The following is a 43,016-nucleotide window of genomic DNA, read 5'->3' on the forward strand; positions in this document are numbered from 1 at the left end:
ACAAAAAAGTGCCGGTGTCAAGTCTTTCGCGCAAATCACGCAGGGCTTGAAACCGTATATGGGACAGTAGGTTAGCTCTTTTCGGGGCCGCTTTGCAGAACCGCGGCTTCGTCGGCTAGGAGCCACATAAGAGCGTCGGGAGAGAAAGCCGCATCGCACCGTGTCGTGCTGGATTGCCGAGGAACGGCGGGCCTGTCGCGTCATCATAGCCCAAGAGGCTTGGCGGCATCCAGAATGAAGAACGCGCAGCCGGTGGCTGCGCGTTCGATGGATGCCGTTGGTATGTGACGCCATCATGTCGGCTTCGATGGCGCGCTCCGGGTCGCCGTGCCCTTCCTGAATCCCCGATCCCCCGCCATGAACGCCTCCAGCATGTGCGGGATCAATTTCTCTGCATCGACCGCCTCGCCATACGCCTGCGCGTGCAGCGAGGCGTAGCGGTCGAGGTCGGCTTTCAGGCTTGCCGGGCAGGCAAAGGTCAGCTTGACGCTCTCGGTCTTGGGCAGCGGCCCGAGCCGCAACTTCTTGGTCATGCTCATTGCGAAGCACCCCGGTTGAAGAACAGCGGCTGGTACGGCCGCAGCACCAGATCCCGGTTAACGATGATGCGAACCGGCAGGCCCGGCCGGCTGGTCAGCGTCGGCTGGATGTTCATGTTGCGCCGGGTGATCTCCTGTCCGACTTGATTGATGCTGTCCTGGGCGCTATCACGCCCGGCGATGACGATGCGGTTGCCGTCCTGGCGGTTCTCCGGCGCGGCCAGTTCGGCGCCCACGCCCAGCAGCGTCGTCAGCACCGCGCCCGAGACGATGCGCTTCCAATGCCAGTCCACGTCGTCCTCCAGGCCGGCGTAGCCCGCTGGATCGGTGCCCACAAGGTTGTCGAGCGTCAGCGATGAGGTATCCGGCAGGATGACCCGGTTCCACACCACCTGCACGCGGCTCTGCCCATAGCTGACCTGGCTGTTGTACTTGCCCAGGATGCGCGACCCCTGCGGGATCAGCAGGAACTTGCCCGTGGCCGTGTCATAGACCGGCTCTGTGACGGTGGCGATCACATCGCCCGGAAGATCGGACTTGATGCCTGTCACCAGCGCCCCGGCGATCACGGTTCCGGCCATCACTTGATACGGCGACGCCGGCAGTGCCAGATGGCCGGAATTGCGGGTTTCCGTAGAACCGGCTTTCAGGAACGCCTCTTTCTGGTCTTGCCGGTTCTGCACGGCGGTCGGATCGGATGGCTGCGCCGCCGTCGAGGCCGGCCCGGGGGCGAGCGGATCGAAGGCCGCGAGCGTGCTTGCAGCGCCAGGCACACCCGGCGCTGCCAATGCCACCGTGGCCGCGGCTTGGCCGCCCGAGCGGAAGAACACCGACGAAGCCGCAGCGGCCTCCGCTTCCTTGCGCAAAGCGTCGTTGGGATCATGGCCGGGGGCCGCGTAAGCGGCCACGGCTGGCTGCTGCGAGTTCACGATGGCTGGCCCCAGGTCGCCCGGCAGCGGTGGCCCCAGCTCGGGCACCTTCGGCGGCAGCTTCGAGTAATCGGCCGGCAGGCCATCCAGCCCTTCGGACTTCGAGACGCGATCGACGTTGTAAAGCTCGGTCTGCTCGCCCGCGCCCCGCCGGTGCGGCTGCAATGACCAGATCGTGGCACCGAGCACGGCGACCGACAGGCCGCCGACGAGGGCGGCCAGCGTGCGCCGGTTCAGGCGCGTGACCGGGCGCGGGCGGGCGCGCAGCGCCACCGCCTCGGGCGCTACCTTGCCCGCCTGCGGCGTGGCGAGGTCGGGGGTGTCGTCCTGGCTCATGGTCAGTTCCTCCGCGTTCCGTCGGTGCGCTCGATCCGCACCACGTCACCCTTGTCCCCGCCCAGCCGCAACTCGGCAGCGCCGAACAGGCGATCCACGATGAAATACGGCGAGCGGAAGCGGTAGTTCACCAACTGCCCGTCGCCCTGGGCACCAATGACGAACAACGGCGGCAGCTCGCCTTGTGCGATGCCCGCCGGGAACTGGATATAGACCTTCGCGCCATCGTCGAAGGCGCGCAGTGGCTTCCAGGGCGGATTGCTGCCGCTGATCGTGTAGCGGAAGCGCAGGTTCTCCAGCGACAGCCCGGTATCGACCGGCGCGGCGGCGCTGGCCGCCTGCGCCTGGCGCTGCAAAGCCAGCATCCGGTCGCGCGGGTACTCCCACGACACGGATGCCATCCATGTTTTCTCGGTCGAAGCCAGCTCCAGCAGGTACGTCCTGCGGCTGGTGGTGATGACGAGATTGGTCTTGAGGCCCGAGCGGATCGGCTTGACCAGCACGTTCACGCGCAGGTCGGCACCGCTGCCGCTGGACGTGTCGCCCACGATCCAGCGCACGGTATCGCCGGCGGCCACCGTTACCAGCTCCTCACCCGGCTGGAGCGAAACCACGGTCACGCGGCCCACGGCCGCATAGACCTGGTACAGCGCGCCATCGGTGAAGGGCCACACCTGAATCGCGTTGACGTAGCCCTCGCGCGTGGGCGCGACGCGCGCCTCGGCATTGGCCCGCGAGACGCGCACCTTCTCATCGGCCGGTTCCGGCACCGGCTTGGCATCCTCGGCTTCGGGCAACGGCTGCAACTGCGCCGGCATCGGCAGCACCTCGGGCACAGCCACCACCTCTACCGGCGCGGGCGGCTCGGGCAGCGGCTGGGCCTGTACTGGCTCATCGAGCGAGATGACCGGCGGCGGCCTGCCCTGCGTGGCGCAGCCCGCAAGGGCAGCGAGCATCAACGGCAAAGCGAAAAAGCGGAAAGACAGGTTCATGGTTTTACTCCTTCGGAAGAATCCAGTTCGCGGCTCCACGACAGGCCATTGACGTAAATGCCGAGAGGGTTCTTGCGCAGGCGTTCCTCGGTGCGTGGCGTCTGCTGCACGATGGAAATCACGGCGTTCCAGCGTTCAGTGCCTGCGGCGGCGCCGTTGACGTAGCGCCGCTCCGTCCAGCGCACGTTGAAAGACGTGTCGCTGGCACGGGTCACGCTGGCAATCTGCACCGTCACCGACTCCTTGCCGATGCGCGCGAACGGGTCGTTGACCCGTGCGTAGTCGTTGAGCACGGCCGCGCCCTTGTCGGTCGTGTAGTCGTAGGCGTCCAGCCAGTTCTGGCGGACGACAATGGGGTCGATGGACAGCGAGCGCACCAGCGTCACGAAGCGCGCGATGTGGTGCGCGGTCTGCGCATCGTTGGGCCGGTACGGCGTGGCGGCTTCGCCCACGGCGCGCACCTGGCCCGCGTTGTCCACCTCCACCACGTAAGGCGTCACGATGGACTGCGCCGAGCGCCACACCAGGCCGCCGGCCATCAGAAGTGCGAGCGTGAGGCACCCGAAGGCCATCAGCCGCCAGTTCTTCGCCTGCACACGCGGCGAGCCGATACGGTCGTCCCACACCTGGCCGGCAGCTTGGTACGGCGTGGCAGGCTGCGGCGTGTCGGCATAGCGCACCTGCGGTTTCTTGAATCGCATGGTCAGTTCTCCTTATGAATCGGAATCGCGCAGGCTTGGCCCTTGGCCGGAGCCGCCGCCATCGCCACCGCGCAGCGCGTGGGCGGTGGTGGTCGCGGCATGGGTGAGTTGCTGGCGGCGATGCAGGCGCTTGGCCCAAGCGGGCTGTTCCTGTGTCTGCGCCGTAGCGGCGCCGGATGCGGCCTCGCCTGCGGCACCCTGACCGGATGCCGCGCCCGCGCCGCTATCGGCAGCAGCGCCATTCCAGCCAGCGCGGAAGGGAGCGGCCATGCGTTGCCCGGCAGCGGAAGCGCGGGATGCAGCGCCTCGCCCGGCTGCCTGCGCGCCGGTCTTGGCGACGTTGCCCAGGCCCGCCATTGCGCCTTTCGCACCACCACCTGCGGCGGCGGAGCCGGCCTGGAACGCCGATTTCGCACTACCAGCCGCCGACGTGGCGGCACGCGCACCAGCGCCGGCCAGCTTGGCGGCAGCCGGGGCCATGCGCGCGCCAGCGGCCACGGCACCGCCTACGCCCGTCGCAGCGGCGCCAATGGCGACGGCCGTGCCGGCAGCGCCGACAGCAGCACCGGCCATTGCGCCCGCGCCGAGTTGCGGCGCACCGGACACGAGGCCCGTGGCAATGCCGGGGCCGAAGATCCCCAGCGCCAGCAGCGTGAGTGAGGCCAGCATGATGACCAGCGCGTGGTCGATGGACGGCTCGGCGGGATGGACTTGGAACTGAGCGAACAAGCCCGAGCCGATCCCGACGATCACGGCCAGCACCAGAACCTTGACGCCGGAGGCCACCACGTTGCCTAAGACCTTTTCGGCGAGGAACGCGGTCTTGTTCCAGAGCGCGAATGGCACCAGCACGAATCCGGCGAGCGTGGTCAGCTTGAACTCGATCAGCGTGATGAACAGTTGGATCGCCAGCACGAAGAAGCACAGGACCACGACCAGCCACGCGAGGAACATCACCACGATGGGGTCGAGGTTCACGAACACTTCGGGAAAGCCCGCCATCTCGCCGATCTGCTCCAGAATCGGCGCCCCGGCGTCGATGCCGGTTTTCGCCAGCCGGCCCGGCTGCAAGAAGTTCTCCATCGTGATGGCCGAGCCGGTGGCGGTGATGCCCAATCCCGCAAACGAGCGGAACACGATGCTGGCCAGCCAGTTGAAGTTGTTGATGATGTAAGCGAAGGCACCGACGTAGAGCACCTTGCGCAGCAGCTTGGCGATCACGTCCTCGCCCTGGCCGGTGGCATGGCTCATGGCCCAATACAGGCCGGCGATCGTCATGTCGATGACGATTAGCGTGGCCGTGAGGAACGCCACTTCGCCCCGCAGCAGCCCGAAACCCGAGTCGATATAAGCGGCAAAGGTGTTGAGGAACTGGTCGATGATGGTCACGTCATTCATGGCGTGTCCTCCGGTTCGGCGGGATCGGCCGGCGCCATGCCATCGGCCGGCTCCTCGAAGCTCGGCGGGATCGGCGGCAGGTCGGCCAGCGTCTGGTACTCATCCGGCCCGGCCTGGCCGGAGAAGAAGCGCCGCCGGAAGGCTTCGGCGGCGGCACGGCAAGCATCCTCGCCCGTGGCCTGCCGGTCGGCCGCGCATTGCGCGCGCAATGCCTTCAGCCGCACGGGATCGGCGGCCAGGGCATCGGCAAGGTGGTCGGCCGGCTGCTCGCCGCAAGCGGCCAGCAGCGCGACACACAGGACGAGGACGCATCGCATGGCGGCCTCCCGTCAGTTGCCGTAGAAGTTCACGGGCTGCGTCGTGTACGGCGTGCCTTCCCCGAGGAAGCGCCGTCGCACTTCGCGGGCGCGCTCGGTGGCCGCCGCCTGCCGCGCCAGTTCCAGCGAGGCGGCCCGGTCTTGCGTGATCTGGAGCCGCTGCGACTGGATCGACTGCTTGGCCTGCAAGGCGAGCAACTGGTTCATTGCCTGCATCGCTTGCAGCGCGCCTTGCGCCGACTGGCTCTTGCCGACCAGATCGGCCAGCACGCTTTCGTCTTCGCCCAGGTTCTGCGACACCTGCGCCTGCATCTGCATGGTGATCTGCAAACCGTTGAGCGTGTTCTTCCACCGCTCCTGCGCGTCGCGGTACATCTGGTCGCCGCTGACGGTGGCGGCGTATTGCTCCGGGTACAGGCGCGCGAACTCCCGATCGAGGTTCGTCACGTCGTAGGCCAAGCCTCGCGCATGGGCGATCAGCCGCTCGGTGGTCGCCAGGTTGGCGCGCAACTGGCCGACCACGCTGGACGGCAGGCTGGCGAGGTTGCGCGCCTGGTTCATCAGCATCTGCGCTTCGTTCTGAAGCTGCTGGATTTGGTTGTTGATCTGCTCCAGCGTGCGGATCGCGGTCAGCGTGTTCTGCACGAGGTTCGTGGGGTCGATCACGACCCATTGCGCATGGGCGGTGGCGGTGCAAAGCATGGCCGCGATGGCAGCGGCGACAAGGCGCTTCTTCATGGCAGGTTCTCCAGGGGTTGGTCAGCGAGGGAACCCGGCGCGAGGCCGGGGAACGAGGGCAGCAGGTCAGCCGCCCAATCGAGGCCGCGATGGCGCAGCCAGGCACCCGCGAAGCCGGGCGTGCCGGCGTCCAGCAGCACGCGGTCTATGTCGCGCTGGTCTTGCGGCGTGGAAGCGCCCGCAAACGCCAGCGCTGCCGGCCCCAGGTCGAGGTCGAACAGGCGGTTGCCGAGGCGGGATTGGTAGTAGTAGTCGCGCTTGGGCTGCGCGGTGGCGACAATCTCGATCTGGCGGCTGTTGAGCCCGAAACCCTCGTAGATCGTGAGAATCTGCGGCTCGGTCGCCTGCGGGTTGGGCAGGAAGATGCGGCTCGCGCAGCTTTCGATGATCGCGGGCGCGATACTCGAATCCTTGATGTCCGCGAGCGACTGCGTGGCGAAGATCACCGACACATTTTTCTTGCGCAGCGTCTTGAGCCACTGGCGGATGCGCGCCGCAAACACCGGGTCATCAAGGAACAGCCACGCTTCATCGAGGATCAGCAGCGTGGGCGCACCGTCAAAGCGTTCATCGAAACGCGCAAAGAGGTAATGCAGCACGGCCATGACGGCGGCCTTGCTGTGCATCAGCTCCTCCATCTCGAAGCACTGCACCTCGGCCATGCCCAGCCGGTCGTGGTCGGCGTCCAGCAGCTTGCCGTGCGCGCCGCCGAGCACATACGGCGCGAGTGCCTGGCGCAGCGCGTTCGATTGCAACAGCACGGAAAGCCCCGTCATCGTGCGCTGCTCCACCGGCGCACCGGCGAGGCTGCCGAGTGCCGACCAGATGGCGGCCTTCTCGTCGGGGTTGACCGCCACGCCTTCGTGCAGCAAGCGGCCTTCGATCCATTCGGCCGCCCAGGTGCGGTAGCCCTCGCGGTCGATGCGTGCAAGCGGCTGGAAGGCGATTTCTCCGTCCGTGCCCAGGTCGTAGTGCTCGCCGCCCAGCCCGAGGATGGTGGCGCGCATCGAACGCCCCATGTCGAACGCGAAGATGCGTGAGCCGCGATAGCGGCGGAACTGCATCGCCAGCGTGGCGAGCAAGACCGACTTGCCCATGCCAGTCGGGCCGGCGACCAGCGTGTGACCCACGTCGCCGATGTGCGTCACCAGCCGGAACGGCGTCGCGCCATCGGTGCGCGTGACGATCAGCGGCGGGCCGTCGAGGTGGTCGTTCTTCTCCGGCCCCGCCCATACCGCCGACACCGGCATCATGTGGGCCAGATTCAGTGTCGAGACGATGGGCTGGCGCACGTTGGCGTAGGCGTTGCCCGGAATGGACGACAGCCACGCATCCACGGCGTTGAGCGCTTCGGGAATGGTCACGAAGCCCCGGCCCTGGATGACGCGCTCCACCATGCGCAGCTTCTCGTCCGCCACGGCGGCGTCCTCGTCCATGACGGTGACGGTCGCCGTCAGGTAGCCGAAGGCGACTTGATCGCTGCCCAACTCCTGCAAGGCAGCGTCCGCATCGGCGGCCTTGTTGTTGGCGTCGGTATCGACCAGCGGGCTTTCCTGCTGGAAGATCGCTTCGCGCAGCAGCGCGATGACGTTCTTGCGCTTGGCGAACCACTGGCGGCGCAGGCGGGAAAGTTCTTTCTCCGCCTCGGCTTTGTCGAGGCAGAGAAAGCGCGTGCTCCAGCGGTACGCAAAGCCAAGGCGGTTGAGGTCATCCAGAATCCCCGGCCAGGTCGAGGTCGGGAAACCTCGCACCGACACCACGCGCAGGTGCTGGTTGCCCAGCATGGGCGCCAGGCCACCGACCAGCGGCGAGTCGGTCAGCAGCGCGTCGATGTGGAACGGCACTTCGGGCACGCCCACGCGATAGCGCCGCGTCGAGATGGTCGCGTGCAGGTAGGTCAGCGTCTGGCTGTCATCGAGCCAGGCGATCTCCGGCATCACGCCGTCGAGCAGGTCAAAGACGCGATCCGTTTCCGCGACGAAGGCTTGCAGCCGCCCGCGCCAGTCCACGCCGGTCGTCGGCGTGTTCTCGTAGAGCATCGTGGCTGCACGGGCGCGGGATTCTTCCGGCGGCAGGTAAAGCAGCGTCAGGTGATAGCCGCTCTCGAAGTGATTGCCCGATTCCTCGAAGGCGGCCCGGCGTTCTTCCTCCACCAGCCACGAAAGCGGCTCGGGAAACTCCGAGCGCGGATAGTCGGCGGCGGCGCGGCGCTCGGCCTCGATGAACAGCGCCCAGCCCGATCCCATGCGACGCAGCGCGTTGTTCAACCGCGCCGACGTGGCGATTAGCTCGCCTTGCGTCGCGCTGTCGAGGTCAGGCCCGCGAAACCGGGCCGTGCGCTGGAAACTGCCGTCCTTGTTCAAGACGACGCCCGGTGCGACCAGCCCGGCCCAGGGCAGCCAGTCGGCAAGCAAGGCCGGGCGCTGGCGGTATTCGGCGAGGTTCAGCATCGCGGCGTCCTCCCCTCACACGTCCAGCAGCGGGCGGTGCTTGATGTGCCGGGCGAAGACCTGCATGAACTGCGGATCGACGCGCGCGCCCCATACCGCCAGCGAATGGCCGACAACCCAGAGCACCACGCCCGGAATCCACAGTTGCAGGCCCAGGCCGACAGCGGCGGCCAGCGTGCCGTTGGCGATCGCAACGGTGCGCGGCGCACCGCCAAGCAGAATCGGCTCGGTCAGCGAGCGATGCAGCGGCACCTCGAAGCCGTCCGCGAAGGTGTCCGGGGCACTCATACGACGGCCCCGCCGGAGAAGCTGAAGAACGACAGGAAGAAGCTCGAAGCTGCGAAGGCGATGGACAGACCGAAGACGATCTGGATCAGCTTGCGGAAGCCGCCGGACGTGTCGCCGAAGGCGAGCGCGAGGCCCGTGGCGATGATGATGATGACCGCGACGATGCGCGCCACCGGCCCCTGGATGGATTCGAGGATGGATTGCAGCGGGCCTTCCCACGGCATCGAGGAACCGGCTGCCTGCGCGGTTCCGGCCAGGAACAGCAGCAGCGCGGCCAGCATCAGCCCTTGCGCCGCAGGGCGGGCCAGACTATGCAGCCGTGCGAGGCGCAAAGCCGGGTTTGCAGAAAAACGGAAAGCAGGAACGATCATCTGCGTCATGGCAGTTCTCCAAGTTGGTCAGGGGACGGGGAAGTCGCCGCAGCGGGTGCGGCCTCGGGAAATAGCGGCAGCTCTGGAAACGGCGTCTCCAGTGCGTCCGCCAGTTGGTAGCCCACGCCATCGAAGCCGACGACGCGGGCGATGCTCTCGATGCGGCGCTTGCGTCCGCGTCCGGCAATGTGGATCACCACATTGACCGCCTCGGCGATCAGCGCACGCGGCGGGTTCACCGCCACTTCGAGAATCAGTTGCTCCATGCGCAGCAGCGCGCCCAGCGCGGAACCCGCGTGGATCGTGGCGATGCCGCCGGGGTGGCCGGTGCCCCACACCTTGATGAGATCCAGCGCCTCGGCGCCGCGCACCTCGCCGACCACCACGCGATCTGGCCGCAGGCGCATGGACGAACGCACCAGCTCGGTCATGGACACCACGCCGGAGCGCGTGCGCAACGGCACGTGGTCGCGGGCCGCGCATTGCAGCTCGATCGTGTCTTCGAGCACCAGCACGCGGTCGCCTGTGGCGGCTATCTCGGCCAGCAGCGCGTTGGCGAGGGTCGTCTTGCCGCTGCTGGTGGCTCCGGCGATCAAGATGTTCTGGCGCTCGCGCACGGCGCGAACGAGAAAGCCCGCCTGGGCGGCGGTCATCATTCCGTCCACGACGTACCGCTCCAGCGGAATCACGCCGATGGCGCGCTTGCGCAGCGCGAAGGCCGGCCCCGGTGCGGCGGGCGGCAAGATGCCCTCGAAGCGTTCGCCGGTTTCGGGCAACTCGGCGGACAGCAGCGGCTGGCCGCGATGGACTTCTGCGCCGACGTGGGCCGCGACCAGGCGAATGATTCGCTCGCCATCGGCTTCGGGCATCTCCACGCCCATAGGTGCGCGGCCCGACGACAGCCGATCCACCCAAAGGGTGCGATCAGGGTTGAGCATGATTTCCACCACATCGGGGTCTTCGAGTGCGGTGGCGATCAGCGGCCCCATTGCCGTGCGCAGCATCTGGACGCGTCGGTCGAGCGAGGCCGCAGCGGATGAGCGTGGTTCGGGCGGGAGTTGCGGAACGGCGCTCATGACGCACGCTCCCGCGCCTGCGCGGCTGCCGCAGCGTCCTCCATCCGCATCGGGTCGGGGTGCAGTTCCTCCACCATGTCGCGCACCAGGCTGCGCCCGCGCATCAGGTGGCGGCTGAGCTGTTCGGTGAACTGCTCGAAGCGTGCTTTCCCCTGAGCGCGGGCCGCGTCTTGGTGCGCCTCGGGAACCGGCGTGCTGACGGTCAGGTAGTAGCGGATGAATAGCGCCAGCGTTTCGATGGCGATGTTCTGGTCGCGCTCCATGCGCTCGGCTTGGCGCGACAAGCGATCAAGGCGCTTGGCGATGGCTGCCTCGCGTTGGTCGGCCGCGTCCGGCGACAGCCAGGACGCCAAGGCGGCAGCGACGATGCTGGATTTGGACACGCCTTTCTTGGCGGCCAGTTCATCGAGCCGCTGGGCGTGCTCGGGCTGGATAAAGAGGTTCAGGCGATAGTGGCTCATAGCTCGATTCCGTCGTTGGGGTTCAGCGATGCCAGCCGGGCCGTGCGCTGCATGGCCGGATCAAGATGGCGAGGAAGGGGAAGCGGCAGGTCGTCGTCATCGAGCAGGCCGAGGTCGGCCGCGGGCGCGGCCAGCTCGGGGTCGTAGGCGACGGTTTCGCAAAGCTCGGGCTGACGTCGCGGGCCGCCGTCGTCGGCCGAAGCGCCGAAGCCGTCGGCGGCATCGGCCGCAGGCGTGGCGGGCACGGCAGGGATTGCCAGCCCGCTCCAGTCGTCGGGGCGCAATGGTGGCGCGTCGGCGTACTGGCCGCCTGCTAGCGCAGGCGGCGGCAACACGCGCTGCTTGAAATTGGCGTCGGCGTAGTAGCGCAGCTTCGTGGCCTTGATCGGGGCCACGCTGGACACCATCACCACGGCCTCGTCGGGCGGAAGCTGCATGACTTCGCCCGGCGTCAGCAGCGGGCGGGCCGTCTCCTGGCGCGACACCATGAGGTGCCCCAGCCACGGCGCAAGCCGATGGCCCGCGTAGTTGCGCTGCGCGCGCAGCTCGGTCGCCGTGCCCAGCGTCTCGGAAATGCGCTTGGCCGTGCGTTCGTCGTTCGTGGCGAACGTCACGCGCACATGACAGTTGTCCAGAATCGAATGGTTCTGGCCGTAGGCTTTGTCGATCTGGTTGAGCGACTGCGCGATGAGGAAGCTGCGGATGCCGTAGCCCGCCATGAAGGCCAGCGCCGTCTCGAAGAAGTCGAGCCGGCCCAGGGCCGGAAACTCATCGAGCATCAGCAGCAGCTTGTGGCGGCGCTCGATTCCGTCGGAGCCGTCGAGCGATTCGGTGAGGCGTCGCCCGATCTGGTTGAGGATCAACCGGATCAAGGGCTTCGTCCGGCTTATGTCCGAAGGCGGCACCACCAGATACAGCGACACCGGATGCTCGGCCGCGATCAGGTCGGCGATGCGCCAGTCGCAGCGCGAGGTGACTTCGGCCACCGTGGGGTCACGGTACAGGCCGAGGAACGACATGGCGGTGCTCAACACGCCGGAGCGTTCGTTGTCGCTCTTGTTGAGCACTTCGCGCGCCGCCGATGCCACCACGGGATGCGGGCCACCACCGTCTTCGTTCACGAGATGCGGCGTGGTCATCATCCTGTGCAAGGTCAGCTCGAACGGGCTGGCCGGGTCGCTGAGGAAGTTGGCGACGCCGCGCAGCGTCTTGTCCTCGCCCGCGTAGAGCACATGCAGGATCGCGCCGACCAGCAGGGCGTGGCTGGTCTTTTCCCAATGGTTGCGCTTCTCCAGCGCACCTTCGGGATCGACCAGAATGTCCGCGATGTTCTGCACGTCGCGCACCTCATGCGCACCGCGCCGCACCTCCAGCAGCGGGTTGTAGGCCGCCGACTTCGCATCGGTGGGGTTGAACAGCAGGCAGTGGCTGAAACGGCTACGCCAGCCGGCGGTGATCTGCCAGTTCTCGCCTTTGATGTCGTGGATGACGGCGGACGCAGGCCAGGAAAGCAGTGTCGGCACCACTAGGCCGACACCTTTGCCGCTGCGCGTGGGCGCAAAGGTCAGGACGTGTTCCGGCCCTTCATGGCGCAGGTACTGGCGGTCATGCTGGCCGAGGAAAACACCGGCCGGCTGCGTCAGCCCCGCCTTGCGAATGTCATCCGCGTTCGCCCAGCGTGCCGAGCCGTAGGTCGTGACAAGGCGCGATTGGCGCGAGCGCCAGATCGACATGCCGATGGCGACCACCACCGCCAGCAGGCCGCTGCCGCCCGCGATGGCGCCGCCGGTATCGAAAACGCGCGGCGCGTAGGCATCGAAGAAGAACCACCACTCAAACAGCTTCCACGGGTGGTAGATCGGTGTGCCAAGAAGATCGAACCAGGGCGAGCCAAGGCGTAGCTGATAACCAAGGGCGGCTGCTGTCCATTGTGTGGCGCCCCACACGCCGGCGATCACGATGCCGAATACCACGGCAATCTGACCGAACAGCACGTTCGTCCCTTGCATGACCTGGCCTCCGATTTCTCCTGCGCTGATTCCTCATGGAAAAAGCGGCATAAGGACGTGCCGCAAGCGTCAGGATCGGTGCCGGGTCAGTGCCGGTCAAAGACCGTTTTCAGCAGAAAGGTCGAGTAAAAAGACAGAATGAGTGCGACGACGAGCCAAAGAAAAACGCCGCAAGCGCGGGCGCATTGCGGCGTGTCGAGCAGAGGAATGAAGGCGGTTCGGAAAATAGCCAACAATCAAAATTTGGGAGACTCTTTCGGCGGCGTATAGGGCGTTTCGCCGTCGCCATAGAACCGCTTGCGCGTAGCTTCTGCTACGCGGTTACACAGCATGTCGCCCAACTTGAGGCGGTCGGTCTTGCATTGCTGGCGCAGATCTTTGAGCCGTTCGGGGTTGGCTGCCAGTTCTTCCACCGTCGGGACACTTGCATCCGAGCCTTTGGCCTTCTGAGGGGTCTCAGACTGGCCGCAGCTAGTCAGGGCGAACACTAACAAGAAAGGGATGGGCTTGTTCATGGCGTGAATTCTTCCGGGGGGTCAGGACTGCGACGTGGAACAGGCTTTGTGAACTCCGGCGATTCAATGGCTTGTACGCGCTCAATGAACCGCGCAAGCACATCGGACGGCTCATCGTCGAGGTGCAGCACGTAGGTCGTCAGCGGCGGTACGCGCGACGCCAGTGGTCGGGCCACTACGCCCGGCTCACGGCTGGCGGCTATGTGCGCTTCACCCGTCAGCCCAATCGCGAAGCCTGCCGAAACCAGTGCCATCATCAAATCGCAGGAAGCCACACGTTCCGCAACCAGTGGCTCCATGTCAGCTCGACGCAGCACCCGTTCGACATGCTTGGCATGGCCTTCGCACACTTTCGGATTGCACAGAACCAGCGGGTAGCGCAGCAACTCATCCAGCGGGATGCGCTTGTGGGCCAGCAGCGGATGCCGCGCCGGCACTGCCACCATCAGCGCATCGCTCCATGCAGGTATGGCGATGATGCCATCGCCTACGTCATCGGATTGCGCGAACCCCACATCATATAAGTCGTCATGCAAGCCTTTGATCTGCTGTGAAAGCGGCACCTCGAAGAATCGAAGTTCAACTTCCGGCTCTTCCTGGCGGCACAACGCCAACAAGCTTGGCAAGCGGGACGGTGTGATGCCGTCCGATAGCGCCACGCGCAACTGCCCGTGAAAACCATTAGCCGCTGCTTTTACGCTGTCACGCGCTTGTTCCAAGGCAGCAAACACGCGACGCACATGTTCCAAGAACAAACTCCCGGTGCGGGTGAGCCGCGTGCTTCGTGTGGTGCGGGCAAACAGCACCACGCCCAGTTCTTCCTCCAACTCCTTGATGGCCCGTGACAGTGGGGATTGCTCTATGTGCAGCCGCTCGGCAGCACGGGCGAAGTGAAGTTCCTCTGCAACTGCGAGAAAGTATCGAAGATGACGTAACTCCATTCCCTTGATCTCGATTGCACTGCGCTACCAGTCAAATCAATACTTGCCAGCATTCTGCAGAAAACTATTCTTTGTCTCCGTCACGCCGACGATTACTGTCCGGTGATGATTTTCTATGTCGTCTTTCAATCCATGTCACGATTCTTTCCGATGCTCGAAATAATGCGGTGAAGGCGAGCACGACAACACCAACGAAAATGATGTCGTGCAACATCTGAGGCATTGAAAGTCCCCCCACATACGACCTCAAGACCATATCCCATACGGGGAACTTTCGCCGTAAATTCGACGTAAATTCAGTGCTTGGCGCGACCGCCAGCGCGCCAGACCCTCGTGCTCGCGTGTCGCGAATCGCTCTATTTTTTCTGCATGTGTTAGCCAAATACTGCTGAAAATTTACGCAGAATTTATGCGCAGGGATTGTTCTGGAATAGAGAATTTACGGGCCTTCACTGAATACTTGAACGTATGCCTAATTCGCTATTCGTCTGCGGAGTTAAAACATGCTTCTCAAGAATATTCAACCGGCCAGAATGGCCGTCACCGTTGCCGTCAGTGGGTTGTTGTTGGGAACGGCGACAAGCGTTCACGCGCAGGTTTCCGGTAGTGCCGCGCTAACGTCGGACTACGTTTGGCGCGGGTCTTCTCAAACTCGCGAAGACCCCGCGATCCAGGCGGGGGTCAAGTACGCTCATGAGTCGGGACTGTATGCCTCCGTCTGGGGCTCGAACGTCAAGTTCAAGCCAGACAACGGCGCCCGCAGCGAGTTCGTCCTTGCCGTGGGATGGAGCGGAAAGATCGCCACGGATTGGGCGCTGGATATCTATCTCCTGCGCTACCAGTACCCCTCGGCGAGCCCAACCTGAACTGGAACGAGATCAACGCGAGCATCACCTGGCGCGACAACTACTGGCTGGCGGTGGGGCACTCGAACAACGCGATGGCCACGGACACGACCGGCACGTATGCGCTTCTGGGTGCTCGCTATCCGATCAACGACCAGTGGCGCGTCGAAGGCAGCGTGGCCCGCTACGTCCTCGAAAGCGCCTATGCCGACAGCTACATGCACGGCGCGCTCGGCGTCGTCTGGACGTTCAAGGCGCCGTTCGAGGCCCGGCTCACGCTGCATGGCACCGATTCGGCGGCCAAGCGACTGTTTCCCGGCATGGCCGGCTCGCGCGCCGAGTTCGCCATCCAGGCTTCTTTCTGACCGGGGGCGTGATGGCCACAAACCCCCAAGCAACACGTTGATGGAGTCCGATCATGACTGAGTTTCTTCTCGTATTTGCCCTGGCGATCGGTCTCGGATGGCCACTCGGTCGCTATCTGGCCGCGGTGATGCGCGGCGTCCCGATGCGCGGCGACAGGCTGTTTCTGTGGCTGGAGCGGCCCCTGTATGCGCTGATCGGCACCAATCCCGAGCGCGGCATGAGCTGGCGCGGGTACGCCGGCGCGTTCCTGTTGAGCAACCTGGTGCTGGCGGTCATCGTGTGGCTGATCCTGATGACCCAGGCGTGGCTACCGCTCAACCCCAACGGCGCGCCCAACATGAGCTGGGACCTGGCGCTGCACACGATGGTGTCCTTTCTGACCAACACCAACCAGCAGCACTACTCCGGGCAGGCCCAACTCTCGTACCTCGCCCACATGACGGGCATCGTGACCTTGCAGGTCATCACGCCCATGATGGGATTGGCACTGGTCGTAGCGACGCTGCGCGGGTTCTTCGGCGGACGCAATGCGCAGGAGCGCAAGGCCGATGGGCAGGAGCAGGCCCCGGTGGATGTCGGCAACTACTGGGCCGATGTGATCCGCCCCACGCTGCGCTTCATGCTGCCGCTGTGCCTGCTGTGGTCGGTGCTGCTGACCAGCCAGGGGGTGCCGGCCACGCTGGAGGGCGGCCCCGTTGTCGCTCCCGTGGATACGACGGTAGAAATGAAGGAGCAGAAGATCCCACTGGGTCCGGTATCGCCGATGGTCGCCATCAAGCAGCTCGGCACCAATGGCGGCGGCTGGTACGGCCCCAACAGCTCGGTGCCGCTGGAGAACCCCACGCCGCTATCGAATCTGCTTGAAACCTTGGCACTTATTCTGGTCCCAGTCGCGGTAGTGTTCATGATCGGTGGACTGACCGGACGACGTAAGTTCGCCGGGTTGGTGTTCGGCACGATGTTGACCATGTCCGTCGTGTCGGCGGGATTCGCCATCTGGTCGGAAGGATTCTCCTCGACCTCGCAGGACATCGCGTTGATGGAAGGCAAGGAAGTCCGCTTCGGCGCCGAGCCTTCCGCACTGTGGGCCGCATTGACGACGCAGACATCCAACGGCTCGGTCAACGCCATGCACGACTCGCTGGCGCCTCTGACCGGCCTGGTCACGATCAGCGACATGCTGATCAACGCCATCTGGGGCGGCATCGGCAGCGGCTTGCAGCAGTTCCTGACCTATCTCCTGTTGGGCGTGTTCCTGGCTGGACTGATGACGGGGCGCACGCCGGAACTTTTCGGACGCAAGATCGAAGCGCCCGAGGTCCGCCTGCTCGCAGTGCTCGTGTTGCTGCAACCACTGATCCTGCTGGGCCTGACCGCCATCACGCTGGCCGTGCCGACCCTGACGGGGAACTCGAACCCCGGCTTCCATGCCATCAGCCAGGTCTTCTACGAATACACGTCGTCCTTCGCCAACAACGGTTCGGGCTTTGAGGGGTTGGGCGATGCCACCGTCTGGTGGAACGTCACCGCCAGCTTCGTGCTCGCCGCGGGTCGCTATCCGGCCCTCATCATTCCGCTGGTGATCGCAGCAATGCTCGCGCGCAAACGCCAAGCCCCGGAAAGCATGGGAAGCCTGCACATCGAAACCCCCATTTTTGCGCTCACGCTGATCGCGGTGATCGTCATCCTGACACTGCTTCAGTTCATGCCCGTGCTGGTGCTAGGCCCCGTGGCCGATCATCTGAGCCTGGTCGCGCGTTGAGGAAAACACCATGAACCATACAACCTCGAAAGAACACACGGGCCGCTGCTCGCGCCTGGATGAGCGCGGCTTCGCGCCTGCGCTGATCAACTCCTTCATCAAGCTGGCGCCACAGCACATCATCAAGAATCCCGTGATGGCCGTGGTCTGGCTCGGTACGCTGGTAACGGCGGTCGCCACCCTCGCGGGTTGGGCGCAACCCGGTTTCGGCTGGGCTGTGACCGTGATCCTGCTGATTACCGTGCTGTTCGGCAATTTCGCCGAAGCCGTGGCCGAATCCCGTGGACGCGGACAGGCGGCTTCTCTGCGTCGGGCCCGCAAGGATTTGATGGCTCGGCGGCTCGACACAGCGGGCGGAGAGAAGACGGTGCCCGCCGCCGAGCTTCGCCCCGGCGATCTCGTCGTGGTCGAAGAAGGCCAGTTGGTTCCCGCCGATGGCGAAATCGTCGAAGGTCTGGCCACGATCAACGAAGCCGCCGTAACTGGCGAATCCGCGCCCGTGCTGCGCGAGGCCGGCACCGACCGTTCCGGTGTGATCGGCGGCACCAAGGTGCTGTCCGACCGCATCGTGGTGCGCGTGACCGCCGATCCGGGCAACAGCTTCCTCGACCGCATGATCGCGCTGGTGGAGGGCTCTAACCGGCAGAAGACACCCAACGAGATTGCCCTGGGCATCCTGCTTGGCGTGATGACGCTGACCTTCCTGATCGTCGTCGTGACGCTGCCCTTCATTGGTGGCTTCGTCGGCGTCGAGATCAACGTCGTGCTGCTGGTCGCCCTGCTGGTGTGCCTGATCCCGACCACCATTGGCGGACTGCTTCCGGCGATTGGCATTGCCGGCATGAACCGCGCATTGCAGGCCAATGTGCTGGCCAAGTCCGGCAAGGCGGTGGAGGTCGCGGGCGACGTGGATGTGCTGCTGCTGGACAAGACCGGCACCATCACCCACGGCGACCGGCAGGCCACCGCCTTCCACGCGCTGGCAGCGGTCGATGCCGCGCAACTGCGCCAGGCGGCCCTGCTGGCCTCGCTGGCGGACCCGACGCCGGAGGGCAAGTCCATCGTCAAACTCGCGCGCGGCAAGAACGAGAAGCTCGACGAGCCCGAAGGCGCCCACTTCGTGCCGTTCTCCGCACAGTCGCGCATGTCCGGTGTGGATCTGCCCGGCGAGCGCGTCATCCGAAAGGGGGCAATGGACGCGATCGCGCGGCATGTGCAAATGATGGGCGGCGTCGTCCCCGCCGAACTGGAGGCGCGTGTCGCGGACGTTGCCCGCAAGGGCGCCACGCCGCTGGTGGTGAGTGAAGGCCGCCATGTGCTGGGCGTCATCGAGCTGTCCGATGTGATCAAGCACGGCATCAAGGAGCGCTTCGCCCGCCTGCGTGCGATGGGCGTCAAGACCGTCATGATCACGGGCGACAACCCGCTCACGGCGGCGAACATCGCGGCCGAGGCCGGTGTCGATGACTACATCGCCGAGGCGCGCCCGGAAGACAAGCTCGCGCGCATCCGTGCCGAGCAGGGCGGGGGCCGCCTGGTGGCGATGGTGGGCGATGGCACCAACGATGCGCCGGCGCTGGCGCAGGCCGACGTGGGCCTGGCCATGAACTCGGGGACGCAGGCGGCCAAGGAAGCCGGGAACATGGTCGATCTCGACTCCGACCCGGCCAAGCTGCTCGCGGTGGTGGAGATCGGCAAGCAACAGCTCATCACGCGCGGCGCGCTGACCACCTTCTCGCTGGCCAACGACGTGTCCAAGTATTTCGCCATCCTGCCGGCGCTGTTCGCCGCCACGATCCCGCAGATGGCGGCGCTGAACGTCATGAACCTGTCGAGTCCGACCAGTGCGGTGCTGTCGGCGCTGGTCTTCAACGCCATCATCATCCCGCTGCTGATCCCGTTGGCGCTGCGCGGCGTGCGCTTCAAGCCGTCGAGCGCGACGCAACTGCTGCGCAACAACATGCTGATCTATGGCGTGGGCGGTGTCGTGCTTCCGTTCATTGCTATCAAGGCGATCGACGTCCTGATCTCCGCCTTGTTCTCTTTCTGAGGATTCGATCATGTCTTCCCACAATGCAAACGTCGCTATCCGCACGCCGGGCGATTCGTCTTCGGCCATCTCCGACAAGGGCTTGCTTCGCGGCTCCATCGGACTGGCGATCATCGCCTTCCTCGGGCTAGGTCTAATCTATCCCCTCGCCGGAGTCGGGGTCGGCCAAGCCTTATTCAAGGACACCGCCAATGGCAGCCTGATCGAACGCGATGGCAAGGTCCTCGGCTCCTCGCTGGTGGCGCAGCCGTTCTCCGATGAACGTTACTTCCAGTCGCGCCCCTCTGCGGCCAACTACGATGCGATGGCCGTAGCCGGAAGCAACCAGGCACGTACCAACCCCGATCTGCGGCAGCGCCTCGACGAGACGCGAACCGCCGCGGCGAAGACTCATGGTGTCGATCCTTCAGCCATTCCGAGCGATCTGGTCACACAATCCGGCAGCGGCATCGACCCGCACATCAGTCCGCAAGCCGCTGCCATCCAGATTGATCGCGTGGCGCATGCGCGCGGCATAGCTCGCGAAACAGTCGAAGGCTTGGTTGCCCGGCATACGGAGGGCAAGCAACTCGGCCTGCTGGGCCAACCTCGGGTGAATGTGCTTGAGCTGAATCTGGCGCTGGATGCTGTCGCTTCGCCGGCCCCGGAGGCGCCAGCGACTGCGCAATGACTGTACTGGGCACCTACCTTCAGGCCGAGGACGTTCTCCTCGGTCTGAACGTTTCGGACAAGCGACAGTTGTTCCAGGCCATCGGCCTGCACACCGAGCGCATCGGCGGTTTGCCAACGGATGCTGTCGCTTCCGCCCTGATGCGGCGGGAACTGACGGGATCGACTGCATTGGGCCTCGGCGTCGCCATTCCCCACGCCAGGGTGAACATTCTGAAACGCATTCGCGCTCTGCACGTGCGTCTCGTGCCGGGGCTGGACTTCGATGCTCCTGACCACGAGCCAGTATCCGATGCCGTGGTGCTATTGGTTCCCAGCCCCGCAACCGGCGCGCATCTTGAGATTTTAGCCCATGCGGCTGCATTGTTCTCCGATAGTGGATTTCGAGCGGCCTTGCAAGCCCGTCATAACCCGGTTGAAATCAGGGCGCTATTTGATGACTGGGCTTCTTAGACGAGGCAACGCCTTGTCCATAGCGCGGCGGGAACCATGGGTGGGCGAGGACGATATGCAGACAACGAAAATACTTTGAGGATGGCCTTGCCATGGGAACCGAACATACGGGTCAAGCCGATGCCTTGCTGGGGGAAATCAAGCGCCAGACCGCAGGACGTCTGACGGTGTTCCTGGGCGCCGCCCCCGGTGTCGGCAAGACCTACGCGATGCTGGCGCGCGCACGCGAACTTCACCGCCAGGGGGTGGATGTCGTCATTGGCATTGTCGAGACACATGGCCGCAGCGAGACCCAGACCATGGTCGAAGGCCTGCCGCTGTTGCCTCGCAAGCAGGTCGAATACCAGGGACTGCACCTGGAGGAGATGGACCTGGACGGGCTGCTGGCGCGCAAGCCGGCGATCGCGCTGGTCGATGAGCTGGCCCATCGCAACGCTCCCGGAAGCCGTCATGAGCGGCGCTGGCAGGATGTGGAGGAATTGCTCAACGCTGGTATCGACGTTTACACCACGGTCAATATCCAGCATCTGGAAAGTCTGAACGACGTGGTGCACCAGATCACCGGCATCCGGGTGAGCGAGACTGTTCCCGACGCCGTTTTCGAGCGCCTGCGTGACATCCGCCTGGTCGATTTGCCTGCGCGCGAACTGATCGAACGCCTGAACGATGGCAAGGTGTATCTGCCTGAGCAGGCCGCCCAGGCGCTGCAGGCGTTCTTCTCGCCGTCGAATCTCACCGCTCTGCGCGAGCTGGCGATGCAGACCGTGGCCGATCACGTCGATGCCGACCTGCGCGAGACGCGCGCGGCGCGCGGCCTGGAAGGCATTTCCATCCAGCGCCATGTGCTGATCGCCATTGATGGCCGGGGGCAGTCGGAATACCTCGTGAGAGCGGGGGCTCGAATCGCCGAGCGCCGAGGCGCTCCCTGGTCGGTGGTCACAGTGGAGACCGGGCGCTCGGCCGATGCCGCCTTGCACACTGACGACCTTGACCGGGCGGCTCCCACGCTCAATATGGTTGCGCGTGCGGAGCAGCAACGCTTGACTGAGATCGACAAGGCATTCGCGTTGGCGCGCAACCTGGGCGGCGAGACGGAAGTGCTGCACAACACCGACGTTACCCAGGCACTACTCGATGCCGCGGAGGCGCGCGGTGCAAGATCCATCGTGATCGGCCGCACGCGCGAGCGCCCCATCGCCCGTATCTTCAATCGCACGCTGACGCAGCAGCTGTTGCAGCGCGGCGCACGCTACGAGCTGACGATCGTCAGCACGCCGCAGGCCCGCCGGCGGGCAATGGAATTGCAGAGTCTCGCGAGCGGTCGCCTCACGGCACGGGAGATCGTGCTGATCCTGCTCGCCAGCGCCGGCGCCGTCGGCGCGGCGGCCTTGGCCGAGCGCGCGCTGGGCTTGCAGGACCTGTCTCTGATCTTTCTCGTGGCCGTCATGCTTGTCGCCTCACGGACACGCATGCTTTCGGCCGTCATCACCGCCGCGCTGTGCTTCTTGGCATACAACTTCTTCTTCATTGAGCCGCGTTACACCTTCCTTATCAGTGCTCACCGCGGCGTGGCTACCGTATTGCTGTTCCTGGCGGCGGCCCTGATCGCAGGGCGCTTGGCCTCGCAACTACGCAGGCAAGTTGTGGCGTTGCGAGCAGCGAACACGCATGCGACAGCCATGCAGAACCTGGGGCGCCATCTTGCCAAGGCGGCCGATCTCGGGCAGGTCATCGCATCAGGTTCATCGGTTCTACAATCGACCTTGCACGCCGAGGCGTGGATGCGCATCAATGGCGAGGCCGGCCCCGCCACCGCTGTGAACCATCTGACCGAGAAGGACCTGATGGCGGCCGACTGGACGCAGCAGCACGGGCAGGCGAGCGGGCGCTACACGGACACCCTGACCAATTCATCCTGGTTGTTTCTGCCGGTGCGCTCGGACAAAGACACGCTGGGTGTGGCCGGATTGAGGTTCCCGTCGGGCATGGGGCGTCTTTCGTTCGAGCAGCGCCGCCTGGCTGAAAGCATGGTGGAGGACATTGGTCAGGCCGCCCAGCGCACACGGCTAGTGTCGGAACTGGAGGAAGCGCGCGTCACTGGAGAGACGGAGCGCCTGCGGTCTGCGCTGCTGTCGTCGGTGTCGCACGACCTGCGTTCGCCTTTGTCCTCGATAATTGGCGCGGCGGACAGCCTAGCTCGCTACGGCAAGGATATGGGGTTGGAGGATCAGCAAAGCCTGCTGGAGACCATCCATGTGGAAGGCGAGCGCCTGGATCGGTACATCCAGAACCTGCTCGACATGACCCGGCTCGGGCAGCAGGGACTGACGCTGACACGCGACTGGATCGGCATCGACGAGCTGGTGGGCTCGGCGTCCCGGCGCCTACAACGGTACGAGCCCGACGCCCGCATCGAGCACGACATTCCACCGGACCTGCCTCCGATCCATGTCCACCCCGCGCTCATCGAGCAGGCTTTGTTCAACGTCATGGAGAACGCGGCGAAGTTCTCCCCTCCGGGGGTGCCTCTCAAGGTGCAGATTCGACGGACAGAGGACGATCAACTGCGGATCGACATCTCGGATCGAGGACCGGGCATTCCAGAGGAAGAACGACGGCGCATCTTCGATATGTTCTACAGCGTCGAACTTGGCGACCGAGGCAAGCAGGGAACCGGCCTAGGATTGACGATCGTCCAAGGTATCGTAGGTGCCCACATGGGCAGTGTCGAGGCGCGGCCTGGCCCGGAAGGCCGCGGAACTACCATCCGCCTGACCTTGCCTTGGGGCGGATACGCGAATCAGGAGGCGAAAGAACATGATGGGACGTCCTAGTGAATCGAATCAGGGCGCGCAGGCCGCCAGGATTCTCGTCGTCGATGACGAACCGCAGATCCGCAAGTTCATCGACATCAGCTTGCGCTCGCAAGGCTACGCGACCCTGCTGGCGGGAACAGGCCGGGAGGGCCTGACGCTGCTGGCCAGCAAGGGGGCCGATCTTGTCGTCTTGGATCTGGGGTTGCCGGATATCGACGGGAAGGATGTACTCAAGGAGCTACGGCAATGGTCGCGCGTGCCCGTCATCGTGCTGACGGTACGCTCCGGCGAGGAGGAAAAGGTGGCTTTGCTGGATGCGGGAGCCAACGACTACGTGACCAAACCGTTCGGTGTCGAGGAACTGATGGCACGCATTCGCGCGTTCCTGCGCACGGTGGCGACAGGGACGGAAGATGGCCCGATCTACGACGACGGGACTCTCCGAATCGACCTGGCGCAACGGGAAGTGGCCGTTCATGGAGAAGCCGTCACGCTGAGCCGCAAGGAGTTCTCTCTGCTGGCCTTGCTGGTCCGGCAGCCGGGACGGCTGGTGACGCAGGCGCAGATACTGCGGGAGATGTGGGGGCCGACGCACGAGGAAGATACCCACTACCTGCGCATTCTCGTGGGCAAGTTGCGCCACAAGCTGGGGGACGATGCCTCCGCTCCTCGCTACATCGTCACTGAACCTGGGGTTGGGTTGAGGTTTGTCTCGAAGGAACAGCAGCCGGCCTGACTCGTTCGCCGGGGATGTCCAAAGTGGCGTTGCGGGTACGGCTCACCCCAGGGCCGGTCCACGCTGCCGTCCGATCTCCCAAGACACTCCGCCGCCGCGCACCGTCGCGGCGAGCTGCTGCCCAAACTGCTGTTCGATGATGGGCCGCCACGGCACGAGGCTGAACCCCATGCCGTCATCGAGCATCGCATAGCGACCGCTGGCGAGCATCACGGAACGCCGGTAGATGCCGGCCACCCGCTGCCCGTCGGCCATAGGTCGATGCTCCAGGCCGGTTTCGGCAGCAATGTCCTTGGTGGCCTGCGCCAGTTCCCGATTGCGCAGCGTGCCCAGCAGGTTGCGGACGAGGATCACGCGCTGGCCGCGCTTCTCGGCCAGCCCCTGTTCGGCCAGAAAGTCGGCGCGCTGCTGTAGCGCGTCCTTGACCTCGCCACCAAAGCCCAGGTCGCCCAGCCCCGATCCGCCGCCGATCAACTGCTGGTCGAGCCAGGTGGCCCCGATCACGCGCGTCTGCCGCTCGATCGGCAGGTGCGATTTCAGCTCCACCGCCACACCGCTCAGCCGTTGTGCGTCGTACTGGCGGCCACGCTCGGTCAGGTCGTCCGGCACCTTCCATAGTCCCTCGGTCACACGCTCCACGATGCCCGCGCGGCGTAGGGCTTCCAGTCGGCGGACGTGGGCGGCGACAACCTCCTGTGGGTCGCGGCCAGCCTTGGCCCGGCCTTGTTCGATCGCCAGGTGATGATCGGTTCGGTAAAGGCCGTCGCTCGCCAGCGCGGCGATGTTCTTGTCGGCGGCGCGAACTTCGGCGGCACTGCGCACCTCCACCACCGCGCCGGTGGGATAGTTCGCCGGCTCGTCGCGGGTGTTCAGCGCGACGTAGTGGGCCTTGCCGTCCACCCCGTCGATGACCAGATAGCCGTGGTCGTGCAGCTCGTCGGCCAGCCCCTTCGCAGCCACGCGGCCGACGATGGTGCGGCCATCCTCGCTCGGCTCGAACACCGCCAGCTCGCGCGGCTGGCCGCTCATGGCCCGCTGCATCGTGCGGATGATGTCGCCACGCTCGCCCAAGGCGCGCAAGGTCTTCTCGGCATCGGCATGGATGGCCCAGGTGCCGGGCTGCATCTCGTCGGCCAGGCCCAGGCGCTGCAAGCGTTGCAGGCGACCGATCAGCAGCAGGCGCTGGCGTTGCAGCCGGGGTTCGTTGAAGCGTTCGAGCTGCACCCGGCCATCGTCGTCAGCCTCGCGTTGCAGCGTGCGATCCAGGCTCGTCCACCGCTCCTGCTCCACTTCCCGTTGCAAGGTCTGCTGGATCTCCAGTTCGGTGCGCGGCCCCAGCCATTCCGTCGCCAGTTCGGCAGCGCGATGGCGGAAGCCATCGGCGATGTAGTCGCTGGCGATGATGAGGTCTTTGCCGGTGTCGTCGCGTCCGCGCACGATCAGGTGGGTGTGCGGGTTATCGGTATTCCAGTGATCGACCGCCACCCAATCCAGGCGCGTGCCCAGGTCGGCTTCCATGCGGTTCGCCAGATGCCGGGTGTAGGTGCGCAGGTCGTCCAGCTCGGCGCCGTCCTCCGGTGAGACGATGAAGCGGAAATGGTGCCGGTCGTCGGCGGCCCGCTCCTTGAAGGCATCAAGGTCGGCTTCGTCGGTCTGCGGCCCGTAGGCCCGGCCCGGCTCGCCATCGCGGCCCACGCCGTCGCGTTCGATGTAGCGCAGGTGCTTGGCGAGCGACTGCGGGCTGGTCTGGTGCTGGTTGACCAGCAGCGTCTTGATGGTCACGCGCCGCGACATGGGCGTCAGCTTCGCGCCCGCGAAGCGCGCCGCCGTGTGGCCGCGTCCCAGACGCGAGCTGGGCCGATGGCCGGTTCCAGCGCCCTTGCCAGCTCCCCCAGGACGGCGCACCGAGGATTTGCCGCTGCTGGCCTTGCCTGCCTGCTTGAGCACCTTGGAAACGAAGCTCTGGCCCCGGCTCTTCGGGGCGCTGGGACGGATGCGGAAATCGTCGTCGCGGCGGTCGCTCATGGCTGCGCTCCCTGCAAGCTCTGGCGTGTCTGGTCGTGCGAAGCACGCGGACATGCCTGCATTGGCGCGGGCCTCGCGCCCCACCCGGCACGGCGGCGAAGCCGCTCCGTGCCGCGCCACCCCCATGTGCAGACAGGCTTTCGACGCGGCCCGGTGCCGCGTCCTTTTGTCTTGCCTTCCGCCTTTGCCCTTCGCTGTCGCTCCGGGCGTCGGCGGCCCGACGGCGCTGCGCTGCTTGCAGCCAGCCCGCCGGCGAACGCGCCAATGGCCGCAGGCCGGGCGCGTTCGAGGCAAGACGCCTGCACGTTGGACGGCTGCGCCGGATGTTGCGCGAAGCGCGGCGCGAATGCGCCCGCGCTGCACGCGCGACGACACCGCAGCAGCAGCCGGAACGACATGCCCGATGGCACGATGAGATGCACGGCAACGTGCAGCGAATCGGCGGCCATCATGGGCGTGGCTCCAGCCATACCGGATGCGCGACGCCGATCAGGGCGGATGCGCTGACCGGCCCGAAATACCGGCTGTCGAACGACGCCGGGTTGGTCACGCTCAGCAGGAACAGCTCGTCCTCGGCCAGCGGGCGGCAATGCGGCCAGGATGGCAGTGGCCGGCCCAGCCGGTCGGCAGGCAGCGCGGCGGCCACCGGCACGCCGTCAATGCGTACCTGACCGGCGACGATGCAGACGTGTTGCGGCGCGACTGCGCCCACACGTTTGAGCAGTGGGATGTGCGATGGCAGGTAGCCGCGCTGCGCAGCGAGCGCGGCAGCGTCGGCGGGCAATCGGGTCAGGACGATGCTGCCCACGGACAAGGAACGTGGCAGCGAGCCGGGCCGATGGTCGAGCGGCTTCACGCCATACCAGCCGACCGGCACGCTGTCGGACGGGTTGTAGATCAGGCGCGGCAGCGGTTGCACGAACGTCGCCCAGGCCAGCGCAGCAAGGCCGCAGGCGGACAGGCCAGCCAGTACGATGCGAGCACGCAGGCGCGAGCGAGGATGCGGCGCGGCTTCGGGCGTGCGTGCGACAGTGGAATGGGCCGTCATGGCAGCGCCCTCCCGGCCAGCCAAGCGGCGTGCCGTTCGGCGGTGTATTCGGGCAGCGGCAGACGGGCCGCCAGACGGTTGCCCAGCGTGCGCCAGTACGCGGGCGATACGTCGATGGCGGCGATGCCCTGCGCGCCGATGCCGTCGATGCGTTCCAGCACGGCACGCACCGCGTCCTCGCCTTCGGCGTGCAGCAGCAGGCGTGCGCCGGGCCGCACGCCGGGGATGCGCTGCACGTCGTCCAGCGGCGTGGCAGCCTGCATCACCATGAGCTGCCAGCGGATCGTGCCGTAGTCGTTGGCCTGCCAGCGGATGCGGCAGAAAACCGCGTTCGGCAGGAACACCGCGCAGCGCCGCCAGCGGTCGAGCCGCAGCATGCGTGCCGGTTCGCCGAAGCGCAGGTAGAGCTTGAACTGCGGTTCGATGTAGGCCAGCGAAACGCGCGTTAGCGGCACGTTGCCGGCCTGCGCGACAATTACCGCTGACGTGGGCAACAGCGCAACCGTGGTTGCGCCAGCCGAAGGCGAAGCGGATGCGTTCATGGTGTGTTCTCCCTGCGGTGTTCTGGAAACTCGCGTTCCAGCAGTGCGCGCAGCAGGTCGGCCACGGTCACGCCTTGCGTGAAGGCCGACACCTTGATGCGCGCCCGCATGGCGGGCGTGATGTCGAGGGTCAGGCGGGCGGTGTAGAGGTCGCCCTTGTTGAGCGCGTCGGCGTCGCCCTGGCGAATCCATGCCTCGGCGTGCGGATTCGCGGGTGGACGCGCACCAATGCCGATGCGCTTGGTGCGTGGTGCTGGCTTCGCTGTCATGTCGGCCACCGCAGCAGTTCATCGACCAGTGCGGTGATTTCGCGCGCGGCGGCGCTGTCGGGCGCTGTCTCGCGTGCCAACCGGCCAGCGGCCACGCTATCGGCGAAGACGATGCGCTGGCGCACCTCGCTGTGCAGCGCTGGCAACGGTTGCTCGGCCAATGCCTGCCGCGCTTCACGTCCGATGACGGTGGTACTGACACGGCGGTTGATGACGAAGGCCGCGCGCAGTGCGGGCCGGAACACCTGCGCCTCGCGGATCAGCGCCACCATCTCGGCACTGGCCCACACGTCGTAGGGGCTGGGTTGTACCGGGATCAGCACCCGCTCGGCTGCCAGCAACGCGGAGCGCGCCAAGGCGGCGATCCTGGGCGGCCCGTCGATAACAACGTGATCGGCCCGCCTGGCGAGTTCTGGGGCTTCCTGGTGCAGTGTTTCGCGTGCCAGACCCACCGCGCTGAATAGCCGGGGCAAGCCCTGCTGGCTGCGCCGCTGCGTCCAGTCCAGCGATGAACCCTGCGGGTCGGCATCCAGCAGGATGACGTGCTGGCCGCGCATCGCCAGCTCTCCGGCGATGTGGGTGGCGAGCGTGGTTTTGCCGACACCGCCTTTCTGGTTGAGCAAGGCAACGATCATGGCGCAGTCCTCCAACGTGGAAGAGCGGGCCGTTTTTGCCTTGCCGAACGGGGTTGATTTTGCGGTTTTCTCGGACTGCTTTTTCGACTTGCGGCAGTTGTCCACCGCAATGCGCTTTCTCTTCTAAAAGTTAGAGTATTTAAGTTAGTTAAGTTAGAGGGCGCGCAAAGCCAGCAACGGCGCGGCTTTGCGGCGTTTCCGTACTCCTGATAGCACGATAGGCGTACTCCCGATAGCACGATACCCCGTACTCCTGATAGCACGACCCCATCCACAGCTTGTCCCGCAGTTATCCCCGTGCCGTCGGCGGCACGGGCCGGAAGGTCAGCAACTCGATGTCGTCCTCGGGAATACGCACGATGCCCAGCTCGTAGCCCGGCAGGGATTGCTTGGCGACCAGCGCCCGCAGGTCGTAGGCGAAATCCGAAAACCGCGTGCTGCTGCCCGACTTGCGGTGCAGGTGCCGGAAGTCGAACTGCCAGCCGTATTCCTGTCTGCCGCCATGCTTGCGCACCAGGCGGTACAGCCAGCGCTCGATGCCGCCCGTGAGCCGGAAATACGTCGGGTCGATGGTCAGCACCAGAGCAGCGTCCAGCACGCCGGCATAGAACCAGTCCGGCAGGATCAGCTCGATGCCCAGTGGCGTGCCTCTGGCATCGGCCAGTTCCTTCCACTCGTTGATCCACGAGAAGCGATGCAATCGTCTTCCCGTGGTTTCGCGGATGGACGTGGCCACGGTGGTCGATTGCAGCCGATCCAGAGCGGCCTTGAGGCGCTGGTAGTCGCGCAGCGACTTGCCGCGCCCGATAAAGCGCAGGATCTCGTAAGGCGTGGCCTGCATCCGCCGCGAAGGCTGGATGCCCGCGTCCTTGGCTTCGACGATCTGGCTGGCAGCCCAGATCAGGATGTCGGCATCCCAGATCGTGGCAATACCATGCTCCTGCGTGCCCTCTACGCGGATCGTCACGTTGCCCGCGCGGAAGTCGATGGGTTTGACCCGCTTGGACTTGCCGAGCGAGAAGAACGGATAGGCCATCAAGTCCTGGCTGTCGCGCGGCGCCATGTCGCCGGGCAAGGCGCGGAACAGGTCGAGCTGTTCGCGCTCCTGCAACGACCGCTGCCGGAACGGCAGCGCGGAGCTGGACATGGTGATGGCCTGCCGCGCGCCGCCGATCAGCGCGCACGGCTGTCGGCCGAGTGGTGCTCGGCGTACTCGGGATCGGAAGTCGTCTCGAAGCTGCGATCGGCGGCCCAGGCATCGAGGTCGGCCACGGCGTACATGACGCGCCGGCCGAACTTGCGAAAGCGCGGACCACCACCGATCACGCGCTGCTTTTCCAGCGTGCGCGGCGACAGCCGCAGGTACTCGGCGGCTTCGTCGTTGGTGAGATAGCGTTGGGGCTGCGCGGCAGCGGTCGAGACAGTGGCGGCAGGCCGCAAAGGAGCGGGACGCATGGTGTGAACCTCCATAGCTTTCAAAGCTCCGGCCACACAGCGCAACCGGATGGAGGCAGTCTCAGAAAACCAAGCTGTCCTGCTCAGGGCCGTTTTGCGTCGTCCTCAAAACGACCCTTCTCAAGCGGCGGAAGCTGTGCTAGGCGGCGATAGCCGCCGCGCATCAGCGCATCGCCGCGCCGTACCAAGCGGCGTACCTTGGAGCGCAGGCCGCCGTCGCTGTACCAATCGGCTGCGGCATCGCCGCCGAACAAGCCTTCGGCCACCTCGCGCAAGGACGCACCCGCTAGGGTTGCGTCGAGCGCCTGCAAGGTGTGTAGCTCAAGCAGCGCGGCGGGTGCCGGCCTGGGCTTCGCAGAAGCCAGGGCCGCGCCGAGCGCATGGTTGCGCGCAGGTGCGGCGGCGCCGCCGCGGCGGGCATAGGCGACAGCCATCCCGTCTTCCAGGCCGGGCGCCAGCGCGAAGCGCAGGCAATGACCTGGGCTGTGCGCCATCAGCGCCAGCCCTTTGCCGTCATGGAGCAGTTGCTTGTGCCCGGCAATGCGCCAAAACGTGAACGCGGGAGCATACTGCGGCGGATCGGCGTCGGGATAGAGCTGCACCACGGCCACATGGCCGGGCAACCAGGCTGGATGCGCGTCGCGCGCATCCAACGCCGGATCTTCCAGCAGGCGCAAGCCCCAGCGATGCGCCGCCTGCTGCGCGGCTTTCGGCCGGCGATGATGGCGCAGCCAGTCGAGCCGGTAATCGGGGTTTCTGCGCAGATATTCCCAGGCCGTCCCAAGGTCGTCCAAGTGCAGCACGTACAGATACGCGGCAGTCGGATACCAGTGCTCGGCGCTGCGATCGACCATGACGCAACCTCCCTGCGAACAGGACTGGCCGCGACGGAAGAACTACGTGCTACATCGGTGTCATCAGAACGAAATGGGTTAAGGGAATAGTTGGGCTGTCAAGTCCGACTGGCTCCGATGCGTTGCGGTATTCGTCTCAATGCTGCGGCGGCAGCGTCCCTCCCGTGGGACGCCGTACAGGCCAGCCTGCCGCAGTCCGCGTCAGGCATCATGTCCGTTTGGATCAGACTGGCGCGGCTACGCCGCAAGAATCTCGATTGAGACCTGCCCGGTATGACACCAGACTGAAAAAGTCACAGTAGGCTGTGTTCAGTCCGGGATAGCCCCGTCGCGCTCGGCCAGCCGGGTGTATTCCGACAGCGTGCGCGTGGGCCGGAAGTAGCGGTCGCGCATCACGGGCTGCTGATGCGGCCCGACGATGCCAGCCAGCTCGGACAGCTTGACGGTTCCTTGCGCCGGCATTCCGATTCCCAGGTCGATGAGGCCCCAGGCGGTGTCGCCATCGGCGGGATCGAGTGCGGCCAGCAGCCAGGTCACATGCGCGTCCGGCGTGAACAGCCGCACCACGGGCACCGGGTCGATGGCCTGGCCGGCGGCACGAGCCTCGCCGTTGGCGAGCAGTTGCGCGCGCTCCGGGACGGTGGCGAGTGGCTGGGGCATGGTTGGCAATCCCACAAATCCAATGATGCACGGATGCGGTTTCACGCCCAAGCGCAGAACCGCCAAACCGGATTTACGCCTTCGTGTGCAAGCACGGATGCGCTTGCGTGGCTTTGCTGGAACCAGCAAATGCGGATTTCCGTAAAGGCACGAAAACGTAGAACACCAAATGAACACTATAGATTGTAGCCCTATAGGGCGCAATGGGCTGTCATCTTGGTTTTTCGAGGGAAACCATAGGTGGCGGCTGGGAACTCATTGGCGAAGGCGTTGAAGACAGTCAGGAAGGCGCGTGGCTTGAGCCAGGAAGCCTTCTCTGACGTGTCCAGCCGCACCTATATGAGCACCCTCGAACGCGACCTGAAAAGCCCGACCCTGCATAAGCTGGCCGAGCTGTGCGAGGTGATGGAGATCCACCCGCTCACGCTGCTGACGCTGGCCTACGCGGGCGACAGCCCGCACAAGGCCGACGAGCTGCTGGCGCAGGTGCGCCGGGAGCTGGAGGCGGTGCTGAAGGAGCGCGGCGCGGCGAAGCCGCGCGCGTGACGTGGTGATGTGCTGCGAACAGCAGCACAGCGCCCCGCCGCGATGGGCGGGGCGCTGCGGCGGTCACGCCGCCTGGGGCTTGCTGCGCGACCAGATCAGGTCGTGCGTACCGTCCTCGCCTTCGATCAGGCGGGCATAGACCGGAGCCGGGAACGAAGGATCGTCGAGGGTCACGGACTTGTATTCCCGCCCGGCCTCGCTGGTCTTGTTCCACGCCGCGCCGATGTCGTGGCCGGCGGCTTGGAGGCGGAAGTCGGGGGCGTTCTCGCTGCTGCCCTTGTCGTTGGGAACCAGCTTGACCTTGACGTTGAGCGTCAGGGTGCGCAGCGTGCCGGTGAAGCCGTCTTTGTCTGCGGTGAAGGTGCCGATGTTGGCCATGATGATTTCTCCTTTCGGTTGAACAAGGTTCGCGCCCATCGCGTCCTTGTTGTGATCCGGCCGGCGGGGGACGGGCTGGCTGCACCGCTTGCGGTCGAAACGCAGTGGAGAGCCTGGAGGCGAAAAGAATTTGCTGCGCGAGGAAGCCGCGCAGCGGCGGGGAAATTGTTTTCGCCGGACGGTTGCAGCCATGAAGCCCGAGGCGCAGCCGCGCCCCCGCCAGGATTCACAACGAGACAAGGACGCCTTGGGCCGAACCGCTCCGAAAGAAGATGGGGCCGACTCGGCATCCCCGCCCGAAGGCTTCTCCGGCTCGCCCGCTGACGCGGGCCAGGTCAACCCCGCAACGACAGGCGAGAACGCCCCCGCCATACCTTGCGGCGCCGGTCTTGAGGCGTGGCGTGGAAGCTCCATAGCGATACCGGGCGGGTTGTCCGTGAACCGTCCTTCGTGACGTGATGGGCAGGAACCGCCAGCGTTGAGGACGGCACGCACCTGCACAACCTGCCGCAGCAAGCGCCAGCGTGTTCGCCAGCGTCCCGTCCATCGCGGCGGGACGTTGGGCGGGCCGATCCGGCGCAGCCGGTTCGGCAGCATCGAGGGGCGCCAAGCATCGCGCGGCGGGGATAGCTCGCAGGGCTTTCCCCTGGAGGCAAGCGAAGCGCGCAGCGCCGCAGGCGCGAAGGCGTGAGGGATTGAAGCCGAATGGCCGTGACGGCAAAGACGGCACGGGGCGTAGCCCGAAAGCCCGGCGGCGCTATGCGCCGACACGCCCAGGCCGTTCCAGATTTCTAAGCAGGAAACGCGGACATGCCTCTGATGAAATGGGCGCGGCCCTACGCTGCGAGGTATGCACGCGGCAAGCCGAAAACCGCTGGTGATTCCCGCGCACGGCGGGCGCTACGGCTTGCAGGCCCATACGGGCCTGCCATTACCGGGCGGGAAGCCCGGTCACGTCAACGCCGCCGTCTGAGCTGCCGCGAGGGCGGCGGCGTGCCGATTCGGCTGGTGGCCTTGAACACCGGGCGCGGCCACTGCCGCGCCCGGTGTTCAAGGCCACCGCGCCCAGGACGGTACGGCCTGGGCGCGGTGCTGATCGCGGTTATTCCTTCGTCTCGATGAGCCACCACACGGCACGCGGCAAGGCGCGGCCCGTGATGGGGTGAATGTCGGTGAGGTCGGCGCAGGCCGTCCAGCCCGAGGGCGGGCGGTAGCCGCGCACGTCGCCATCGCCGTTCCAACGGCGGGCGCGTACCGTGCCAGCGGCGTAGATCGCCGCCATGCGCGGGCGGCTAATGGTGGTGCGGGTCATGGGGGCTTCTCCTTCCAGCGAAGCGCCCCGGTCGAGGCCGGGGCGCTTGCCTTCGGCGCGGGTCAAGCGGCCAGCGCCTCGGCGGGTTCATCCGCTATTGCCTCGGCATCCTCCGGGGCGTTCTGCTCCGGGCCTGCCTCTTGCGCGGCGTCCTGCGGGCCTGCGGCCTCGAAGATGGCGGGCATCCAGCCCGTGCCATCGGCCAGCCGCTCGGCTTCGCTGGCAATGTCGGCCTTCTTCAACTTCGCCAGCCGGTTGGCCTGCTCGGGTGCGTACTCGCCCACGGCATCCAGAATCACGGCCTTGGAAACGTGCTTGAAGTAGCCTTCTGCGGTCGGCTTCCACCATGCGGCCATGTCGAGGCCCACGGCCTGCGCCAGTTCCTCGCCGGGTTGCTGCACCGTGGCGCGGGGCGTCACCACGTCCACCGTGGAAGCCACGCACACGGCCAGCAGCCGCACCAGTTCATCTTGCGACTTCGCCAGCAGCGCGGCGAACAGTTCGGCGCTGTCCTCCGGCAAGGCTTCACCTGCCACCTGTTGCAGTTCGCGCAGCGCCACGGCAGCGGGCGATTCCGGCCAGTCCGGGGCCATGCCTTCCAGCCGGTCTTGCACCGTGAGGCGCACGCCGAGCGGCAGGCCATCGCCGTAGGCGTCGGGCTGCAAGACAGTCTGCACCATGCCATGCACCAGCGCGGCCAGCGCGACGTGCGGATGCCGCGCGACTTCGATTTGCAGCGCCGCCGTGCGGTGGGCGCTCAATCGCTGCGCCAGCCGATCGGACAGGCTCGCGGCCTTGGGTGCGTCGTCGGCGTCCTCGTGCTCGTCGTTGGCGGCTTCGCCTTCGGCGCTGCCGAAACCGCGCCGCAGCTTTTCCAGCGTGCGCAGCGCCTTGGCCTCGGCTTCGCGCAGCAGGCCGCGATGAATGACGGCCTCGCCGTTGCGGTCGATGGTGACGATGGCACCGGCCACCTCGCGCACCTCGGGGGCATAGCCTTGCAAGGCGTCCTCCGCGTCTTGCAGTTCCCCGACCACCTGATCGCGCCGCTGTTCCAGCTTCTCGGCCTTGTCCTCGTCCTCGGCGTCGCAGGCTTCTTCCAGTTCGGCGTCGATCTTTTCGAGGCGGCTTTCCAGCGAGGCGATGCGGCGGGCCTCGCGGGTGGTCGGCTCGCGGCGATGGCGCGGGGCGTTCTGGAACGCCTGCCGTTCCTCGTAGGCCAGATGCGGCACGGCCTCCACCCATGCCCATCCCTCGGCGCGCACGTCCTCGGCCAGCGTTGCCAGCTTGTCGCGCACCAGCGTTTCCAGTACTGCGGTATCGGTGAGGTAGGTTCCGGCATCGCCTTCCGCGAACAGGTCGCGGCGGATGCCGCCGCCTGCCTGCCGGTAGGTGTCCAGCCCGACGAAGCGCACCAGCGCGTGCGTGGCGTCGATTTCGCGCTCGGTCAGGCGCTCGCGCAGCTTGGACGGGCTGCGCTGCCATTCCGGCGCACCATAGAACGCGGCTTCCTGCGCGGCGTGGTCATCGGTGATGGTCAGGGCCATCAACTGTTCCAGCGTCACGCCACCGGCCCGGTAGTCGGCCATGAGACGCGGCGAGACGTTCGCCAGCTTCAAGCGGCGCTGCACCACCAGCGGGGACACGCCGAAGTCGGCGGCAATGTCCTCGACGGGCCGGCCTTCCTTGACCAGCGCGGCGAAGGCCGCGAACTGGTCGGCGGGGTGCATGTTCTCGCGCTGCACGTTCTCCGCGAGGCTGACGGTGCGGGCGGACGCATCGGCCACCAGCAGGCACGGCACTTCGTAGTCAGTGGGGATGCGCTTCTTCTTCGCCAGCAGCTTCAAGGCGGTCAGGCGGCGGTCGCCTGCCACCACCTCGTAAGCCTCGCCATCGGCGGAAAGGATGACGATCAGGTTTTGCAGCAGGCCGATGCGGGCAATGCTCGCGGCCAGCTCGGGGATGGACTGGCGCGGGGTCGTGCGGACGTTGCGCTTGGAGCGGCGCGGCAACAGTTGCGACAGCGGAACCAAGATCAGGTTCTTGGTCGGATCGGCCACTTCCAGCGGTGCGGCAGCTTCGATGGCGACGGTTTCGGTTTTGAGTACAGCGTTCATGGTGATAACTCCTTGCGGTTGGGATGCAGCAGCGAGAGAAGCGGCAAGGGCTGCTGCCTGCCCCTGCCGCGTGGGGATTCAGGCTTTCAACTGGCGCAGGCCATCGGCCAGCAGCCACAGGGCGCGATTGAGGCGCACGCTTTGGTCGATGCCCTGCACGGGCCGGGTGGTCTGGCGGCGGCCATTCGCGGCGCGGGCGGACAGGCCGCCTTTGGTCAAGTTCTCCTGCGTGCGGTTGAACACGCTCCACAGGTCGCGGCGGTCGTCGTCGTGGCGGCGTGGCATCAGGATTTGCGATTCCGTGATGGGCGCGGGCTTGTCCTCGTCGTACTTCAACGCCAGCGCAGCGCGGGCGAACACTTCGGATTCCCCGGCGTCGAGCGTGATGGCGCGCATGGCATCGCGCGATTCCTGCGCCCGGTCGAAGCCGTGCAGGACTTCGTAAGCGCCTTCGATGACGTGCCCGGCTACGTCGCCCTTGTGCGGCACGCGCACGTCGGCCACGGTGTCGCCGCAGACAAGGCCATTGCTGCAAACGAAGCGGAACATCCCGGCCAGCATCTGATAGCTGCTGGTGCCGTCATGGGAGTTCAGCAGGATGATTTCGTTGGCCTCGCGGCCGTTGATCTGGCTGGCGTGGCGCAGCCGGATCATGTGCTTGGTGTAGTCGCGGCGGTCGTCGTGGCGCACGCGGGTTTGCGTCACCATGAAAGGCTCGAAGCCTTCCCCGCGCAGTTCTTGCAGCACGGTCGCGGTGGGGATGTAGCTGTACCGCTCAGAGCGGCTTTCGTGCGGGGCGTCCGCGAAGATGGACGGGGCCACGGCCCGGATTTGGTCGTCGGACAAGGGACGTTCCGAACGCAGCACCGGGGAACGGGAAGCGAAGCGGGATGCGAGTTGCATGGCATTTCTCCTGACAAAGAAAAAAGGGGTTGCTGTTCACCGCACACCGGATTCCTAGATTCGGAAGCCCAGCCTTTCGGCGGTTCGGTGCGGTCGGCACGAGGAACCCGGTTGGCCCTGTTGCCACCGTCTTTCCTGAGTTCATCGCCCGCGACGGTCAGAGCGCGCGGACGGGGGCCGTCAAGGAGGCAAGCGCAGGGTTGGTGCGGCCCGCAGGCGCAGCCGAGGACACGGCCCTGCGCGCCTTGACGGCACACGGCCGCGGGCTACAGTCGCGGTGAAGGTGATGAAGTCAGGGGAGACGGTTGGACATGGCAACGGCCCCTCAGCACGCCGACAGCACGGCAAGCGAAGCGCGCAGGCCCGGATCTAGGAATCCGGGCCGGAGGCGTCAGCCGAGCGGAGCGAGGGAACGATGGAAGCCCGTCAGGGGCGAGACGCCGCAGGCGGCTCGATGCGCTACGCGCACGACAGCGCGACCGGCCATGTTTCTTGGCCGGGGACGCACGGACTCCAAGGCTCGATGTACAAGCTCATGCGCCAGTCATCGGGAAACAGGTTCGACAGCGGCTGCTGCGGTCTGGCCGATCCGGCGCAGCCGGTTCGGCGGCCTTTGAGGGGCGCCAAGCTCCGCGCGGCGGGGATAGCCCGCAGGGCTTTCCCCTGGAGGCAAGCGCAGCGCGCAGCGCCCCGTCAGGGGCACTTAGGCATCACGCCGAGTCGTCAGGACGCAGGCTGGATTCCGCAACCGGCATCCAAGGCGAAGTCGAGTTCAGGTAGTAGCGCCTGCCACGCGCATACAGCCCCGAAGGCTCGGTAGGCTGGTAGAACCCGGTGACGCGGCGCCGGAACTGCGCGCCAAACTCGTTGGTGTAGATCACCGCGTCGCCGATCTTGAAGCGCAAGGGCTGACCGTTCTCCGGCGCGAACGGCTTGAGCGCATCGTGTTGCGCCGTGATTTCGATGATGTAGTCGTGATGGCTGCTCATGGCATTGATCTCCTGCGAAGGTTGGGAAAGCGCAAGGAGCGCCTTGCGGCGCTCCAAGGGCTGGTTCAGACGACGACACGCCCGACCAACCGGGCATCGCGCGCGTAGGCGCTCAACCGCTTCTCGGCGCGGAAAGACAGGTCGCGCTCGATCGGCAGGCCCAGCCTGCCGCGCACGGTCGCCAGCTCGCCCAGGCTGACCCAGCCGATTTCCGGCATCCCCAGGCCCAGGTCGCAAAGACCAAAGGCGTGGTCGTGGTCATCGGGATCAATCTCGGTCAGCAGCCAGGTCGCGCCGGCATCCGGCGTGAACAGCTTGACGACGGGTGCCGGATCGAAGTCCGGGTTCTCCAAGGATTCGCGGCCGTTGGCCAGCAGCACGATGCGCTGCTCGTCAGTGATGAGTGCGTTGTTCATGGTGAACTCCTGAAAGGTTGCCGGGCGGAATTGCCCGACCCTTCCGGGGCACGGCGCAGCGCAAGCAGTCAGGGGTCAACGACGGCCGCCAGGACGCAAGCGCCATCGGCGCGCAGCCCTTGACGGCGAGAACGCCGTGGCACGATGAAGGGGACAGCAAGACCGCCTCCCTCGCACCTCCACGCACGCGGTTTTTGGCAAGCGAAGCGCGCAGGCCCGAATAGCAATCCGGGCCGGAGGCATCAGCGATGTGAAAGGCGGGCAGTTCTTAAATGCGCGCTCAGTCCCGGTGCAGATCGTCAACGATCATGGGATGACGGTGCCCGCCTCGGTCTGCTTGTTCGCGCAAGTGAGGATGATCTGGCGGTAGATGATCGTGGGCGATGTCGGAAGAATCACTAGCGGGCCAGAGCCACAGCGCCAGTCCCACTCCGACAAGACCAATCAGCGACATGATGATGAAGGTCGATTGCAGCCCAAAGGCAGCGCCGAAGCGACCGGCCAAGGGATAGCAAATGAGCCAACACGCATGGGACAGGGCGAATTGCGCGGCAAAGACCGCGGGGCGATCCTCGGGATGAGCGGAGCGGCGCAACAGCCGGCCGGAAGGTGTTTGCGCCACGCTGTAGCCGAAGCCGACCACCAACCAGATCACCACCAGAACGGCATAGGTCGGAATCATTGCCCCGGCTGCCGTTCCCACAACCAGCATCGTCGCTCCCGCAATCATGACAGGTCGATCAGCAATCTTGTCGAGCAGGCGAGGCAGCGCGAAGGCCGCAACCATCGACCCGCCTCCGAAGGCCGCCAGCGCCCACGCTACCTCGGATTCGCCCAGGCCAAAGCGTGCCTTCACGATGACCACCGTGTTCACGATCACCATTGACCCCGCTGCTGCCACAGCGAGGCTGATCGCCAGCAGACCCCGAAGGCGCGGCGTGGCGAGGTAAATGCGCGTGCCCCGCGTAGTACGATCCCATATGCCACGACACGGGCCGGGAACGGTTGTGGGAAGCCTCACGCTGACCACAAGCGCGGCTGACACGAGGAAGCCGAGAACCGTTCCGGCAAACAGGTTGTGGAAGCTGATGACCGTCAGTAGCGCGGCGGCCAGCATCGGGGAAATCAGGCTTTCCAAATCGTAGGCCAGCCGGGAAAGCGACAGTGCTTTCGTGTACTCGTCTTCGTCGGGAAGGATGTCCGGGATAGTGGCTTGAAAGGTCGGCGTGAAGCCTGCGGACGCCGCCTGCAAGACGAAGATCAGCAGATAGATTTGCCAGATTTCGCTGACAAAGGGCAGGCAGAGCGCAACGGATGCTCGTACTAGGTCAAGGGCAACGAGCAACGACCGTCGCGGCAGCCGGTCGGCGAACGCCTGCGCGACCGGGGCGACTCCGACATAGGCCAGCATCTTGATTGCGAGTGCCGTCCCGAGTACCGCGCCGGCATTCGCCCCGGCCAGATCGTAGGCAAGCAGGCCAAGGGCCACCGTCATCAGGCCGGTGCCGACAAGCGCAATCACCTGAGCGGCGAACAGGTGACGATAGGTACGGTTCTTCAGGACGGAGAGCATCGGCGGGCCTCAGAGCAGTTTGGTCAGTGCCTTCATTTCGGTCAAAACGGAGTCTTCGTCATGGGCCAGGCAATGGTCGATGTGGTCGTGGATCAGGACGCGCTTTGCGGCCGTCACCGCGCTTTCCACCGCCGCGAGCTGGCGGGCGATGTCGAGACAGGATTCGCCACTTTCGATCATCCCTATGACGTGCCGAAGATGACCATCGGCGCGTTTCAGCCGCTTCACGAGATCGGGATGGGTTGAGTGCTTGTGTGTCGCGTTCATGTGGCAATTGTATCCCCCCTGGGGGGATATGAAAAAGTGCGCCGCCCGCGAAGGAGCGACGCACCGAAGGCCGCACGACGCAATCAGCCCGCCGCCGGCGCTGTCATCGACTGCAACTGCTCGATCACGCCAGGCTCAACGAACACGCAAGCCTGCTCGTCCGCGATCGGCACGTTGAACACCTGCGCGAACACCGTGCGCCGCAGATGGGCCAGCCGGCCCGTCCGGTATGCCTGCTCGGGCTTCATGCGCCCGCCAGCCTGCGACCCGCTGCGCTGCGGATCGCATTCGACCAGCGCGACAAAGCCATCGTCGGCCAGCTTCTGATGCTCGGGGCACAGGCCCCAGCCGGTCGCCGTGTGGCGCTCCATGCTCGCGCGCAGGCGCTTGTCCAGCAGGATCGCGCCGGTGTCGAACGCCGTGCCGCAGACCAAGCAAACGTGCTGTTCGAGGGAAACGTGTGATTTGTCGTTCATGACGGTTCTCCGGTTGCAAGGGCGGAATTGCCCGGAACCGTCGCCCTCACGGCGCAGCGCAGCAGTCAGGGGTCGCAGACGGCCGCCAGGACGCAAGCGCGCAAGGCGCGCGCAGCCCTTGCACGGCGAGAACGCCGTGATACGGTGAAGGGACACAGCAAGACCGCCCCCTCACACCACCCCACGCACGCGGGTTTTTGGCAAGCGAAGCGCGCAGGCGCGGATCAGCGAGCCGGGCCGGAGGCGTCAGTGATGGAAGCCCGACAGGGGCGAGACTCGCGCAGCGAGGCTCGATGCGCAGCACGACAGCGCGACGGCGGTACGCCGGGACGCCCGACTGCTTGGGACAGGACTATTCGTTGTCGGTCTTGCGCTGCTCGATCTGCAACTGCGCCCGTTGCGTTGCTTGTTGCAGCCGCTCCACCAGCACGCCCCTCGGCGGCAAGGCGGTCAGGTACTCGGCGACGTGGATGCCCGACTTGTCCAACTCCAGCAATTCGATCTGCTCGCGCTTCTTGCCGGTGCAAAGGATGATCCCCAGCGGCGAGGCTTCCTCCGGCTCCCGTTCGTGCTTGTCCAGCCAGCGAAGATAAAGCTCCATCTGTCCCTTGAAAGCTGCCTTGAACTCGCCGACCTTCAACTCCACTGCCACCAGCCGCCGCAGCTTGCGGTTGTAAAACAGCAGGTCGAGGTGGAAATCCTCGCCGTCGATCTGGATGCGCTTCTGCCGGGCCACGAAGCTGAAACCCGCGCCCAGCTCCAACAAGAACGACTCCATTTCGCGGATGATCGCCGCCTCCAAGTCGCCTTCCTGCCAAGTGTCCCGCAGCCCCAGGAAGTCGAGGATGTACGGGTCGCGCATGACCAGGGCGGGCGACATGCGCTGCGCATCGCGCATCGTCGCCAGCTCGTGCGCGATCGTCTCGCCCGGCTTTTGAGACAGCGCCGTGCGCTCGTACAGCATCGAGTCGATGCGCTCGCGCAGCGTCCGGACGCTCCAGCGTTCGGCGCTCGCCATCTGCGCGTAATAGTCCCGCTGGAGCGGGTCTTTCAGCGGGATCAGGGCGATGAAGTGCGTCCAGCTCAATTCTCGTATCAGTGATACGAGAATCTGCTCGTCGGGGAAGGTGGCCGCGAACTGCACCATGCGGCGCAGGTTCTGCTCGGCAAAACTGCCGCCGTACTCCTTCACCAACTGCGCCGCCAGGGTGGGCAGGACTTCCTTGCCGTAGGCGCCCCGGCGTCCGTCCAAGACGTGCGTGCGGATGCGCTGGCCGATGCGCCAGTAGAGCATCGTCAGCTCGCTATTCACCGTCGAGGCGGCGCGCTTGCGCGCCGCCTCGATCAGTGCCCGAATGTCGCCCAGCAGCGCCGAAGGCGCTGCGGACGATGCTGCGGATGACCGGCGCGTGTTCATGCCGCCGCCTCCGCAAGCTGGCGCGCACCCGTGATGGCTTGGCGGCGGCTGGCCACCAGCTCGGCCGCATCGCGCACCGGCTTGTCCTCGGTGTGGACGTAGTGCATGAACATCGCCACGGTCTTGTGGCCCGTCAGCTTCATGCCCACTTTGGTCGGCACGCCCGAATTGGCAATGTCGGTGGTCGAGCGATGGCGGATGCCGTGCGTGCCGACGTGCGGGACGCCGGCGGCCTTGAGCACCCGGCACCAGCCGCCATAGTGCTCGCCAAAGGTCAGGTGCTTGGCCGGGTCGTTCGGCGATGGCAGGACGTAGGGGCAGCCCTCCCGGCGCGGCGCCGTCGAAAGCAGCCGATAGGCTTCCTCGCTCATGGGCTTGGAAATGCCGCCGACCTTGCTGTCGGGCCACACCACGCGCCGGTTCTCGAAGTCCAGCCAGCTCCATTCGAGCGGGCAGATTTCGGAGCGCCGGGCGGCGAACTCGAATTGCAGCCGGATCGCCAGCGGGATGACGTAGTTCTCCAGCCCCTCCGCCTCCAGCTTCTCCAACTGGCGGAAGATCCGCACCATTTCCTCGTCCACGATGAGCCGGGTTTCCTTGCCCGGCGGGTACATGGGGACGTGGCGGCACGGGTTCGTGCCGTCCGGGCGGTAGCCCCACACTTCGGCCAGGTTGAACATCTTGCGCAGCACGCCGAAGGTCTTGTTCGCCTCGGTCGGCTTGTAGGCCAGTTTCTCCATCAGCCCGGCAATGTCGGGCCGCTTCACGTCATGCACCTTCTTGCGGCCCAGCAGCGGGATGATGTTGCGGTCTATGACGCCCTGATAGCCGTCCTGCGTGCTGGGCTTGTTGCGCTTCTTGGAGTAGTCCTCCATGAACTTCTTGCACAACTCGGCCATCGTGGGCGCCTTGCGCGCCTCGGCCTTGGCGCCGCCGGGGTCGCCGCCCCGGCGAACCTCGGCCAGCCAGTCCTGTGCCTTGACTCGTGCCTGTTCGACGGTCAGCTCCCCGTACAGCCCCAGCGAGGGCTTGCGGGGCTGGCCGGAGTTCGTGCGGTACTGGAGCATGAACACCCGGCGGCCGGTCGGGGTAATCTTGCACAGGAAGCCGGGCACCACGGTATCTCGCAGTTCAACATCCTTGGCCTGGGGTTGGGCCGACTCCACGGCGGTCTTGGTGAGCTTGATCTTTGCCATGATGACTCCTCGGAACAACCCGGATTCCAGGAGCCAGATAGGAGCGGCGCGAGGGAAAACCGGGTCAAGTTTCAGAAAGCACCGGCATATGATGGACGCGCGTAAGTTATTGATAAACCTGCTGTATCTAGCTACGGCGCAGTCCAGCGAACTACCGGGCTGGAGTCATCGTGAAACAAAAAA

At 65.8% G+C, this 43,016-nt stretch carries 45 protein-coding genes; 10 read left to right on the forward strand and 35 right to left on the reverse strand.

What is annotated here, in order from left to right; translation table 11 throughout:
• Positions 1-293: 293 nt before the first annotated feature.
• The 15 genes from ACMHYJ_RS15720 to ACMHYJ_RS15790 all read right to left on the reverse strand — a co-directional run bounded on the left by ACMHYJ_RS15720 (position 294) and on the right by ACMHYJ_RS15790 (position 14,061).
• Complete coding sequence (locus ACMHYJ_RS15720; protein ID WP_023114203.1) at positions 294-539, reverse strand: DUF2274 domain-containing protein; 246 nt, start codon at positions 537-539, stop codon at positions 294-296.
• Positions 536-1,804: a TrbI/VirB10 family protein gene (locus ACMHYJ_RS15725; protein WP_023114202.1), complete on the reverse strand. Its 1,269-nt coding sequence runs from the start codon at positions 1,802-1,804 to the stop codon at positions 536-538. The genes ACMHYJ_RS15720 and ACMHYJ_RS15725 overlap by 4 nt, the downstream gene beginning before the upstream one ends.
• A gap of 2 nt (positions 1,805-1,806) precedes the next feature.
• Positions 1,807-2,796, reverse strand: coding sequence for a P-type conjugative transfer protein TrbG (trbG, locus tag ACMHYJ_RS15730; protein ID WP_023114201.1), 990 nt, complete (start codon positions 2,794-2,796; stop codon positions 1,807-1,809).
• A complete protein-coding gene (gene trbF / locus ACMHYJ_RS15735) occupies positions 2,793-3,497 on the reverse strand; it encodes a conjugal transfer protein TrbF (protein WP_023114200.1) in 705 nt (234 codons plus the stop codon). The genes trbG and trbF overlap by 4 nt, the downstream gene beginning before the upstream one ends.
• A gap of 12 nt (positions 3,498-3,509) precedes the next feature.
• Positions 3,510-4,895 (reverse strand): P-type conjugative transfer protein TrbL, encoded by a 1,386-nt coding sequence (gene trbL, locus ACMHYJ_RS15740; protein ID WP_023114199.1) that lies wholly within the window; start codon positions 4,893-4,895, stop codon positions 3,510-3,512.
• The gene (locus ACMHYJ_RS15745) at positions 4,892-5,212 is read right to left on the reverse strand and encodes a hypothetical protein (RefSeq protein ID WP_023114198.1); all 321 of its coding nucleotides are present in this window, start codon (positions 5,210-5,212) and stop codon (positions 4,892-4,894) included. The genes trbL and ACMHYJ_RS15745 overlap by 4 nt, the downstream gene beginning before the upstream one ends.
• A gap of 12 nt (positions 5,213-5,224) precedes the next feature.
• Positions 5,225-5,950, reverse strand: a complete 726-nt coding sequence (gene trbJ / locus ACMHYJ_RS15750; RefSeq protein WP_414247140.1) for a P-type conjugative transfer protein TrbJ — start codon at positions 5,948-5,950, stop codon at positions 5,225-5,227.
• On the reverse strand, positions 5,947-8,400 hold the full coding sequence (gene trbE / locus ACMHYJ_RS15755; RefSeq protein WP_414247141.1) for a conjugal transfer protein TrbE: 2,454 nt from the start codon (positions 8,398-8,400) through the stop codon (positions 5,947-5,949). Before trbE ends, trbJ begins: the two co-directional genes overlap by 4 nt.
• Positions 8,401-8,415: 15 nt before the next feature.
• Positions 8,416-8,688: a VirB3 family type IV secretion system protein gene (locus ACMHYJ_RS15760; protein ID WP_023114195.1), complete on the reverse strand. Its 273-nt coding sequence runs from the start codon at positions 8,686-8,688 to the stop codon at positions 8,416-8,418.
• Positions 8,685-9,068, reverse strand: coding sequence for a TrbC/VirB2 family protein (locus tag ACMHYJ_RS15765; protein WP_349711899.1), 384 nt, complete (start codon positions 9,066-9,068; stop codon positions 8,685-8,687). Before ACMHYJ_RS15765 ends, ACMHYJ_RS15760 begins: the two co-directional genes overlap by 4 nt.
• On the reverse strand, positions 9,065-10,135 hold the full coding sequence (gene trbB / locus ACMHYJ_RS15770; protein ID WP_349711901.1) for a P-type conjugative transfer ATPase TrbB: 1,071 nt from the start codon (positions 10,133-10,135) through the stop codon (positions 9,065-9,067). Before trbB ends, ACMHYJ_RS15765 begins: the two co-directional genes overlap by 4 nt.
• Positions 10,132-10,596 (reverse strand): CopG family transcriptional regulator, encoded by a 465-nt coding sequence (locus tag ACMHYJ_RS15775; RefSeq protein ID WP_349711903.1) that lies wholly within the window; start codon positions 10,594-10,596, stop codon positions 10,132-10,134. The genes trbB and ACMHYJ_RS15775 overlap by 4 nt, the downstream gene beginning before the upstream one ends.
• On the reverse strand, positions 10,593-12,605 hold the full coding sequence (locus ACMHYJ_RS15780; RefSeq protein ID WP_414247142.1) for a conjugal transfer protein TraG: 2,013 nt from the start codon (positions 12,603-12,605) through the stop codon (positions 10,593-10,595). The genes ACMHYJ_RS15775 and ACMHYJ_RS15780 overlap by 4 nt, the downstream gene beginning before the upstream one ends.
• 236 nt (positions 12,606-12,841) lie before the next feature.
• On the reverse strand, positions 12,842-13,120 hold the full coding sequence (locus tag ACMHYJ_RS15785; RefSeq protein WP_414247143.1) for an entry exclusion lipoprotein TrbK: 279 nt from the start codon (positions 13,118-13,120) through the stop codon (positions 12,842-12,844).
• Positions 13,117-14,061 (reverse strand): LysR family transcriptional regulator, encoded by a 945-nt coding sequence (locus ACMHYJ_RS15790; RefSeq protein ID WP_414247144.1) that lies wholly within the window; start codon positions 14,059-14,061, stop codon positions 13,117-13,119. Before ACMHYJ_RS15790 ends, ACMHYJ_RS15785 begins: the two co-directional genes overlap by 4 nt.
• 503 nt (positions 14,062-14,564) lie before the next feature.
• Here ACMHYJ_RS15790 and ACMHYJ_RS15795 point away from each other — a divergent pair.
• The 8 genes from ACMHYJ_RS15795 to ACMHYJ_RS15830 all read left to right on the forward strand — a co-directional run bounded on the left by ACMHYJ_RS15795 (position 14,565) and on the right by ACMHYJ_RS15830 (position 23,758).
• Entirely contained in the window at positions 14,565-14,927 is a 363-nt protein-coding gene (locus ACMHYJ_RS15795; protein ID WP_414247145.1) for a TorF family putative porin, read from the forward strand.
• On the forward strand, positions 14,846-15,271 hold the full coding sequence (locus ACMHYJ_RS15800; RefSeq protein WP_414247146.1) for a hypothetical protein: 426 nt from the start codon (positions 14,846-14,848) through the stop codon (positions 15,269-15,271). The genes ACMHYJ_RS15795 and ACMHYJ_RS15800 overlap by 82 nt, the downstream gene beginning before the upstream one ends.
• Before the next feature lie 53 nt (positions 15,272-15,324).
• A complete protein-coding gene (gene kdpA, locus ACMHYJ_RS15805; RefSeq protein WP_414247147.1) occupies positions 15,325-17,034 on the forward strand; it encodes a potassium-transporting ATPase subunit KdpA in 1,710 nt (569 codons plus the stop codon).
• Positions 17,035-17,044: 10 nt separating this feature from the next.
• Positions 17,045-19,084 (forward strand): potassium-transporting ATPase subunit KdpB, encoded by a 2,040-nt coding sequence (gene kdpB / locus ACMHYJ_RS15810; RefSeq protein ID WP_414247148.1) that lies wholly within the window; start codon positions 17,045-17,047, stop codon positions 19,082-19,084.
• A 10-nt stretch (positions 19,085-19,094) separates the two neighbouring features.
• The gene (gene kdpC / locus ACMHYJ_RS15815; protein WP_414247149.1) at positions 19,095-19,754 is read left to right on the forward strand and encodes a potassium-transporting ATPase subunit KdpC; all 660 of its coding nucleotides are present in this window, start codon (positions 19,095-19,097) and stop codon (positions 19,752-19,754) included.
• Positions 19,751-20,206, forward strand: coding sequence for a PTS sugar transporter subunit IIA (locus tag ACMHYJ_RS15820; protein ID WP_414247150.1), 456 nt, complete (start codon positions 19,751-19,753; stop codon positions 20,204-20,206). The genes kdpC and ACMHYJ_RS15820 overlap by 4 nt, the downstream gene beginning before the upstream one ends.
• A 92-nt stretch (positions 20,207-20,298) precedes the next feature.
• Entirely contained in the window at positions 20,299-23,040 is a 2,742-nt protein-coding gene (locus tag ACMHYJ_RS15825) for an ATP-binding protein (protein ID WP_414247151.1), read from the forward strand.
• Positions 23,024-23,758, forward strand: a complete 735-nt coding sequence (locus tag ACMHYJ_RS15830; RefSeq protein WP_414247152.1) for a response regulator — start codon at positions 23,024-23,026, stop codon at positions 23,756-23,758. The genes ACMHYJ_RS15825 and ACMHYJ_RS15830 overlap by 17 nt, the downstream gene beginning before the upstream one ends.
• Before the next feature lie 42 nt (positions 23,759-23,800).
• On the opposite strand, the gene ACMHYJ_RS15835 is transcribed toward ACMHYJ_RS15830, so the two are convergent.
• From ACMHYJ_RS15835 to parA, 5 genes are all read right to left on the reverse strand, one after another.
• The gene (locus ACMHYJ_RS15835) at positions 23,801-25,783 is read right to left on the reverse strand and encodes a DUF3363 domain-containing protein (RefSeq protein WP_414247153.1); all 1,983 of its coding nucleotides are present in this window, start codon (positions 25,781-25,783) and stop codon (positions 23,801-23,803) included.
• Positions 25,784-26,231: 448 nt separating this feature from the next.
• The gene (locus ACMHYJ_RS15840; protein WP_414247154.1) at positions 26,232-26,831 is read right to left on the reverse strand and encodes a S26 family signal peptidase; all 600 of its coding nucleotides are present in this window, start codon (positions 26,829-26,831) and stop codon (positions 26,232-26,234) included.
• On the reverse strand, positions 26,828-27,373 hold the full coding sequence (locus tag ACMHYJ_RS15845; RefSeq protein ID WP_414247155.1) for a DUF2840 domain-containing protein: 546 nt from the start codon (positions 27,371-27,373) through the stop codon (positions 26,828-26,830). The genes ACMHYJ_RS15840 and ACMHYJ_RS15845 overlap by 4 nt, the downstream gene beginning before the upstream one ends.
• Positions 27,370-27,642, reverse strand: coding sequence for a chromosome partitioning protein ParB (locus tag ACMHYJ_RS15850; RefSeq protein ID WP_414247156.1), 273 nt, complete (start codon positions 27,640-27,642; stop codon positions 27,370-27,372). The genes ACMHYJ_RS15845 and ACMHYJ_RS15850 overlap by 4 nt, the downstream gene beginning before the upstream one ends.
• Positions 27,639-28,277: a ParA family partition ATPase gene (parA, locus tag ACMHYJ_RS15855; RefSeq protein WP_414247157.1), complete on the reverse strand. Its 639-nt coding sequence runs from the start codon at positions 28,275-28,277 to the stop codon at positions 27,639-27,641. Before parA ends, ACMHYJ_RS15850 begins: the two co-directional genes overlap by 4 nt.
• On the opposite strand from parA, the gene ACMHYJ_RS15860 reads away from it, so the two are divergent.
• Positions 28,276-28,404: a hypothetical protein gene (locus ACMHYJ_RS15860; protein ID WP_414247158.1), complete on the forward strand. Its 129-nt coding sequence runs from the start codon at positions 28,276-28,278 to the stop codon at positions 28,402-28,404. The genes parA and ACMHYJ_RS15860 overlap by 2 nt on opposite strands.
• A 162-nt stretch (positions 28,405-28,566) precedes the next feature.
• On the opposite strand, the gene ACMHYJ_RS15865 is transcribed toward ACMHYJ_RS15860, so the two are convergent.
• The 4 genes from ACMHYJ_RS15865 to ACMHYJ_RS15880 all read right to left on the reverse strand — a co-directional run bounded on the left by ACMHYJ_RS15865 (position 28,567) and on the right by ACMHYJ_RS15880 (position 31,246).
• The gene (locus tag ACMHYJ_RS15865) at positions 28,567-29,424 is read right to left on the reverse strand and encodes a replication initiator protein A (protein WP_414247159.1); all 858 of its coding nucleotides are present in this window, start codon (positions 29,422-29,424) and stop codon (positions 28,567-28,569) included.
• A gap of 26 nt (positions 29,425-29,450) precedes the next feature.
• Positions 29,451-29,732: a helix-turn-helix transcriptional regulator gene (locus tag ACMHYJ_RS15870; protein ID WP_003107109.1), complete on the reverse strand. Its 282-nt coding sequence runs from the start codon at positions 29,730-29,732 to the stop codon at positions 29,451-29,453.
• 83 nt (positions 29,733-29,815) lie between these two features.
• Positions 29,816-30,586 carry a DUF2285 domain-containing protein gene (locus ACMHYJ_RS15875; RefSeq protein WP_023114173.1) on the reverse strand — a complete coding sequence of 257 codons (771 nt, stop codon included), beginning with the start codon at positions 30,584-30,586 and terminating at the stop codon, positions 29,816-29,818.
• Between the two features lie 309 nt (positions 30,587-30,895).
• Complete coding sequence (locus ACMHYJ_RS15880; RefSeq protein ID WP_023103962.1) at positions 30,896-31,246, reverse strand: DUF2958 domain-containing protein; 351 nt, start codon at positions 31,244-31,246, stop codon at positions 30,896-30,898.
• A 240-nt stretch (positions 31,247-31,486) separates the two neighbouring features.
• On the opposite strand from ACMHYJ_RS15880, the gene ACMHYJ_RS15885 reads away from it, so the two are divergent.
• Entirely contained in the window at positions 31,487-31,792 is a 306-nt protein-coding gene (locus ACMHYJ_RS15885; RefSeq protein WP_023103963.1) for a helix-turn-helix domain-containing protein, read from the forward strand.
• A gap of 63 nt (positions 31,793-31,855) precedes the next feature.
• Here the strand turns inward: ACMHYJ_RS15885 and ACMHYJ_RS15890 are convergent, their stop codons facing one another.
• The 11 genes from ACMHYJ_RS15890 to ACMHYJ_RS15940 all read right to left on the reverse strand — a co-directional run bounded on the left by ACMHYJ_RS15890 (position 31,856) and on the right by ACMHYJ_RS15940 (position 42,833).
• Entirely contained in the window at positions 31,856-32,170 is a 315-nt protein-coding gene (locus ACMHYJ_RS15890; RefSeq protein ID WP_023103964.1) for a DUF736 domain-containing protein, read from the reverse strand.
• 1,102 nt (positions 32,171-33,272) lie between these two features.
• Positions 33,273-33,482: a hypothetical protein gene (locus ACMHYJ_RS15895; RefSeq protein WP_023103965.1), complete on the reverse strand. Its 210-nt coding sequence runs from the start codon at positions 33,480-33,482 to the stop codon at positions 33,273-33,275.
• 62 nt (positions 33,483-33,544) lie between these two features.
• On the reverse strand, positions 33,545-35,596 hold the full coding sequence (locus ACMHYJ_RS15900) for a ParB/RepB/Spo0J family partition protein (protein WP_137884704.1): 2,052 nt from the start codon (positions 35,594-35,596) through the stop codon (positions 33,545-33,547).
• A gap of 78 nt (positions 35,597-35,674) precedes the next feature.
• On the reverse strand, positions 35,675-36,499 hold the full coding sequence (locus ACMHYJ_RS15905; protein ID WP_017677013.1) for a DUF932 domain-containing protein: 825 nt from the start codon (positions 36,497-36,499) through the stop codon (positions 35,675-35,677).
• Positions 36,500-37,209: 710 nt separating this feature from the next.
• Positions 37,210-37,488, reverse strand: a complete 279-nt coding sequence (locus tag ACMHYJ_RS15910) for a hypothetical protein (RefSeq protein ID WP_023114169.1) — start codon at positions 37,486-37,488, stop codon at positions 37,210-37,212.
• A gap of 65 nt (positions 37,489-37,553) precedes the next feature.
• The gene (locus ACMHYJ_RS15915) at positions 37,554-37,904 is read right to left on the reverse strand and encodes a DUF2958 domain-containing protein (RefSeq protein WP_023114168.1); all 351 of its coding nucleotides are present in this window, start codon (positions 37,902-37,904) and stop codon (positions 37,554-37,556) included.
• Positions 37,905-38,184: 280 nt separating this feature from the next.
• Complete coding sequence (locus tag ACMHYJ_RS15920) at positions 38,185-39,477, reverse strand: MFS transporter (RefSeq protein WP_049097141.1); 1,293 nt, start codon at positions 39,475-39,477, stop codon at positions 38,185-38,187.
• A gap of 9 nt (positions 39,478-39,486) precedes the next feature.
• Entirely contained in the window at positions 39,487-39,744 is a 258-nt protein-coding gene (locus ACMHYJ_RS15925; protein ID WP_003111693.1) for a metal-sensing transcriptional repressor, read from the reverse strand.
• Between the two features lie 83 nt (positions 39,745-39,827).
• A complete protein-coding gene (locus tag ACMHYJ_RS15930; RefSeq protein WP_023114166.1) occupies positions 39,828-40,220 on the reverse strand; it encodes a hypothetical protein in 393 nt (130 codons plus the stop codon).
• A gap of 352 nt (positions 40,221-40,572) precedes the next feature.
• Positions 40,573-41,637: a PDDEXK nuclease domain-containing protein gene (locus ACMHYJ_RS15935; RefSeq protein ID WP_034004845.1), complete on the reverse strand. Its 1,065-nt coding sequence runs from the start codon at positions 41,635-41,637 to the stop codon at positions 40,573-40,575.
• Positions 41,634-42,833 carry a tyrosine-type recombinase/integrase gene (locus ACMHYJ_RS15940; RefSeq protein ID WP_023114164.1) on the reverse strand — a complete coding sequence of 400 codons (1,200 nt, stop codon included), beginning with the start codon at positions 42,831-42,833 and terminating at the stop codon, positions 41,634-41,636. Before ACMHYJ_RS15940 ends, ACMHYJ_RS15935 begins: the two co-directional genes overlap by 4 nt.
• Between the last annotated feature and the right edge of the window lie 183 nt (positions 42,834-43,016).

The organism is Castellaniella hirudinis, from assembly GCF_047468865.1.
Classification (GTDB): Bacteria; Pseudomonadota; Gammaproteobacteria; order Burkholderiales; family Burkholderiaceae_B; genus Castellaniella; species Castellaniella hirudinis_A.

Coding starts and splice junctions, on each gene's coding strand:
- ACMHYJ_RS15865 (WP_414247159.1), bottom strand. CDS start 29,424: ATGTCCAGCTCCGCGCTGCCGTTCCGGCAGCGGTCGTTGCAGGAGCGC.
- ACMHYJ_RS15920 (WP_049097141.1), bottom strand. CDS start 39,477: ATGCTCTCCGTCCTGAAGAACCGTACCTATCGTCACCTGTTCGCCGCT.
- kdpC (WP_414247149.1), top strand. CDS start 19,095: ATGTCTTCCCACAATGCAAACGTCGCTATCCGCACGCCGGGCGATTCG.
- trbE (WP_414247141.1), bottom strand. CDS start 8,400: ATGCTGAACCTCGCCGAATACCGCCAGCGCCCGGCCTTGCTTGCCGAC.
- ACMHYJ_RS15795 (WP_414247145.1), top strand. CDS start 14,565: ATGCTTCTCAAGAATATTCAACCGGCCAGAATGGCCGTCACCGTTGCC.
- kdpA (WP_414247147.1), top strand. CDS start 15,325: ATGACTGAGTTTCTTCTCGTATTTGCCCTGGCGATCGGTCTCGGATGG.
- ACMHYJ_RS15875 (WP_023114173.1), bottom strand. CDS start 30,586: ATGGTCGATCGCAGCGCCGAGCACTGGTATCCGACTGCCGCGTATCTG.
- ACMHYJ_RS15880 (WP_023103962.1), bottom strand. CDS start 31,246: ATGCCCCAGCCACTCGCCACCGTCCCGGAGCGCGCGCAACTGCTCGCC.
- kdpB (WP_414247148.1), top strand. CDS start 17,045: ATGAACCATACAACCTCGAAAGAACACACGGGCCGCTGCTCGCGCCTG.
- trbG (WP_023114201.1), bottom strand. CDS start 2,796: ATGAACCTGTCTTTCCGCTTTTTCGCTTTGCCGTTGATGCTCGCTGCC.
- ACMHYJ_RS15780 (WP_414247142.1), bottom strand. CDS start 12,605: ATGCAAGGGACGAACGTGCTGTTCGGTCAGATTGCCGTGGTATTCGGC.
- ACMHYJ_RS15895 (WP_023103965.1), bottom strand. CDS start 33,482: ATGACCCGCACCACCATTAGCCGCCCGCGCATGGCGGCGATCTACGCC.
- ACMHYJ_RS15935 (WP_034004845.1), bottom strand. CDS start 41,637: ATGAACACGCGCCGGTCATCCGCAGCATCGTCCGCAGCGCCTTCGGCG.
- ACMHYJ_RS15820 (WP_414247150.1), top strand. CDS start 19,751: ATGACTGTACTGGGCACCTACCTTCAGGCCGAGGACGTTCTCCTCGGT.
- ACMHYJ_RS15845 (WP_414247155.1), bottom strand. CDS start 27,373: ATGAACGCATCCGCTTCGCCTTCGGCTGGCGCAACCACGGTTGCGCTG.
- ACMHYJ_RS15835 (WP_414247153.1), bottom strand. CDS start 25,783: ATGAGCGACCGCCGCGACGACGATTTCCGCATCCGTCCCAGCGCCCCG.
- ACMHYJ_RS15915 (WP_023114168.1), bottom strand. CDS start 37,904: ATGAACAACGCACTCATCACTGACGAGCAGCGCATCGTGCTGCTGGCC.
- ACMHYJ_RS15890 (WP_023103964.1), bottom strand. CDS start 32,170: ATGGCCAACATCGGCACCTTCACCGCAGACAAAGACGGCTTCACCGGC.
- ACMHYJ_RS15925 (WP_003111693.1), bottom strand. CDS start 39,744: ATGAACGCGACACACAAGCACTCAACCCATCCCGATCTCGTGAAGCGG.
- ACMHYJ_RS15775 (WP_349711903.1), bottom strand. CDS start 10,596: ATGAGCCACTATCGCCTGAACCTCTTTATCCAGCCCGAGCACGCCCAG.
- ACMHYJ_RS15870 (WP_003107109.1), bottom strand. CDS start 29,732: ATGCGTCCCGCTCCTTTGCGGCCTGCCGCCACTGTCTCGACCGCTGCC.
- ACMHYJ_RS15760 (WP_023114195.1), bottom strand. CDS start 8,688: ATGAGTGCCCCGGACACCTTCGCGGACGGCTTCGAGGTGCCGCTGCAT.
- ACMHYJ_RS15825 (WP_414247151.1), top strand. CDS start 20,299: ATGGGAACCGAACATACGGGTCAAGCCGATGCCTTGCTGGGGGAAATC.
- ACMHYJ_RS15830 (WP_414247152.1), top strand. CDS start 23,024: ATGATGGGACGTCCTAGTGAATCGAATCAGGGCGCGCAGGCCGCCAGG.
- trbL (WP_023114199.1), bottom strand. CDS start 4,895: ATGAATGACGTGACCATCATCGACCAGTTCCTCAACACCTTTGCCGCT.
- trbJ (WP_414247140.1), bottom strand. CDS start 5,950: ATGAAGAAGCGCCTTGTCGCCGCTGCCATCGCGGCCATGCTTTGCACC.
- ACMHYJ_RS15800 (WP_414247146.1), top strand. CDS start 14,846: ATGGAGCGGAAAGATCGCCACGGATTGGGCGCTGGATATCTATCTCCT.
- parA (WP_414247157.1), bottom strand. CDS start 28,277: ATGATCGTTGCCTTGCTCAACCAGAAAGGCGGTGTCGGCAAAACCACG.
- ACMHYJ_RS15940 (WP_023114164.1), bottom strand. CDS start 42,833: ATGGCAAAGATCAAGCTCACCAAGACCGCCGTGGAGTCGGCCCAACCC.
- ACMHYJ_RS15790 (WP_414247144.1), bottom strand. CDS start 14,061: ATGGAGTTACGTCATCTTCGATACTTTCTCGCAGTTGCAGAGGAACTT.
- ACMHYJ_RS15765 (WP_349711899.1), bottom strand. CDS start 9,068: ATGACGCAGATGATCGTTCCTGCTTTCCGTTTTTCTGCAAACCCGGCT.
- ACMHYJ_RS15860 (WP_414247158.1), top strand. CDS start 28,276: ATGGCGCAGTCCTCCAACGTGGAAGAGCGGGCCGTTTTTGCCTTGCCG.
- ACMHYJ_RS15910 (WP_023114169.1), bottom strand. CDS start 37,488: ATGAGCAGCCATCACGACTACATCATCGAAATCACGGCGCAACACGAT.
- ACMHYJ_RS15785 (WP_414247143.1), bottom strand. CDS start 13,120: ATGAACAAGCCCATCCCTTTCTTGTTAGTGTTCGCCCTGACTAGCTGC.
- ACMHYJ_RS15930 (WP_023114166.1), bottom strand. CDS start 40,220: ATGAACGACAAATCACACGTTTCCCTCGAACAGCACGTTTGCTTGGTC.
- trbB (WP_349711901.1), bottom strand. CDS start 10,135: ATGAGCGCCGTTCCGCAACTCCCGCCCGAACCACGCTCATCCGCTGCG.
- ACMHYJ_RS15745 (WP_023114198.1), bottom strand. CDS start 5,212: ATGCGATGCGTCCTCGTCCTGTGTGTCGCGCTGCTGGCCGCTTGCGGC.
- ACMHYJ_RS15900 (WP_137884704.1), bottom strand. CDS start 35,596: ATGAACGCTGTACTCAAAACCGAAACCGTCGCCATCGAAGCTGCCGCA.
- ACMHYJ_RS15720 (WP_023114203.1), bottom strand. CDS start 539: ATGAGCATGACCAAGAAGTTGCGGCTCGGGCCGCTGCCCAAGACCGAG.
- trbF (WP_023114200.1), bottom strand. CDS start 3,497: ATGCGATTCAAGAAACCGCAGGTGCGCTATGCCGACACGCCGCAGCCT.
- ACMHYJ_RS15840 (WP_414247154.1), bottom strand. CDS start 26,831: ATGACGGCCCATTCCACTGTCGCACGCACGCCCGAAGCCGCGCCGCAT.
- ACMHYJ_RS15905 (WP_017677013.1), bottom strand. CDS start 36,499: ATGCAACTCGCATCCCGCTTCGCTTCCCGTTCCCCGGTGCTGCGTTCG.
- ACMHYJ_RS15850 (WP_414247156.1), bottom strand. CDS start 27,642: ATGACAGCGAAGCCAGCACCACGCACCAAGCGCATCGGCATTGGTGCG.
- ACMHYJ_RS15725 (WP_023114202.1), bottom strand. CDS start 1,804: ATGAGCCAGGACGACACCCCCGACCTCGCCACGCCGCAGGCGGGCAAG.